This window comes from Pseudomonas sp. D3 (genome assembly GCF_029320995.1).
GTDB lineage: Bacteria > Pseudomonadota > Gammaproteobacteria > Pseudomonadales > Pseudomonadaceae > Aquipseudomonas > Aquipseudomonas paraveronii.
In genome coordinates this window covers 2977361-3035031 of the sequence record NZ_CP119772.1, presented here as the reverse complement: position 1 = coordinate 3035031, position 57671 = coordinate 2977361, and the positions used below count along the sequence as shown (strand labels likewise).

41 protein-coding genes and 1 pseudogene (2 of these 42 running past the window's edge) are annotated in these 57671 nt (G+C 62.0%); 9 read left to right on the top strand and 33 right to left on the bottom strand.

Translation table 11 applies throughout. The features are described from left to right. Together P3S72_RS13920 and P3S72_RS13915 are read right to left on the bottom strand one after the other, a co-directional pair. Positions 1 to 914, bottom strand: partial view of a polyamine ABC transporter substrate-binding protein gene (locus tag P3S72_RS13920; RefSeq protein ID WP_276197775.1) — the 5' portion only. It extends 175 nt beyond the left edge of the window; 914 of the gene's 1089 nt are visible here — the first part of the coding sequence; it begins with the start codon at positions 912 to 914; its stop codon lies beyond the left edge, outside the window. Between the two features lie 22 nt (positions 915 to 936). Further along, positions 937 to 2295 carry a glutamine synthetase family protein gene (locus P3S72_RS13915; RefSeq protein WP_276197774.1) on the bottom strand — a complete coding sequence of 453 codons (1359 nt, stop codon included), beginning with the start codon at positions 2293 to 2295 and terminating at the stop codon, positions 937 to 939. 139 nt (positions 2296 to 2434) lie between these two features. Between P3S72_RS13915 and P3S72_RS13910 the strand changes: the two genes are divergently transcribed. Then, positions 2435 to 3331, top strand: a complete 897-nt coding sequence (locus P3S72_RS13910) for a helix-turn-helix domain-containing protein (protein WP_276197773.1) — start codon at positions 2435 to 2437, stop codon at positions 3329 to 3331. 716 nt (positions 3332 to 4047) lie between these two features. Here P3S72_RS13910 and P3S72_RS13905 read toward each other — a convergent pair. From P3S72_RS13905 to P3S72_RS13895, 3 genes are read right to left on the bottom strand one after another with little or no spacing between them, the layout of a single operon-like run. Beyond that, positions 4048 to 5151 (bottom strand): acetoin dehydrogenase dihydrolipoyllysine-residue acetyltransferase subunit, encoded by a 1104-nt coding sequence (locus tag P3S72_RS13905; RefSeq protein ID WP_276197772.1) that lies wholly within the window; start codon positions 5149 to 5151, stop codon positions 4048 to 4050. After that, positions 5148 to 6167 carry an alpha-ketoacid dehydrogenase subunit beta gene (locus tag P3S72_RS13900; protein ID WP_276197771.1) on the bottom strand — a complete coding sequence of 340 codons (1020 nt, stop codon included), beginning with the start codon at positions 6165 to 6167 and terminating at the stop codon, positions 5148 to 5150. Before P3S72_RS13900 ends, P3S72_RS13905 begins: the two co-directional genes overlap by 4 nt. 39 nt (positions 6168 to 6206) lie before the next feature. Further along, positions 6207 to 7184 carry a thiamine pyrophosphate-dependent dehydrogenase E1 component subunit alpha gene (locus P3S72_RS13895; protein ID WP_276197770.1) on the bottom strand — a complete coding sequence of 326 codons (978 nt, stop codon included), beginning with the start codon at positions 7182 to 7184 and terminating at the stop codon, positions 6207 to 6209. Between the two features lie 309 nt (positions 7185 to 7493). Here P3S72_RS13895 and P3S72_RS13890 point away from each other — a divergent pair, with 309 nt between their 5' ends. Then, positions 7494 to 9362 (top strand): sigma-54-dependent Fis family transcriptional regulator, encoded by a 1869-nt coding sequence (locus P3S72_RS13890; protein WP_276197769.1) that lies wholly within the window; start codon positions 7494 to 7496, stop codon positions 9360 to 9362. A gap of 67 nt (positions 9363 to 9429) precedes the next feature. Here P3S72_RS13890 and P3S72_RS13885 read toward each other — a convergent pair whose 3' ends face one another. Beyond that, positions 9430 to 10224, bottom strand: a complete 795-nt coding sequence (locus tag P3S72_RS13885) for an acetoin reductase (protein ID WP_247403306.1) — start codon at positions 10222 to 10224, stop codon at positions 9430 to 9432. 181 nt (positions 10225 to 10405) lie between these two features. Here P3S72_RS13885 and P3S72_RS13880 point away from each other — a divergent pair, with 181 nt between their 5' ends. Next, positions 10406 to 12550, top strand: coding sequence for a TonB-dependent siderophore receptor (locus P3S72_RS13880; RefSeq protein ID WP_276197768.1), 2145 nt, complete (start codon positions 10406 to 10408; stop codon positions 12548 to 12550). Here the strand turns inward: P3S72_RS13880 and P3S72_RS13875 are convergent. Further along, a pseudogene (locus tag P3S72_RS13875) lies at positions 12540 to 13660 on the bottom strand (MFS transporter). The gene P3S72_RS13880 and the pseudogene P3S72_RS13875 sit on opposite strands and share 11 nt — an antisense overlap. A gap of 100 nt (positions 13661 to 13760) precedes the next feature. Here P3S72_RS13875 and P3S72_RS13870 point away from each other — a divergent pair. Then, positions 13761 to 14531, top strand: coding sequence for a helix-turn-helix transcriptional regulator (locus P3S72_RS13870; RefSeq protein WP_276197767.1), 771 nt, complete (start codon positions 13761 to 13763; stop codon positions 14529 to 14531). Between the two features lie 4 nt (positions 14532 to 14535). On the opposite strand, the gene P3S72_RS13865 is transcribed toward P3S72_RS13870, so the two are convergent. Together P3S72_RS13865 and P3S72_RS13860 are read right to left on the bottom strand one after the other, a co-directional pair. After that, complete coding sequence (locus P3S72_RS13865; RefSeq protein WP_276197766.1) at positions 14536 to 14973, bottom strand: carboxymuconolactone decarboxylase family protein; 438 nt, start codon at positions 14971 to 14973, stop codon at positions 14536 to 14538. A 106-nt stretch (positions 14974 to 15079) separates the two neighbouring features. Continuing rightward, positions 15080 to 15550 carry an Lrp/AsnC family transcriptional regulator gene (locus tag P3S72_RS13860; RefSeq protein ID WP_247403316.1) on the bottom strand — a complete coding sequence of 157 codons (471 nt, stop codon included), beginning with the start codon at positions 15548 to 15550 and terminating at the stop codon, positions 15080 to 15082. A 123-nt stretch (positions 15551 to 15673) separates the two neighbouring features. Between P3S72_RS13860 and P3S72_RS13855 the strand changes: the two genes are divergently transcribed. Then, positions 15674 to 16918: a methionine gamma-lyase gene (locus P3S72_RS13855; protein ID WP_276197765.1), complete on the top strand. Its 1245-nt coding sequence runs from the start codon at positions 15674 to 15676 to the stop codon at positions 16916 to 16918. A 3-nt stretch (positions 16919 to 16921) separates the two neighbouring features. Here the strand turns inward: P3S72_RS13855 and P3S72_RS13850 are convergent, their stop codons facing one another. The 22 genes from P3S72_RS13850 to P3S72_RS13745 all read right to left on the bottom strand — a co-directional run bounded on the left by P3S72_RS13850 (position 16922) and on the right by P3S72_RS13745 (position 46104). Next, positions 16922 to 18034, bottom strand: coding sequence for an OmpA family protein (locus P3S72_RS13850; protein WP_276197764.1), 1113 nt, complete (start codon positions 18032 to 18034; stop codon positions 16922 to 16924). A gap of 23 nt (positions 18035 to 18057) precedes the next feature. Next, a complete protein-coding gene (tssE, locus tag P3S72_RS13845; RefSeq protein ID WP_247403325.1) occupies positions 18058 to 18498 on the bottom strand; it encodes a type VI secretion system baseplate subunit TssE in 441 nt (146 codons plus the stop codon). A 3-nt stretch (positions 18499 to 18501) separates the two neighbouring features. Continuing rightward, complete coding sequence (gene tssJ, locus P3S72_RS13840; RefSeq protein ID WP_276197763.1) at positions 18502 to 19038, bottom strand: type VI secretion system lipoprotein TssJ; 537 nt, start codon at positions 19036 to 19038, stop codon at positions 18502 to 18504. Beyond that, positions 19019 to 20116, bottom strand: a complete 1098-nt coding sequence (tssG, locus tag P3S72_RS13835; protein ID WP_276197762.1) for a type VI secretion system baseplate subunit TssG — start codon at positions 20114 to 20116, stop codon at positions 19019 to 19021. Before tssG ends, tssJ begins: the two co-directional genes overlap by 20 nt. Beyond that, a complete protein-coding gene (tssF, locus tag P3S72_RS13830) occupies positions 20080 to 21849 on the bottom strand; it encodes a type VI secretion system baseplate subunit TssF (protein ID WP_276197761.1) in 1770 nt (589 codons plus the stop codon). Before tssF ends, tssG begins: the two co-directional genes overlap by 37 nt. A 24-nt stretch (positions 21850 to 21873) precedes the next feature. Then, positions 21874 to 23460: a type VI secretion system protein TssA gene (gene tssA, locus P3S72_RS13825; protein WP_276197760.1), complete on the bottom strand. Its 1587-nt coding sequence runs from the start codon at positions 23458 to 23460 to the stop codon at positions 21874 to 21876. Further along, on the bottom strand, positions 23457 to 26771 hold the full coding sequence (locus tag P3S72_RS13820; protein WP_276197759.1) for an ImcF-related family protein: 3315 nt from the start codon (positions 26769 to 26771) through the stop codon (positions 23457 to 23459). Before P3S72_RS13820 ends, tssA begins: the two co-directional genes overlap by 4 nt. A 34-nt stretch (positions 26772 to 26805) precedes the next feature. After that, a complete protein-coding gene (locus P3S72_RS13815; protein ID WP_276197758.1) occupies positions 26806 to 27864 on the bottom strand; it encodes a hypothetical protein in 1059 nt (352 codons plus the stop codon). A 71-nt stretch (positions 27865 to 27935) separates the two neighbouring features. Further along, entirely contained in the window at positions 27936 to 28193 is a 258-nt protein-coding gene (locus tag P3S72_RS13810; RefSeq protein WP_276197757.1) for a PAAR domain-containing protein, read from the bottom strand. Positions 28194 to 28221: 28 nt separating this feature from the next. Then, positions 28222 to 28755, bottom strand: a complete 534-nt coding sequence (locus P3S72_RS13805; protein WP_276197756.1) for a DUF3304 domain-containing protein — start codon at positions 28753 to 28755, stop codon at positions 28222 to 28224. A gap of 37 nt (positions 28756 to 28792) precedes the next feature. Further along, positions 28793 to 30928 (bottom strand): DUF2235 domain-containing protein, encoded by a 2136-nt coding sequence (locus P3S72_RS13800; RefSeq protein WP_276197755.1) that lies wholly within the window; start codon positions 30926 to 30928, stop codon positions 28793 to 28795. 170 nt (positions 30929 to 31098) lie between these two features. After that, a complete protein-coding gene (locus P3S72_RS13795) occupies positions 31099 to 31629 on the bottom strand; it encodes a DUF3304 domain-containing protein (RefSeq protein WP_276197754.1) in 531 nt (176 codons plus the stop codon). Beyond that, a complete protein-coding gene (locus tag P3S72_RS13790) occupies positions 31626 to 32426 on the bottom strand; it encodes a DUF4123 domain-containing protein (RefSeq protein WP_276197753.1) in 801 nt (266 codons plus the stop codon). The genes P3S72_RS13795 and P3S72_RS13790 overlap by 4 nt, the downstream gene beginning before the upstream one ends. Next, positions 32423 to 34819: a type VI secretion system Vgr family protein gene (gene vgrG / locus P3S72_RS13785; RefSeq protein ID WP_276197752.1), complete on the bottom strand. Its 2397-nt coding sequence runs from the start codon at positions 34817 to 34819 to the stop codon at positions 32423 to 32425. Before vgrG ends, P3S72_RS13790 begins: the two co-directional genes overlap by 4 nt. Before the next feature lie 2 nt (positions 34820 to 34821). Further along, entirely contained in the window at positions 34822 to 37470 is a 2649-nt protein-coding gene (gene tssH, locus P3S72_RS13780; RefSeq protein ID WP_276197751.1) for a type VI secretion system ATPase TssH, read from the bottom strand. A 155-nt stretch (positions 37471 to 37625) separates the two neighbouring features. Beyond that, positions 37626 to 38117 carry an Hcp family type VI secretion system effector gene (locus P3S72_RS13775; protein ID WP_276197750.1) on the bottom strand — a complete coding sequence of 164 codons (492 nt, stop codon included), beginning with the start codon at positions 38115 to 38117 and terminating at the stop codon, positions 37626 to 37628. A gap of 24 nt (positions 38118 to 38141) precedes the next feature. After that, positions 38142 to 39860 carry an OmpA family protein gene (locus P3S72_RS13770; RefSeq protein WP_276197749.1) on the bottom strand — a complete coding sequence of 573 codons (1719 nt, stop codon included), beginning with the start codon at positions 39858 to 39860 and terminating at the stop codon, positions 38142 to 38144. 7 nt (positions 39861 to 39867) lie between these two features. Further along, positions 39868 to 40551, bottom strand: a complete 684-nt coding sequence (gene tssL / locus P3S72_RS13765; RefSeq protein ID WP_276197748.1) for a type VI secretion system protein TssL, short form — start codon at positions 40549 to 40551, stop codon at positions 39868 to 39870. Beyond that, on the bottom strand, positions 40548 to 41903 hold the full coding sequence (tssK, locus tag P3S72_RS13760) for a type VI secretion system baseplate subunit TssK (protein ID WP_276197747.1): 1356 nt from the start codon (positions 41901 to 41903) through the stop codon (positions 40548 to 40550). Before tssK ends, tssL begins: the two co-directional genes overlap by 4 nt. Positions 41904 to 41926: 23 nt before the next feature. Then, complete coding sequence (tssC, locus tag P3S72_RS13755; protein ID WP_276197746.1) at positions 41927 to 43465, bottom strand: type VI secretion system contractile sheath large subunit; 1539 nt, start codon at positions 43463 to 43465, stop codon at positions 41927 to 41929. A 32-nt stretch (positions 43466 to 43497) separates the two neighbouring features. Further along, positions 43498 to 44001 carry a type VI secretion system contractile sheath small subunit gene (tssB, locus tag P3S72_RS13750; protein WP_276197745.1) on the bottom strand — a complete coding sequence of 168 codons (504 nt, stop codon included), beginning with the start codon at positions 43999 to 44001 and terminating at the stop codon, positions 43498 to 43500. Between the two features lie 474 nt (positions 44002 to 44475). After that, the gene (locus P3S72_RS13745; RefSeq protein ID WP_276197744.1) at positions 44476 to 46104 is read right to left on the bottom strand and encodes a twin-arginine translocation signal domain-containing protein; all 1629 of its coding nucleotides are present in this window, start codon (positions 46102 to 46104) and stop codon (positions 44476 to 44478) included. A gap of 142 nt (positions 46105 to 46246) precedes the next feature. On the opposite strand from P3S72_RS13745, the gene pvdM reads away from it, so the two are divergent. Next, positions 46247 to 47596 (top strand): pyoverdine-tailoring dipeptidase-like protein PvdM, encoded by a 1350-nt coding sequence (gene pvdM / locus P3S72_RS13740; RefSeq protein WP_276197743.1) that lies wholly within the window; start codon positions 46247 to 46249, stop codon positions 47594 to 47596. Positions 47597 to 47685: 89 nt separating this feature from the next. After that, positions 47686 to 48558, top strand: coding sequence for a formylglycine-generating enzyme family protein (locus P3S72_RS13735; RefSeq protein ID WP_276197742.1), 873 nt, complete (start codon positions 47686 to 47688; stop codon positions 48556 to 48558). 61 nt (positions 48559 to 48619) lie between these two features. On the opposite strand, the gene P3S72_RS13730 is transcribed toward P3S72_RS13735, so the two are convergent. Beyond that, on the bottom strand, positions 48620 to 49447 hold the full coding sequence (locus tag P3S72_RS13730) for a N(5)-hydroxyornithine transformylase PvdF (RefSeq protein ID WP_276197741.1): 828 nt from the start codon (positions 49445 to 49447) through the stop codon (positions 48620 to 48622). 199 nt (positions 49448 to 49646) lie between these two features. Here P3S72_RS13730 and P3S72_RS13725 point away from each other — a divergent pair, with 199 nt between their 5' ends. Together P3S72_RS13725 and P3S72_RS13720 are read left to right on the top strand one after the other, a co-directional pair. Beyond that, on the top strand, positions 49647 to 51299 hold the full coding sequence (locus P3S72_RS13725) for a cyclic peptide export ABC transporter (RefSeq protein ID WP_276197740.1): 1653 nt from the start codon (positions 49647 to 49649) through the stop codon (positions 51297 to 51299). Positions 51300 to 51455: 156 nt separating this feature from the next. After that, on the top strand, positions 51456 to 53822 hold the full coding sequence (locus P3S72_RS13720) for a TonB-dependent siderophore receptor (protein ID WP_276197934.1): 2367 nt from the start codon (positions 51456 to 51458) through the stop codon (positions 53820 to 53822). Positions 53823 to 53936: 114 nt separating this feature from the next. Here P3S72_RS13720 and P3S72_RS13715 read toward each other — a convergent pair whose 3' ends face one another. Then, a protein-coding gene (locus P3S72_RS13715) for a non-ribosomal peptide synthetase (RefSeq protein ID WP_276197739.1) crosses the window boundary here: on the bottom strand, positions 53937 to 57671 show its final stretch. The gene runs 9879 nt beyond the window's last position; the window shows 3735 of its 13614 coding nt (coding positions 9880-13614); its start codon lies off the right edge, out of view; it ends in the stop codon at positions 53937 to 53939.

The following is a 57671-nucleotide window of genomic DNA, read 5'->3' as shown; positions in this document are numbered from 1 at the left end:
CCGACCGAGGCGCTGACTTTGGCGATGACTTCAGGGTCGAGCAGGTAGTTGATAAAGGCGTGGGCTTCTTTCGGGTTGCTCGCATCGGCGGGGATCGCCAGCAGGTCAAACCACAGGTTGGAGCCTTCCTTGGGAATCGAATACGCAATGTTCACCCCATTCTTGGCTTCCTTGGCGCGGTTGGCGGCCTGGAACACGTCGCCGGAATAACCGAAGGCCACGCAGATGTCGCCGTTGGCCAAGTCCGAGATGTACTTGGAGGAATGGAAGTACGTGATGTACGGCCGCAATTTCAACAGCTTGGCCTGCGCCTGTTTGTAGTCCTCGGGGTTCTCGCTGCGCGGGTCTTTGCCCATGTAGTTGAGGATCGCCGGGAACAGCTCATCCGCCGAGTCGAGGAAGGCCACGCCGCACTGGTTGAGCTTCTTGAGGTTCTCCGGTTCGAACAGCACCGCCCACGAATCGATATGGTCGATGCCGAGCACCTGCTTGACCTTGTCGACGTTGTAGCCGATGCCGTTGGTGCCCCACAGGTACGGCACCGAGTGCGCATTACCCGGGTCGTTTTTCTCCAGCAGCGCGAGCAACTTGGGGTCGAGGTTCTTGAAGTTGGGCAGTTGCGAACGGTCCAGCTTGAGGAACGCACCAGCCTTGACCTGGCGCGCCAGGAAGTGGTTGGACGGCACCACCACGTCATACCCGGTGCGCCCCGCCAGCAGCTTGCCCTCCAGGGTTTCGTTGGAGTCGAACACGTCGTAGACCACCTTGATCCCGGTCTTGGCCTGGAAGTCGGCCAACGTGGTTTCGCCGATGTAGTCGGTCCAGTTGTAGACACTGACCGTTGGCTCCGCCTGCGCGGCGCTGCTGAATGCCGCCACCAGGGCCAGCGGGAGAAGTTTTTTCGTCAGACGCATATCGACACCCCTTTATGATTGTTTAGACGCTCAACAGCAGGAACTCACGCTCCCAGGAACTGATCACCCGCTTGAAATTTTCATGCTCGGCGCGTTTGACCGCGACGTAGCCGCGCACGAACTTGTCGCCCAGGTACTGCTTGACTGTGTCGCAATCCTCCATGCGCGCTAGCGCATCTTCGAGGGTGAACGGCAGGCGCAGGTTGCGGCGCTCGTAGGCGCGACCTTCCACCGGAGCGCTCGGCTCGATCTTTTCGATCATCCCCAGGTAGCCACACAACAGGCTGGCGGCAATGGCCAGGTACGGATTGGCATCGGCGCCGGGCAGGCGGTTTTCCACGCGCATGGCGTCGGGGCTGGAGGTCGGCACGCGCAGGCCGACGGTGCGGTTTTCTTCGCCCCACTCGACGTTGACGGGTGCCGAGGTGTCCGGCAGGAAACGGCGGAACGAGTTCACGTTCGGCGCGAACATCGGCAGCAGCTTGGGGATGTACTTCTGCAGGCCGCCGATGTGATGCAGGAACAGTTGGCTCATCTTGCCGTCGGCATCGACGAATACCGGCTTGCCGGTGGCGATGTCGACCACGCTCTGATGCAAATGCATGGCGCTGCCCGGCTCGTCGGCCACCGGCTTGGCCATGAAGGTCGCGGCCACATTGTGCTTGAGCGCGGCCTCGCGCAGGGTGCGCTTGAACACGGTGATCTGGTCGGCGAGGTCGAGGGCGTCGCCATGGCGGAAGTTGATTTCCATCTGCGCCGGGCCGTCTTCGTGGATCAGCGTATCGAGGTCCAGGCCCTGAAGTTCGCACCAGTCGTAGACGTCTTCGAACAGTGGGTCGAACTCGTTGGCGGCGTCGATGGAAAACGACTGGCGACCGGTCTCGGCGCGGCCGGAGCGGCCCACCGGAGTTTTCAGCGGCAGGTCGGGGTCTTCGCAGCGCTGAGTCAGGTAGAACTCCATTTCCGGCGCGACAATCGGCTGCCAGCCCTGCTCGGTGTAGAGCTGCAGCACCTTTTTCAGCACGTTGCGCGGCGACAACTCGATGGGGCTGCCCTGTTTGTCGAAGGTGTCGTGGATCACGATGGCGGTGGGTTCAATGGCCCACGGCACCACATACGTAGCATTGGGTGCCGGGCGGCAGATCATGTCGATGTCGGCTGGATCGAGCAGGTCGTAGTAGACATCGTCGTCGACAAAGTCCCCGGTTACCGTTTGCAGCAACACACTTTCCGGCAGGCGCATGCCTCGCTCATGCAGGAACTTGTTGGTGGGTGCAATTTTGCCGCGTGCGATGCCAGTCAAATCACTGATCACGCATTCGACTTCGGTAATCTTGTGTTCTTTCAGCCAGGCGGACAGCTGATCGAAGGGGGCGTTCATAAGGACCTCGTCATGGGGAGAGAGACTGCGTCGGCTTGTACTCCCGGCGCATTGAGGTCTATCTTGGGCGCGCCGCACCACGGCATCTATCCACTTTGCACCGAGCACAACGCACCAATAGAGTGCGACCAGGTTCCCCATGACACAGGCTACTGCTTTGCGCGTACAGGCCTTCACCACCGGTGATGTGGCCGCTCAATGCCGTGCGACACCCGGCTGGGTGCAGCACTACCAGCAGATGTCCCCCGGGCATTTCGCCGGGCAGATTCGCTACCTCGACCTGCAAGGTGTGGAGGTCTACGAAGAGTGCATGAACACCCGGGTGGAGCAGCATTTCAACGCGCCACCGGGGGCGCTGGCGTTCTGTTTCGACGGCAGCGACAACGCGCTGTACATGCTCAACGGCGAGAGCCGCAACACCTGGATCACCCCCGAGAACTACCGCGAAGTCGCGGTGGTGTTCGGGCCGCAGTTCGTGCAGCGCCATGGGCTGGATGTGGCGAAACTCGAAGGCTTGTTCATGGCGCCGCTGACCGGTCAGCAGAATGCGCTGTTCAGCCGTTGGCTCAGTGGCACCCTGACCCGGTTGTCCGCCACCACCGACCCGATCTGCCGCGATGCCCTCACCCAACAGTTGCTCGACGACTGCCTGTTCATTCTCGACAACGCCTGCGTATGCCTGGACCGCCAGTCATTGCAGCGGCGCAGCGAAGAGCGCCGGCTGATGACGCGCATTGGCGAATGGGCGGTAGATGCAGCGGATGACGCCGTCAACCTACTGGAACTGGCGCAGATCGCCGGTGTGCCGTTGCGCCAGTTGCAACAGGGCTTCAAGACCTACACCGGGATGAGCCCGGCGCAGTGGTTGCGCTTGCGCCGCTTGAACGGCGCGCGGCGGGAGTTGTTGAGTTCAGCCGGGGCCACGGTGGCGGAAGTGGCGATGAACTGGTCGTTCTGGCATTTAGGGCGATTTTCCAATAGCTACCGGGCACTGTTCAAAGAGCTGCCGAGCGCAACCCTCAAGCGCTCCCTTTGAAATGCACTCTAAATGGTGAGGGGGGCTTGCCCCCGATTGCAGTGGGTCAGTCACCAGAGATATTGACTGACACACCGCTATCGGGGGCAAGTCGAATCGTCGCACCGCCCCTCCCACATTGGATTGCATCAAGGCTGGGCGTTGAGGAAGGTTGCCATCAACTGATTGACCCGCTCCGCCGCCTCCAACTTTTGAAATGCAATTTAAATTGTGGGAGGGGGCTTGCCCCCGATTGCAATGGGTCAGTCACCAGGAATATTGACTGAGCCACCGCTATCGGGAGCAAGTCGAATCGTCGCACCGCCCCTCCCACATTGGATTGCATCAAGGCTGGGCGTTGAGGAAGGTTGCCATCAACTGATTGACCCGCTCCGCCGCCTCCAACTTTTGAAATGCAATTTAAATTGTGGGAGGGGGCTTGCCCCCGATTGCAATGGGTCAGTCACCAGGAATATTGACTGAGCCACCGCTATCGGGGGCAAGTCGAATCGTCGCACCGCCCCTCCCACATTGGATGGCATCAAGGCTGGGCGTTGAGGAAGGTTGCCATTAACTGATTGACCCGCTCTGCCGCCTCCAACTTTTGAAATGCAATTTAAATTGTGGGAGGGGGCTTGCCCCCGATTGCAGTAGGTCAGTCACCAGGCATATTGACTGATCCACCGCTATCGGGAGCAAGTCGAATCGTCGCACCGCCCCTCCCACATTGGATGGCATCAAGGCTGGGCGTTGAGGAAGGTTGCCATTAACTGGTTGACCCGCTCTGCTGCTTCCAACTGCACCATATGCCCCTGCCCCGGCAGGATTTCCACCTGGGCCTCGAGCCCCTCGGCATGCCTGGCCGGGATGATTGCATCGTCGCGGCCCCAGATCACCAGACTTGGCTGCTGCCCCACGACGTTGCGCAAATCCAGCTGCTGCCGCCCGCCATCGAAGAGTTGGGCATTGAGTTGGCGCAACGCCTGATCCACGCCTTCCAGGCGCTTGAACTTGAGCATGTCTTCAAGCATCTGCCGGGTGACCAGCGCCGGGTCGCTGAACAGTTGCACCAGTTGCGGCTTGAGCGCGTTGCGGTTGTTGGCCTCGGTGAAGCCTTGGAGGTAATCGCCATTGATATCAGGCCCCAGGCCGGCGCTGGCGATCAGGGTCAGTGAGGCAACGCGCTCGGGCGCCCCGCGCGCGGCCGTCAGCGCCACCAGCCCGCCCATGGAATGCCCGGCCAGGTGGACGCGGTCGAGCGTGAGATGATCGAGCAACGCCAACACCGCCTGGCTCAGTTCCTCGGCATCGCCGCGGTGCAACTGCTTGCCCGACTCGCCATGACCCGGCAGGTCCAGGGCGATCACCCGGCGCTGCACCGCCAGCCCCGGATGGTTGAACAACCAGTTATTCAAGTCGCCACCAAACCCGTGGACCAGCACCAGCGGCGTGCCGCCCTCACCGAGATCGAGATAGCGCAACAGCCGCCCGCCGACCTCGACTTTCTGCGCGCTGGGCCCGGACGCTTGCGCCTCGGCCGCACTCGACACGAAGCTGGCCTGGAAACGCTCGATCACCGCATCAATCTCGGCTTCCGTTGCCTCGCCCTCCACCACAATCCCGAGCAGCGCGCCCACCGGCAAGGTCTCGTCGCTCAGCGCCAGCACACGGCGCAGCACGCCACTGAACGGCGCCTCGACGCTGCTGGAGATCTTGTCGGTCTCCACGTCGAGCACTTCTTCGCCCTTCTCCACCCGGTCGCCCGGCTGCTTGAGCCAGACATCCACCCGGCCTTCGGTCATCGACAGGCCCCACTTGGGCATGGTCAAGGTATGGATCATGCGGCAGTCCTCTTGTCGGCGATCTTCAGCACTGCGGCTTCGATCTTCGCGGCGTTGGGGATGTACAGGTCTTCCAGCGCATCGGAGAACGGCACCGGCGTGTGCGGCGCGGTGACCATTTCGATCGGCGCGCGCAAGAACGAAAATCCACGCTGCGCCACCAGCGCACTGATATCGGTAGCGATGGAGCAACGCGGGTTGGACTCGTCGATCACCACCAGGCGCCCGGTTTTCTCCACGCTTTCGAGGATGCTGTCTTCGTCCAACGGGCTGGTGGTGCGCAGGTCCAGCACTTCGCAGTCGATGCCCTGGCGCGCCAGGTTGGCGGCGGCTTCCAGGGCGATATGCACCATGCGCCCGTAGGTGACCAGGGTCACGTCATTGCCTTCACGCACATAGTTGGCTTCACCGAAGGGCACGGTGTACATCTCCTCCGGCACTTCGCCCTGCAAGCTGTAGAGCATTTTGTGTTCGAGAAAGATCACCGGGTCGTTGTCGCGGATCGCCTGGATCAGCATGCCCTTGGCGTCATAGGGCGTGGCCGGGCACACCACCTTGAGGCCGGGGATGTGCGTCCACATCGAGGTGAGCATCTGCGAATGCTGCGCGGCGGCGCGCAGGCCGGCGCCGTACATGGCGCGCACCACCAGCGGCGTGGTGGTCTTGCCGCCGAACATGTAGCGGAACTTGGCGGCCTGGTTGAGCAACTGGTCGAGGCAGCAGCCGATAAAATCGACGAACATCAACTCGCACACCGGACGCATGCCCCGGGTGGCCGCGCCGACCGCCATGCCGACGTAACCGACTTCGGACAACGGCGCATCCAGCACGCGGTCGGGAAACTCCGGATACAGGCCCTTGGTCACGCCCAGTACACCGCCCCAGGCGTCCTGCTCACCGGGGGAGCCGGTGCCGCCGGACACGTCCTGGCCGATGATGAATACACTCTGGTCCCGGCGCATTTCCTGGGCCAGGGCTTCGTTGATTGCCTGCTGATAACTGATTTTTCGAGCCATGATCAATTCTCCACGGATTGTTTTTGTAGTGGGTGGCGATTAGCGGTAAGCAACATAGACATCGCTGAGCAGGTCGCAGGCCTGGGGCTTGGGGTCGGACTTGGCCAGGCGCACGGCGTCTTCGATCAGTTGCGCGACCTCCGCGTCGACGCGCTCGAACTGCGCGGCATCGAGCCAGCCTTCGGCGTTGCAGCGTTGGCGAAACAGCACCAGGCAATCGTGGGATTCGCGCAGGTTTTTCACTTCATCGGGGCCGCGATAGGTTTGCGCATCGCCCTCGAAGTGGCCGTAGAAGCGGCTCAACTTGACCTCCACCAGCGTCGGCCCCTGGCCGCTGCGCGCACGTTCCACGGCCACCCCAAGGGCCGCGTGTACGGCGAAGAAGTCATTGCCATCGACGATCCCCCCCGGCATGCCAAAACCCACGGCGCGCTCGGCGATGTCCTTGCACGCGACCGACCAGCCCGAGCCGGTGGCTTCGGCGTAGCCGTTGTTTTCCGCGACGAACAAACACGGCAGTTTCATGATCGCGGCCAGGTTCATTGCCTCGAACACCGCGCCCTCGTTGGAGCCGCCGTCGCCGAAAAACGCCACGGCCACGCCCTGGCTGCCCTTGAGCTTGGACGCCAGCGCCGCCCCGGCCGCCAAGGGCGCACCGGCACCGACGATACCGTTGGCGCCGAGCATGCCTTTCTCCTGGTCGGCAATGTGCATGGAGCCGCCCTTACCGCCGCACACCCCGGTTTTCTTGCCGTAGATCTCGGCCATCATGCCGAACACGTCCACGCCCTTGGCGATGCAATGGCCGTGGCCACGGTGGTTGGAGGCGATGCAGTCTTCATCGTTGAGGTGGGCCATGACCCCGGCGGCGCTGGCTTCCTGGCCGGCATACAGGTGGACGAAACCTGGGATCTCGCCGGTGGCGAATTCCACGTGCAGGCGCTCTTCGAAATCGCGAATAGTGCGCATCACGGTGTAGGCATGAAGCAATTGATCAGTGGACAGGTGAGTGGACATCTTGTTGTTCTCCAGGTTGTCTCGACACACAAAAGACTGGCTGCGGCCAGTTACAAAGCCATCAGCACAGCCTGTGCCAACACCTCGATAAACCTGGCAAAGGCTTGATCCAGAGCAGTGCCGTGCGGTTGTGCAGCGGCAACCGCCAACCGCAGAATGAGACGCGCCATTGCAACCCGCCCGCGGCGTCTGCGGCCGAATGAGACGCTGCGTCTCACGCGGGGCAGTTGGTCAGGCCGCCCTTGTCCCTGTGCGCGCATGCGCGCTTAATGGCGGGCATAACAACAAAGATCGAGAACCGGAGGCCTTATGCTCGCCGCGAACTCCAAGGACCATGTCGACTGCGTCAGTCGTGTGGTACGCAATGCCGATCGCCTGCCTCAGGCGCCGGTGCCGTCGCTGATTTTCGATTCGTGGCGACGCTCCATGGAGCAACACCACCTCGACCCTGGCTCGCTGCAAGGGCCACGCATTCTCAGTGAGCCACTGCTCAAGGAATGCCGTGAACGCGCCGAGCTGTTCATGCGCATCGCCAGCGAAGAAGTCGGTCAACTGCACCACCGCGTGCGCCACGCCGACTACTGCGTGATGCTCACCGACGCGCAGGGCCAGACCATCGACCACCGCGTGGACACCGCGATTCGTAACGATTGCCGCAAGGCCGGCCTGTACTTGGGCACCTGCTGGTCGGAAGCCGAAGAAGGCACCTGCGGCGTGGCCACGGTACTCACCAGCAAGGCTGCGGTGACGGTGCATAAGCGCGATCACTTTCGCGCGGCGTTTATCGGGCTGACCTGCTCCGCCGCCCCCATCTTCGACCCTCAGGGCAACCTGCTGGGGGTGATGGACGCCTCGGCGCTCAAATCCCCGGATGACCGACGCAGCCAGCACCTGGTGCGACAGATGGTGGCGCAGAGCGCACAAGCCATCGAAAATGCCTTCTTCATGCACAGCGCCCGTCAGCACTGGGTGCTCCAGGCGCACAGCACACCCGGCTATGTCGACAGCCAGCCCGACCTGTTGCTGGCCTGGGACCAGGACGGTCGCCTGCATGCCTTGAACAGCAAGGCGCGCCAGGCCCTGCGCCGGCGCTTTGGCCAGGTGCCGGTACATATCAGCGAGGTGTTCGACCTGGATGCGTTGCGTGCGGTGAGCGATCAATCGGCGCAACAACTGCACTGGCTCGGCGAACCCGGCGCGTTGCATGTGCGGGTCAGCGCGCCGCACCGCAAACCGGCGCGTCCCGCTAAGACGGCAAACAACCAGGTCGACCCACGGGTGGAAGAACACCTGCGCCTGGCCGTGCGGGTCAAGGACCGCAACCTGCCAGTGCTGGTGCAGGGTGAAACCGGTGCCGGCAAGGAAGTGTTTGCGCGCCAACTGCATGAGCGCAGCGCCCGTCGCGGCGGGCCGTTCGTGGCGGTGAACTGTGCGGCGATCCCGGAAAACCTGATCGAAAGCGAGCTGTTCGGCTATGTCGCCGGAGCCTTCACCGGCGCGTCGAGCAAGGGCATGACCGGGCTGTTGTCGCAGGCCGATGGCGGCACGTTGTTTCTCGATGAAATCGGCGATATGCCGCTGGCCCTGCAGACGCGTTTGCTGCGGGTCTTGGCCGAAGGTGAAGTGGCCCCGCTGGGCGCGGCGAAAACCCGTGCGGTGGATATCCAGGTGATCTGCGCCAGCCACCGCGACCTGGCGGCGCTGGTCAGCGAGGGACGCTTTCGCGAGGACCTGTACTTTCGCCTGGGCTGCGCGCGGTTCTGCCTGCCGCCCTTGCGCGAGCGCAGCGACAAGCTGGCATTGATCAATCGGCTGGTGGAACAGGAGGCGCTCCACAGCGGGATTGCCGTGGGTATCGGGCCTGCCGCGCTGGAGCTACTGCTGGGGTATGCCTGGCCGGGCAACGTGCGCCAACTGCGCCATGTGCTGGCGTATGCCTGTGCGGTGTGCGACGGCGGCATCATCCAGTTGGCGGACTTGCCCGTGGAGGTGCGCGGCGAGCAGATCGAGGCCGACGTGCAAGAGCGTGTCAGCCCGGAACGCCAGGTGGTGCTGGATGCGCTGATCCGGCATCGCTGGAAGCCGTTGCCGACGGCCCAGGCGCTGGGGATTTCGCGGGCGACCTTGTATCGCCGGGTCAACCAGTTGGGCATCGACATGCCGGGCAAACATATCTGACACAGCACGGTCAAACATGTGGGAGCGGGCAAGCCCACTCCCACCTTTGAACCGCGTGCTTTCAGGGCTATCGGTACACAATCCCACCATCGATCAACGGCGATTGCCCGGTCATATAGTCCGCATCCGGCCCCGCCAGGTAAGACACCAGCCCCGCTACATCCTCCGGCGTTTCAGCGCGGCCCAGGGCAATCCCGTCCACGTACTTCTTGTAGGTCGCGCCGACTTCGGCGCCGGTAATCTCGGCCATGCGCTTGTCGATCTCGACCCACATATCGGTGCCGACCACGCCTGGGCAATAGGCATTGACGGTGATCCCGGCGCTCGCCAGTTCCTTGGCCGCCGCCTGGGTCAGGGCGCGCACCGCGAACTTGGTCGCCGAGTACACGCCCAGCAGCGCAAAGCCTTCATGCCCGGCAATCGAGCAGGCGTTGATGATCTTGCCCTTCTGCTTGAGCGCCTTGAACTTCTTGCCGGCGGCCTGGATGCCCCACAACACGCCCTGCACGTTGATGCCGAGGGTGCGTTCGACCTGCTCCGGGGTGACCTCCAGCAGTGAATCGATCTGCGCCACCCCAGCGTTGTTGACGATGATGTCGAAGCCACCGAGGGTCTGGTACGCGTGCTCGACGGCAGCCACTACCTGTTCGCGTTTGGAGACGTCGGCGATGAACACCGACGCCTTGCGCCCTGCCGCGACGATTTCAGCGGCAACGGCTTCGAGCTTGGCGCCATTGATGTCCACCAGCGCGATATCAGCGCCGTCCCGTGCCAGGCGCAGGGCGATGGCCCGGCCGATGCCCTGCCCGGCGCCGGTCACCAGCGCTACTTTTCCAGCGATAACGTTTCCAGCGGTACTCATGACGACCTCCTGCAACAATGAGAGAAGCCTCGTCTATCGCAGATGCCTACCTGGCCTGTCGAGACGCAAGTGGATCGGCGTACACGCTGAGACGGGCCGTCTCAACGCGCGAATCCTTGTAAATGCACGCACTTATGCCTAGTTTATGCGCCCCCCGTCCTGCGCTTTAAGGCCTTGCCCCATGGTTTTGCGTTTCCGTCCCGTCGTCACTTCACGTTTCGCCCTCGGCCTGCTGCTCAGCGGTGGCATCGGCAGCAGTCTGGCTGCGGAAATTGAACTGCCGGCGGTGCAGGTCCAGGGCCAGGATAAGTCCGGTTATCGCAGTGACACCGCCTCGGTCGGCGGCTTCAATGAAGCGCCGTTGCTGGACACCCCCGCCTCGATCAGCGTGATCAACGCCGCCCTGATCAAGGACCAGCAAGCCCGCCTGCTCAGCGAAGTGCTGCGCAACGACGCCTCGGTAGGCGACAGCTATGCGCCGATCGGCTACTACGAAAACTTCGTGGTGCGCGGCTTCTCGCTGAACGCCGCGAGCAGCTACAAGATCAACGGCCGCACCATCACCGGCGAGCAGAACGTCGCCCTGGAAAACAAACAACAGGTGGAAGTGCTCAAGGGCCTGGCCGGCCTGCAAAGTGGGATTTCCGAGCCCAGCGGCGTGATCAACTACGTGACCAAGCGCCCGCAAGACGTGCGTTCGGTGACGGTGTCCAGCGACGACCGCGGCAGCGGCTATATCGCCACCGACGTCGGCGGCTGGTTCGGCAGCGAGCAGCAGTTCGGCCTACGCGCCAACGTGGCCCATGAAGACCTCAACTCCTACGTGGAGCACGCCAATGGCCAGCGCGACTTCCTGTCACTGGCGTTCGACTGGAACATCAGCCCCGACGCGGTGCTGCAACTGGATGCGGAATACCAGAACAAACAACAGCGCTCAGTGCCGGGCTACCAACTGCTGGGCGGCAGTGAAGTGCCCCACGATGCATCGCCGAAAAAGCTGCTGGGCCATCAAAGCGGTTCCAAGCAGGTCGGTATCGATTCGCTGAACCTCAACGGCACGTTCGAATACCGCTTCAGTGACCAGTGGAAAGGCAGTTTCAGCGCGGCGCGCAGCAAGGTGGTGATCGATGACTACAGTTCGTTCGCCTGGGGCGGCGATACGAACGGGGTCGGAAACTATTTCACCCCAGACGGCGACTATGGCATCTACGACTACCGCAGCCCCGACGACACCCGCCGCGACGATGAAGTGCAGGCGGCCATGACCGGGCTGTTCGACACCGTCGGCCTGGGCCATGAACTGACCTTCGGCACCAGCGCATTTCGCCGGGTGATCGACAAGCGCGAGGCGGTCAACGCGTACATCGGCAGCGGCAATATCAACGACGACGCGCCGACGTTTGCGCCGACCAACGTGCCGTTGAACGACAGCCATCGCAACCTCGACAGTCGCCAGTACGGCGTGTTCGTCACCGACCGCATCCGCTTCAACGAGCAGTGGCAAACCATCCTCGGCGGTCGCGAAGTGCGCCTCGATGAAAAAGCCTTTGACAGCAATGGCGACCCGGCGCGCCATACCCAGCAGTACGTGTTCCTGCCCCAGGCATCGCTGATCTATAAGCCGATTGAAAACATCTCGCTGTACACCAGCTACAGCAAGGGCCTGTCCCTGGGCGGCACCGCGCCGTGGTTCGCGAGCAACCCGAACGAAACCCTGGCCCCGACCGTGTCACGGCAACTCGAAGCCGGCGTGAAGTACGACTGGCGCCGCATCAGCTTCGCCGCCGCTGTCTTCCAGACGCGCCAGGCCTACCAGTACGCCAAGCCGGATGGCGCTGGAAACTTCACCTACGTGCAACAAGGCGAACAGAAAAACACCGGGCTGGAACTGTCGGCCAACGGCTGGGCCACCGACCGCCTGCAGATCGCCACCAGCGTCGCGGCGATTCGCGCGCGGGTCAGCGGCAGCGGCACGCCGGACTACGAAGGCCACCAGGCAATCAACGTGCCCAAGCTGCGCGCCAGTGTCTACGCCGACTACGCGCTGCCGTGGGTCAACGGCCTGGCGGTCCTGGGTGGCGTGCAATACAGCGCCAAGAAGTACGCCAACCGCAGCGGCAACGTCGAGGTCGGGGACTACGCCGTGGTCAACGTCGGCAGCCGCTACACCACCAAAATCGATGGCTATGAGACGGTGTTTCGCCTGAGCGTCGACAACCTGTTCGACAAGCGCTATTGGCGCGACGCAGGCGAGTACATGGGCGATGATTACCTGTTCCAGGGCGCGCCGCTGACGGCGCGCCTGAGTGCTTCGGTCAACTTCTGAGCCCACGCGGCACTGCCAGCCACAGCGCCGCGAGACCGCAGGTCAACAGGCTCCAACCGAGGTCTTGCAGCCAGGCGACCAGGCTTAGCCCGGCGCCAATGACCAGGTAGTACAGCAAACCGAACAGCGCGGCAGCCGTGCCCAGGCGGTCGTGGTAGGCAGTCAGCGCCGCCCCCAGCACATTGGGAATTGCCATGCCGAATGCGAGCACCACCAGCAGCATCGGCCAGACGAACAGCCAACTGCCTTGCAGCATCAACACCAGTAGGCCACCCAGTAGCGCGATGCCGGCGGCGGTGAACACCAACTGCTCACCGTGCATCCCGCGCTTGAGCAACCGCTTGTTCAGCCACGCCCCCAACCCAGAGCCCAGCGCCAGCAGCACCCCGCTGTAACCGAACGCGGCGGCGGACAGACCCAGGCGCTCGAACACAAACGGCCCCACGGCGTAATAGCTGAACAATGCAATATTGAAGGCGCCCACCAACCCCACCGCACGCCATAGCCCGGTGTCCGTGAGCATCAGGCCCAGGGTCTGGCGCAGCGAAGCCGTGGGCAACGCTGCCGGACGTGTCTCGGGCAAGGCGCACAGGCACCAGCCCCATAACACCAACGCCAGCAGCAATAACCCGGCAAGCATGCCGCGATAGCCGAAGTGCTGCACCAAGGTTGCACCGCTGAACAGGCCCAGCGCCGGGCTGACGGCCAGCGCGATGCCCATCACGGAAAACACCTGGGCCAATTCGGCGCCCTGGAAGCGATCACGCAACAACGTCTGCGTGACCACCGAACCTACCGCCGCGCCAAACGCCGCCAAGGCCTGGGCCAGCAGCAGGCCATTGAAGGTACTCACACCCAAGGCCAGCACCGAGGCGCCGGCATACATCGACAGCCCCGCCAACATGACGGGACGCCGCCCCCAGCGATCACACAAGCGGCCCCACACCACCACGCCGAACGCGAACGCCAGAAAGTACACCGACAGGCTCTGCCCGGCCCGACCGCAAAGGCCTGGCCTATATCACCCAGGGCCGGGCTGTAAAGGGTTTGGGCCAGTTGCGGGAACATCAGCAAAGCCACGGCCAGCACCAACAGGTTTGTACTTTTCACCGACAGCTCCTTCCCCGAAAAACAACGCAAGGAGTGTAAGAACTGGCCGCTGGCGGTATTATCCAAACTTCGACAGCTTATCCATCAAATCGGACAATCTATGGCCTGGCTCGCCGCCGACACGTCTTTCGATCCCGACCGCCTGCCGGCACCGGTCATCGGCATCGCTGCCCAGCTCGGCGACCACGATTCCGGCCTGCACCGGCACCGACGCGGGCAACTGCTGTTTACCCAGCAGGGCTGCAGCCGCATTACCCTGGACAACCAGCTGTGCCTGCTACCGCCCACCCGCGCCGCGTGGATTCCCTGCGGCGTGCCCCATCGCGCACAGATGCATAACACCGTCGACTACCGTTCGGTCTACATGAGCCCGGCCCTGGCGGATCAATTGCCGCAACACGTGCGGGTGATCGAGGTGAGTGCCTTGCTGCGCGCGGTGCTGGAACCGATGGCGATGGCGCCCTTCGACAGCGATTGGCAAACCGGTCGTTACGCCCATCTGTTGGCGCTGTGTCTGGACGAAATCCAGGCAGCCGCCGAGCAACCGATGCTGCTGCCCTTACCCCGGGACAAACGCCTGGCACCGTTGCTGGCCCATCTGGACTGCTTGCCGCCAACGCTGCAAAACCTGGAAACACAACTGGGCGCCAGCGCCAAGACCATCGGCCGCATCTTCCGGCGGGAAACCGGCCTGGGGTATCAACAATGGCGCCAACAGTGGCGGCTGATGCGGCTGATCGAATTGCTCGCCAGCGGGCGCAACCTGGGCTATTGCGCGTTCGAGCTGGGCTTTGCCAGTGACAGCGCCTTGATCGCCTTCTTCAAGGGCATGACCGGCACCACGCCACGCGGTTATTTCAAGGCCGACTGAAGGCTTACGTGGGCATCTTGCGAAAGCCCACCGCCAGGCGGTTCCAGCTGTTGATGGTGGCGATAGCCACACTCAGATCGAACTGTTCCTGGGCGCTGAACTCGGCGGCGAGTAGGTTGTAGTCTTCATCTGCGGCGTGGGTCTGGCTGACCAGGGTCAGGCTTTCGGCCCAGGCCAGCGCGGCGCGTTCACGCGGGGTGAAGAACGGCGTTTCACGCCAGGCCGACAGGGTGTAGAGGCGGCGCTCGGTTTCACCGCCCTTGCGCGCATCGGCGGTGTGCATGTCGAGGCAGAAGGCGCAGCCGTTGATTTGCGACACGCGCAGGCGCACCAGTTCCAGCAGCGGCAGTTCGATGGACAATTTGCCCACAGCCGTTTCCAGGGCGCGCATGGCGTTCATGCCATCCGGGGAGGCGGTGTAGAAATCGATACGGGGTTGCATGGTAGAGCTCCGGAACACTGGGAATGGGTGGCCAGGTTAGTCAGCGGAGCGCTCAGGAGAAATAGCCAATTTCGGCAAAGATCAGGTAGCCAATGTGCGCATGGGCTCAGCCCGGCAACGGAATCACGCGCAACGGCCGCACCGACTTGTAGGAAAAGCTCGAGTAAATCTCTTTGACGCACGGCAACGTCTGCAACACCTCGCGCGCGAATTCGCCAAACGACTCCAGGTCCTTCGCCACCACCTCCAGCAGGAAGTCATAGCGCCCCGAGACGTTATGGCAGGCCACGATTTGCGGAATGTCCAACAAGCGCTGCTCGAACGCCCGCGCGACCTCCTGGGTGTGGCTCTCCATCATGATGCTGACAAACGCCGTCACCCCATACCCGAGTGCCTTGGGCGATAGGATCGCCTGGTAACCGCTGATCACCCCGCTTTCTTCCAGGTTCCTGACCCGCCGCCAGCAGGGTGAGGTGGTCAGGGATACGCGCTCGGCGAGTTCGGCCACGGTCAAGCGGGCGTTGCCTTGCAGCGCGTTTAAAAGGGCCTTGTCGGTGCGATCCAGGCTGACGGGCATAACGTGCCTCTAATCATTATTTTTAGGGAGGTTTCATCCCATAACGCGGGTTTTGTCAGCAAATATTGCAAAGTTCAGCTGTGGTTATGAGCATAGCATTGTAGGAAATAAGGAGTGTCCGACATGAACAATAAACACAATGCATTCGGCTTTTCCACCCGCGCCATCCACCACGGTTATGACCCCAAGGACCACCACGGCGCCCTCGTACCGCCGATCTACCTCTGCGCCACGTTCGCCTTCCCCACCGCCGAATACGGCGCCGCGTGTTTTGCCGGTGAACAAAGCGGGCACTTCTACACGCGTATTTCCAACCCAACCCTGGCCCTGCTGGAAGCGCGCATGGCCAGCCTGGAAAACGGCGCGGCCGCCGTCGCCTTCAGCTCCGGCATGGGCGCGATTGCCGCCACCTTCTGGACCCTGCTGCGCCCCGGCGATGAGGTGATCGTCAGCCAGACGCTCTACGGCTGCACCTTCGCGCTGCTGCACCATGGCATCGCCGAATTCGGCATCAAGGTGCGCCATGTCGACCTCACCGACCTGGACGCGCTGCACGCCGCGCTATCCCCGGCCACGCGCATGATCTACTGCGAAACCCCGGCCAACCCCACCCTGCAACTGGTCGATATCGCCGCCGTGGCGGCGCTTGCGCACCAGCAGCCCAACGTCATCGTGGTGGTCGACAACACCTACTGCACGCCCTACCTGCAACGGCCGCTGGACCTGGGCGCCGATGTGGTCGTGCATTCAGCCACCAAGTACCTCAGCGGGCATGGCGACATCACCGCCGGCATTGCGGTGAGCAACCAGGCACTGGCGCAGCGCATTCGCCTGCAAGGGCTCAAAGACCTCACCGGCGCGGTCATGTCGCCGCAGGACGCGTCGCTGCTGATGCGCGGCCTCAAGACCCTGGCGCTGCGTATGGACCGCCATTGCAGCAACGCCCAGGCGGTGGCCGAAGCCTTGCAGGCGCACCCGGCGGTGGAACGCGTGACGTACCCGGGGCTGCGCTCATTCCCCCAGTACGAACTGGCGGCGCGGCAAATGCGCATGTCCGGCGGGATGATTGCCTTCGAGCTCAAAGGCGGGATCGCGGCCGGCCGGCGCTTCATGAACGCGCTCAAGCTGTTCAGCCGCGCAGTCAGCCTGGGCGATGCCGAATCCCTGGCCCAACACCCGGCGAGCATGACCCACTCCACCTACACCCCGCAGGAGCGGGCAGCGCACGGGATCAGCGAAGGGTTGGTACGTTTGTCGGTCGGGCTGGAGGACATCGCCGACCTGCTGGCGGACGTGCAGCAGGCGTTGGCCAAGTGCACGCGGGCTGCACCGCGTGCGGCGCAGGTGGTTGAGCATGCGATGAAATAGCCCTCAGTCCACTGCCACGGAGGCCTCGCCGCAGGCCCCCGTTTGTGGCACCAAGTGAATATCCACACGACGGTTCGCGGCGCGTCCAGCTTCGGTTTCATTGCTGGCAATCGGCTGACTGGCCGCGAAGCCTTGGACGGCAAAGCAACTGTCGGCAATGTCGCCCATGCGCTGCATCCAGTCGCGCACGGCAGCGGCGCGGGCATGGGACAGCGCCAGGTTCTGTTCGACGGAACCGGTCGCATCCGTATGCCCGGCGATCACGATCAGCCAGCCGGGCTGGGCTTTGATGTTGACCAGGGCATTGATCAGCACCTTGGCCGAGCCCGGCTTGAGCGTGGCACTGCCGGCATCGAACAGCGACAGGCTGTCCAGTCGAACCGGCTCGGACATAAGCGGTTCACTGCCCGGACCTGACAGCCACATGCGCCATCCGAACCCCGAGAGCACAACGACGATCAGCGCCCCGACCAGCCACCACAGGCCAATGCGAGACCTGCGCGGCGCCATTTTGGGGGGCGGCAGAATCACCACGGGGGTCACCAACGCCGGCGCCATCAACCTGACCGGCGCGAGCCGCGTTTCGCCCGACGCGGGGCTCTGCTCCAGGCGCTGGATCAGGCCGCCGACCTGATAACGCAGGGCTTGCAGCGATTGCAGAGGGCTGTCTAGATGAGTACGCAAACCCACCTGCAAGCGCGCCAGTTCGATGTCCAATTGAACCAACGCGGCCACACTGTAGGCGTTCACCACCACGCTGCGCAGCAGCAGTTGCAGTTGGTCGAACAACCATCCCAGCAAGTCCAGGCGCGCCGACGCCATCGGCGGCCACAGGCGCGCCCACTCGCCGCCCAGCGCCTCGATCAACGCCACACCTTGCGTGATGCCCTCCACCCCATGACGCTGGCCGCGGGCCAAGGTGTAAAAGCACGCGCTGTGCAACTCCGCGCCGTTTTGCTGGAACAGCGCAAGGCAGCCTTGCTCGACCTTGGCCCAGTCCACATCCGGGCAAGCGGGATGGCTGAGCTTGGCCAACTCATCGCGCAAAGCGTTGAACTCACTGAAACCGCGCGGATCACCGCCGACTTGAATACGCATCTCAAACAACGCCGTCATCGGGCTTCCCTTCCGTTATCGGTTCAACGCTTCGACAGGTAATGCTGTCGCTTCAAGTGCCGCACCAGCACCTTGCCCTCGGGTGTCAGGCGGGTGCCGAAGTTCACGCGCTGCCCATCCTTCAATTGCAGGTCCAAGGCATACTCCAGATGACCCGGCAGCGCCTGGGGCAGCAGTTCGATGGTGATTGCCGCCAGACGCGGTTCGTACTTGAGCAGCGTGTCGGTCATGGTGCCAATCAAGTCATGGGCCGTGGCAGGCAGCCCTTGCAGGATCAGGCCCATGTCCGGCAACCCATAATCCGGCAGATGGCTGAGCGAGCCCGCTCGGCTGTTGAGGATGCGCTGCAGGTTGTCCAGCACGGAGAGCGTGTGCTGATCCGCCTCGCTGACCCGCTGCAAGTCCAACTCACCGTCGAAATTGTGCAGCAGGCGTTCGTAGAGCGATGGGCTGTACTCGGTCATGGCTCAGTCCTTCGCCAGCGGGCGCAGGGTCAAGCGGTTATCGCCCAGTTCGATCACCCGCGCGCGATCCGGCTCGAGGTCGTCACGCGTCAGCGTCAGGCGCCAAGTGTCCTGCCGGGTATCGGGGTCGCGAAACAGCGCCACCAGCGTGACAAATTGCGCGTCCTTGTGCATCGGCACATTCAGTTGCGCGCCCTCCTCCGGTTTCACCACCACCGAGCGCTTGTCCAGCAACGCACCCGCGAGCAAGCGCTCGTCATCGTCCAGCAAGCCTTCATAGGTCGCCAGCGCCGCGGCCTTGTTGTCGCGCAATTGGTAAACCCGCACCAGGGTCGGCACCGACAAGGCACGCATGTCCGTGGCATCGGTGTTCAGCGCCGTGCGCGCGCTGAAATCCAGGTGCAGGGTGTTGACCTGCTTGTAGAAGATCGCCTTGGCGGTGGATGCCGTGCCATCCGCCACGGTCTGGGCCAACCCACAACCGCCCAGCGGTAGCATGAATGCCGCTAGCATCATGAGATTAAAAACGGTACGCGACATGCTGTGTCTCCCTGTTGCGTGGGTTAATCGAAAGGCCTTGGTAGCGACCCAGGTTGATCGTCAGGGTGGCGTGCTCGGTCGCCCGCCAGGCGGCGCCTCCCAAGCCCAGCACGCCGGTCATGCCGAGCCGAATGGCCGCCTGCCCCAACACCGGCGCAGGCAGGCTGTGCAGCGGCAGAGACAAGCGCAGTTTCGCCGTGCAACGCCACCCCAGGTACATGCGCAACAGCACCCGCAGGTCGCGCTGTAACTGGCCGTCGGGGAGCCAGCCACGGGCTTCCTGCGCGTGCTCGGTATAGAGCGTCAGTCCGAGTTGGCTGTTGGCGTCGTGGCCGACACGGCCCAGCGGCGTGCCCTGGGACAAGCTCACCGGACGTTGCCGGGAAAGGCTGGCCGGCGCCGGCAGCGCAATGGTTTGCGGCCAATGCGGGGTCACCTGCACCCGGGTGTTGGGGGCGAGCAATGTGACCAATGCGGCGATGCCTTCAGCATTACGCGTGGGCAGGCGCATCACACTGAGCAAGGCCAGAAAGCGCGAGACCGGCGTGCCGACCTGTTGCGCGGTGCCGGGAATGCCCAGGCCGATCAAGCCCAACAGGCACTGCGAGGTGGCATCGGTGCCGCCCGCTTCGAACGTCGCCGGGTAGGAGTATTTGCGCCAGATCCGGTAGAACTGGGTGAAGATCCGGTGATTGAAAATATCCAGGAAGGCTTCCAGCGCCGCATGCCCTTCCCGACGCTGCGCGATGTCGTCCAGATACACGGTCGGCATCGGCGAATCGACGCCGTACAACCCGAGCAAGCGGGTGCGCACCGTCGCCGCACGCTCCGGGTGTGCTTCATCGATTTCAATCGACTTCAACTCGCCGGCCGGAAAGCCCATGCCCGGATCGGGCCGAAAGCGCACGGCGTCATCCGCCGGGTGCGCGGTACTGCCCAAGGGTGGGTGACCGGGCAAGGCCTGTTCCAGCAACTGGCAAAAACGCTGCAGATTGGCCTCGGCCACCTGCCCTTGCAAGGCGTCCAGCAAACCGCTGGTTTTCAGCCGGGAATACGCTGACTGTGATTCTCGTTCCATCGCAGGCACTTTCCAGTAGGTTGCAGGATCAGCGTGAGCTGGGTGTACAAATGAATGTCGGCATACAAGGCGAAGAAGCGATTGAGCATCTCGCCGAACAGGCTGATGTCGCCTTCCCCTGAAAAACCATTGGCATCGAGGGTGATTTCGATATCCACCCCGCGTAGCAAAAAGCCTTTCTCGAAACGCTGGACCACGTGATGACGGACCTCGACGATCGCTGCCAGACGACGACGGTTGAGCTCGCTGCCCGTCCAGTCGTACAGAGCCAATGTGCCGCGCAACACTTCGGCGTTGTCGAGCATCGGCAGGAAGTTCGAGCCCAGGTGGCTCAGGACCCGCCAGTGAAAGCGGTCGCGGTTCGGTGGGTAGCATGGCAAGCTCGGCGCGCACAGGTTGCGCACGCGCAAACCGGTCTGGGTGGTTTGCACCAGCGTATCGAGCAACGTGCTTTGCAGCGCCTTGCGCGGCAACTGGCCGTGGGTGCCGGTCAGGCGCAACGACAGGCTTTCGCTGTTGCGCAGGCGGTCCTTATCGAAGCCGTCACCGCCCAGGATCAGCCAGGTGTCATGCAGCCCCGTGGCAGAGCGCTTTAAACGGGTATGAAAATATCGCTCGGGAGCCTCGTCGCGCAGCATGCCGCCCTTATGGCGAAAGCTGCTGAACGGCACGTAGTCATGGCGCACGGCGTTTTTTGACGAGGTGACCTGATCGACCGAATAAATTTCAGTATGCCCGTCCTGCAAGCGCATTGGCCGTAGCAGGTAGTCGGTTTGTAACGGCGCCAGCGTCAGCGGGTCAGCCTCCAGCGCAAACAGATTGATCACCGGCACGGCATGCAGGCGAATGTGTTCGCTGCTCACACTGAGTTCCTTTGGCCATGCGTCACGCAGCACCACGTCCAGTTCGAACCAAGGCATATCGGCGCTGATGCTCAAATGTTCCAGACCACAGAGGGTGACGAACATGAATTTCTCGCGAAAGGTGAAGTACTCCAGCAGCAACTGATAACCGCTGAACGCACTGTCACCCTTGGGCCACAGCCGATCCTCGTCAGCAAACCCCTTGGGCGCAAAATGGCCGTCCAATACCTGGCGCTCGTGCTGCTCCGGCAGGCGCACGTACAACGCCTGGGTGTTCAGCGTCAGCGCATGGTGCAAGGCGCTGGCCAGCGGTGCATCGGCACTCAGGTAAAGCGGCAGGCGGCTTAGTTCGATCTGGCTCCAGTCCGTCAACGCGCCGCAGGCAAAGCGCAGGCGCAACAGCGAGCGACCGTCCGGCTCGTAGGCCAGTCGCACCGACTCCAGGGCCAGCGGCTGCAACGTCAGATCCTGAGTGGTGGTGTAACGACAACGGGTGCGTTGCGGACCAATGGGTTGGGATAACACCTCGAACCCCTTGCCGACCAACTCGCTACGTTTCATCTGCGCGAGCTCAGGGACAAGCTCGACAACCGACAGCGACGGAATGGTGCGCAAATAGTGAGGCCACAACAGGCTGACCAGCCCCTCGGTCAACTCCGGTAAATCATCGTCGAGCTTCTCGCGCAGGCGTCCCATCAAGAACGCAAAGCCTTCGAACAGGCGCTCCACATAGGGGTCTTGCGCGCCCGGTTTGTCCAGGTTGAGCTGGGCCGCCCGATCCGGGAACGCTTCGGCGAATTCCTTGCCGGCTTCGCGCAGGTAACGCATTTCGGCGTCGTAGTAGCGCAGGGTTAAATTGTCCATGCTCACAGATAGATTCCTGATGAATGAGGGTTAGCCGCAGAGCACGGCGGCGCGTACCGGGTCGATGGCGACCAACGCCGCCAACAGCGCTTCGGTGCGCCGGGCGAGCGTGGGTTTGTCTGCATCGGTGCGCTGCGCTTTTTGACGCAAGAGCTTGAGCAGCCGGGCCTTGACCTCGAAATTCAGCTCCGGCTCCCAGCACGCCAGCGCGTGGTGCTGCGCGGTAGCGTCCAGTTCGGCCAATACGTGCATGGCCAAATCGCCCTTACCGTATTGCTCGGCGACACGCGCCATCAGCAGGCGCAGCAACCAGCGTTGGCGCCCGGTCTGCAGGCCCGGCCGGGCCGCCAGCCAACCGAGCGCCACGTCCACGCCCTCTCTGTCGGCCAGGGCCACCGCCTCGTCCTCCAGCGACAAGATCTCGGCATCGCTCGTGGTCAGCACCGCCTTCGGTGCCGGTAGCCATTGCTGCATGCGGTTGCCACTGACGTGCTGGGTGATCCAGTCGCGGGTTGTCTCATCGGCGAAGGGCGTGCCGTCGTTCCAGTGCAACAGTTCCAGCCCGGGCAAGCGTTCGAGGAACATACCCAAGTCACGCTTGATGATGTCCGCCCAGCCGTCTTGTGGTGCGGGTTGTTTGCTCAGCGCCTGGTACAAGTACCACTGCAAATCCAGCCAGAAGTGGTTCACGCTCTCGGCGTACATTCGTTCGACCTGATCGAGTAATTCAGTCCAGCGTTGTTGCAGGTAAAGGCGCTTGAGCTGCGCCCGATAATCACCTCGGGGAGATGCCAGCCGCGTATTGCCGCTGGCTTCCTCAGGCGGCACCTGGTGTACCGTGTCCCAGCGCAAACTTTTCATCAGCCGATGCGCCGCCAGCCAGCCCTGAGGCTGCTCGCGTAGATAGCCGGCCAACGCCCTACCGCTGTCCAGCAAGTCGCGCCCAGACTTGATGGCCGTGGCGCTCGGCGCCGCCGTCTGCACAGTCGATTCGTGACTGGCGCTGTGCTGCGGCACGAGCGCATCAACCCCTCCGGACTGCGTCAATCGAGCGGACAACGCGCCGTACAGCGCACCGAGTGCCGGGCGCTGATCTTGCGGCCAGGCCTCAAGCCCACGCGCCAGCCAGGCCAGCGCCGCCGCCGTGCGCTCGGCTTCGCTGCGCACCACTTCGGGGTACAGCGACAGACTGTCCAGCACCTTGCCGCTGGCCAGCCATTCCAGCGCCATCTTGCGGCTATTGGGCCGCGACGGCAGCACATCGGCGGCGAAACGTTCCACCAACGCGGCGAGCAAACTGAGGCCATCAGCCAACCCCGCCTCCCCGTCCTTCTGCACGCGCGCCCACAGGTAATACGTAGCGACACGCAGGTCTTTGCAGGTGTGGATCAGCAGCTGTTCTGCCAGTTGAACCACCCGCTCGGCATCCGCACCGGAGAGCTTGTTGACCTCCTCGCGCATGCGTTGGAAGTCATCGTCATAGCCTGGGTCTTCGCCTACAGGCGAGTCTGCGCTGATCGGTTGAAGCCACGTCTGCCAGCGCTCGGCTTGGCTGCGGGCCAAGGCCAAGGGGTCGCGCTCGCCCAGACAATGGGTGATCAAGGTGTACAGGCTCATTCAAAAACCCCGCTCTGCGCATACGGCACTTGCGCGGTGCCTTGGGTGAGGAAGATCTGTGGCGGCAACGTGAAGTGACGCAGCTTGAGCAAGGCCAGAGGCCCCGCGCCCAGTTCGGTGCGCAGGTTCCACGTCAGGTTCAAACCATCGGGGGCCTTGAGGACCATGCGGTAGCGGCTGTCGCCGTCGTCCAGGGCGGTGATTCGAGCTTTTTCCAGCAAGCGGATCAGGCCCCAAGTCCCCTGGTAATCACCGAACAGGCGCTCGCCGGCATGGAGGCTGGTCCAGCTCAGGCTGGCGCCCGGATGGTCACCGCGCCCAGGCCAATTGAAACGCTGCCAACGCTCTTTCTGGTTGAAATACTGATGGTGTTCGCCATTGAGGATGAAGGTGGTTTGCACGACATCTCGCACCGGTTTGCCTTGAAGCTCGAAGCTCAAACCCACGCCGCCGTCGGTATAGATCACGTCGGACAGATGGCTCAGTTGGTTAATCGCCGCCAGAAACTGCGGATTAATCCGCAACCCCTGGCTATGGCGCGGGTCGGCGACCCAGCGGCTACCTTCCTTGCGCAGCACACCGCTCAGTTGGCTGCGTAAAAACTGCTCGATACGCCCAGAGTCGGCGCGAATCATCTGCCCCAGCATCGGCAACGAGGAATCGCTGGCGGTTTGCGCGAACGGATAGCGCCCAGCAAAAGCACTCTGCCAATCACCAACGATTGAGCGTTGCCACTGACTATTGAGCCCGGCAGCCGAGGGTTGCAACACCCGTTGCCACGCTTCATCTAAAGGCTGCACAAAAAGCGTATGGCCGACCCCATTCCACTCTGCTCCCAGGCTGGCCGCAATCAGGCTGCCGTAGGACTGCGTGTCTGTCAGGTCGACGCTCTTGCCTTGAAACACGGTTTGCGCCAAGGCCTGGGTCATTTCCTGCGGATCAGGCGCATTGCTGACTTGCTGTAATTTCAGGCGCAGCCTGGTGACGCGGGTCAGGAACGCCTGCAGGCTCAACCGGTCATTATCGGCCTTGCCCTCGGGGTCTTTGCCGAGCAGGCTCAATAACGGCCCGAAAGTCGCCTCCAGCGGACTGAGCGGCGTTTGTGCCAGTTGATCAATCATCGGCCCATTGTCCTTGGCGATCAGCTTTTGCGCGGACTGTAACAACGAGTCGGCCAGGGCCTGGTTGCGAGTGCCGGCCTGCCCTTGATAGGCCAGCGTGTTCATCAGGGCAATCAGCGGCGATTGGCGCACATCAGTCATCAAGGTCAGTTGGTCGATCACATCGCCCAAGCTATTGGCTGGGTTCCAGCGCAGGCTGTTGAGAAAGCCCAGCCAGGCACTGGCGTAATCCTGGAAGTAACGCTCGGTAAGCCGCTCTCTGAGTTCATCCGGGGTCAGCTCAGCGGCGATATCGGTCTGGTTGTCGCTGAGCACCCAGTCGATTTCTTCGCGGCGCGCGTCGGCGATCGCATCGATGGCTTGGCGCACCTGGCCCTCCCAGGCCTGGCGGGTGAACACGCCCGGTACACTGGCTTCGGTATAGAACAGCGCCAGAACATCGGTTTCACCCACCATGTTTTGCACGCTTAGCGCTGGGTATTGATTGGCCGCTGTGTCGAGGACCTGCTGGTAAAGACTGGTTTCTGCATTGCGCTGGCCCAACAGCCCAAGCAGAACCTGTCGGGCCTGAGCAACCAGCCTCGGGTCAGCGTTGATAGCCCAGGCCGGGTGCGCCGCCAAGTGCTCGCCATAGAACTGCCACAGGTTAGGCGCCAGACTTTGCCAAAGTCCCGGCGATACACCGTCGCGCACCGGCTCGGCGTTGCGCAGGGCTTTGGTCAGGAAGGTGGCGTCGGCTTTTTGCGGGCGCGCCATCATCAGGTAAGCCTTCAGTTGCTCGTAGGCAGACTGGGCTCGCGCTGCCCGTTGCTCGCTGCCCACAGGCAGGCTGATCAACGCGTTTAGCTGTCGTCGTAAATTGTCCGCCGCCGGGTCACGGATCAGGCGGTTGTTGGCTTCGACGTAGCGTGGCCACACCGTTTCAAGCAGCGCTGGGGTTTGATTCAGGCCGAAGCGCTGGTACCAAGGAGCGCCGTGTTCGGCGCGGTAATCCAGACGCGCCAGTTCGCGCATCAGATCGTTGAGTGCGCTGAGTTGCTCGTCGCTACTGCCCGTCTGCTGCAATGCCGCCAACGAACTTTGCACCTGGGCGATTTGCGCACGGTTGCTGACAAACGAGAGCAACAATCCGGCGCCCCATAACGTCGCCAAACCCAACACCAGCGCATAGCCAACGCGCGGCACGCTCCAGCCCAGCCGGCGGCCACTGGCGTTATCGCCGAGTACGCCGTGCCACACCGGGGCAACCGACCACTCCTGTTGTTGATCATGCGGCGAGCGCTGTACCGGCAGGCTGAACCACACCCCACGCAGCGGCACACCCTGGGCAAAGTCGCTACCCAGCGGCGCCAGCGTCTGACACCAGCGGGCGATGCCCTCGCCCTGTAAATCCCGGGACAGGCGCAGCAGAAAATCATGCTTCATCACACCGTTCATCTGCGCCAAGCCCTCGCGCCGCAAAGGCTCCAGCAAGCGCGTCAGCGCGGTTTCCAATCCCGCTGCCGTGAAACGCTCGGGCAACCGGCAACCCACCGGCTGCGCCTTGCGAGTGTCCTGCGCCCATGTACTGTCGCAGACCTGCCAGAGGTATAACGGCAACTGCCAGTGCAGGTCACGGGCAAGGCGCTGCACCTGGCGTACACCTTTGCCCATCGCGGCATCGTCGGCGGCCTGGGTTTTGTTCAACGCCCAAACCACCCCGTCCAGCGCACGCCTGCGGCTCAGCCCACTCCAGTGCTTAGGGAATGATTGATCCAGCGCGGCCTGGGCACTGCCACCCCACAGCAGGACTGTGCCTTGGCCTTCGAGCCATTGCTGATTAGCCAGTGTGGGGGCGATGGCTTCGATTTCGGTGGGTTCGCCGATGACGAGAAGCAGGCGGATTTTGTGGCGCCAGAAGAGGCCGTAGTGCTTGCGCAGGCCTTGAATTATCTCTGCCAGGTCCGGCTGTCCATCGGGTTCGGCGGGAGGGGGCACTGGCAACAACCGGGAACCGAGCACTAACTTGCGGATGCCCTTTTGGACAATCTGCCAGGCCACCAGCGCCATGCCGAACAACAATGCCCACAGAAATATGCCTTTAAGCACGACATCCCGCATCACGGCACGGCTGAGAAGCCTAGGCTCCATCAACAACCACCAGATCGCGGCCCCCGCAGCGACAAGTACCGCCAGAATCACAGCGAGCAATAACGCCGTCTTCCCAGAGGATATTTTCGGAGATTCAACTATTTGAGTCATCGGGTTCCACAACTCCAAGGGCCAGGGTGTGATGAGGGTCGTTCGCCAACCAGGCGCAAGGCACCTGATGTAGCTCGGCGTACCAGGCAGCCAGGGTTTGTACGACCATGGCCTGTAGATGCTCCAGGGCGCCAAAGTTGGCGTCTTGCACGTGCTGCTTAGTGTTCCAGCCAGCGGCAGGCAACTCAGGCACAGTTGGCTGAGCGAACGACACGCACACGTCAGTGGGGGCGATTAGTTCGCGCTGCTGCAGAGCACGCTTAGCGACCGTAGAGAGTTGCTCGGTATCAGCCGAAAACCATTCGCCGCGAGAAAAACGCACAGCGCCTTCAGGGCCGAATAACCAGAGCACCGCCGCCTCTCCTGCCGGCAAAGGATTTTCCTGCTGGATAGTCGAGGATTGGCAACCGGCGCAGAGGACGCAGGCCGTTGCGGGAGCGCCCTGCAATTGGTCAATAACCGAATCCAGGGTACGAATACCCTCCCAAGGTTCTGGCTGTTCAGGCAGTTGAACCGGGGGAGAACACAGCGCCATTTGTTCGGCAAATGCTTGCCATGCCGACAGCGAACCCTGCCAGTAGCAACGTAGCGGCTGCGCGGCTGAGTGTTCATCACGCTGTCGGTGCCACTGTAGTGCGAGCAAAATCGCTAAATTGCGCTCACGTTCGGCGACATCATTTCCAAACACCTGAACAAGATGAATCGCTCGCCCTTCAAGCGTTGCCTGCGGCGCGGGTGGCTGGTGGTCTGAGCTGAATAGCAGTAGCCCCTGTTCCGGCGTGGTGCATGGCGCGGATACCAGCACGGACTCGACCAGCCCGACATGCTGCCGATGGTGCATCCACCACGCCTGGCTGACCTGTTCGGCTGCCTCGTGATAACGCTGTGCGTTATGCCGATTGAGGCGAAAGTACAACACGCGCAACAGCAATGCCAACAACCAGACCAGTGATGCAAAGGCCACAGCGGTAACCGCCACATGCGGTTCAATGACCGATCGCAACACCACGCCCACACCGACCAAAACAACCAGCAAGGTCACTCCGCTGACCATCCAGCGTGAGTACACCGGGGCTGGAACCAAGGGATAAGTGGCAAACGCAGGCGCGGTATTCAATAGGCCACCTGCGTGTCCGGCATTGAGCTGACCAGCGTGCATCCGCATTTACAGCGGTGGCCATGCAGCGCCGCCGGCCGGCCGTCGATGTGCAGCAGGTCGGTGCCTTCGGCGATCTCGGTGCGACCGTGCAGGTTGCAGCGCACGGCGTCGCCCTGACAGGCCATCGGCTTACCATGACACTCGTAATGCCCCTCCAGCACTTCGCCGCCAAATTCTTCCAACGTGTCTCCTTGACGAATCAACGGCTTCATCACCGCACCTCCCGATTAAGACCGCACATTACTTCGGACATGACTGAGGCTCCGGCAAGTGCAGCGGGGTTTTGATCGGGTATTCGGGGCTGCCATAGGCGTAGCAGGAGGTGGTGACCTGGAGTTCATCACAGGGCAGGAAATGTACGGTTAGGCCGCAGACTTTTTGGCCGGTGTAGTCGGGGATGGGGACTAGTTTGCTGTGTTGGCGTTTTTGGGCATTCGCCTTCTTCTTCCAGGCTAAATACTTTGGCCAATCTCCGAAACCGGGGAACTCATCAGCGAGTTCACTCACTGCGCTAGCACCTGTTTCCCAGTCAATACGCACAGTCATACCTGGGCTCCACCGCGAAGGAGCGACGTAACAGCAACCACCACCGCCACCCTGATACGCACCGATGATGTCGATACCCGATCGACCATCGACACTAAAGCGGTTGATCGCCCAGTGAGTGTGATTAATTGCTTCAAGGGTGCTGGCATGAGCGCTCTGCACTAGCACAGCCCCACCCAGCCCGCAGAGGGCACCTATCAGTACTCGATAGGAAATAGAGTTCGACACGGGTTTTACTCCTGTTGCAGAGCATCGAAAGACGGGGTCAGGCTGGCGCATTGCTCACCTCGCTGACCTTGGCGTAATAGGCGTCCCAGTGCGCCTCGATGGCTTGCTGAGCCTCGGCCATACGTTGTGCATCCATGACGGGGAATTGAGCGGCAACGGAAAGTCCCGAGCTTGGCAAAGGCGTGAGCCCGGCGAGCATCGTCGCTTTCACTTCAGGATTAAGCGCAAGCTCTCTTCTGCTGGCTTCGCCGAAAAACACCATGCGCTCACGGAAATAGCTGCCCATCCACTCGCGCCCCATTGAATAAAGAAACCAGGCGCGGGAATCGTGAACCTGATCATCCAGCAGCGCTCGCAACAGCCCCGCAGGCTGCGAGGCGTTGCTGGTTTCGTCTACCGGACCCCGGGTATTTTCGTTTGGATGATTGTGCTGACCGGCTGGCGGCGGAAACAGCTGACTTACCCTGGCCCGCCCCGCCGCTTTCATCTGTCGGCACTCGACGCGTGCGTCAGCGGTGATGATGCGCAACACCGCCACGGGCGGAGCGTTAGCCGGTAATACTCGACTCAGGTTGGAGGCCAGGTGATCGGGGTCGCGGTAGGCGGCACCAAACTCCTCGGCGGCTTCGCGCAGTTGGGTTTGCCCCATGTCCGCGTCGAAATCCTTAACGCCAGGCTCCGGTGTTTTTGGCTGCGCTTGGCCACTTCGCTCAAGGGCGAGTTGCACCTTGCGCTTTGATTTAATCGTTGCCTGTTTCTCGTTGCGATCCGACTCCGCTTTTTTACGTACTGCCGGATCGGCTTCGGTATCGCTAGCCTCAAGGTAGAACGATTTCTGCTTCAGGCTGGCGAAGGCATAGCGGTCGATGCGCCAGGCAGTGATCCAGCCCAACTGGGTGCGTGCGGCCTGTTCTAGCGTGGTGGTGGTCGCGAGGGGCTGGTAGCGTTCAATTTGTTCGATGGGCAGAGGGTGGGAAACATGGGGCAGGCCCAGGGTCATCTGGCGCCAGGCGTTGAAGCGGTTGACCAAGCTTGGCGCAGCAATAAACTCGCGTACCAACTCAGGCTCCATCGCCCGCCAGTACTCACTGCGCAACCCAACAGGTATAACCTCCTCCGGCACCTTTAGGGGCGCGCCATAAGCGTAGGCGTCGGCATATAAATCATTCAGAGCAATCTGCGAGAGCAGAAGTGCGTCCCCTACCCGGGCATCTTCGCTGAAAGCCTTCCCCTGATCCCCAGGCGGATACCCTCCGCCCAAATCCGAGTGCACCCCCGGATAGATCACTTCCACACTGTTCACCGGATAACTGCCACTCCCGCGGCGAATCGACTCCAGCGGAAAACACAGACGCTGCTCAAAACCCGCCGCAAGATGCAGGCAACGCTTGACCAGCCCACCACCGGGAAGTTCCTGATTACCATCGGCCCAGGCCATATGCCCATCTGCTCCTGGCATAATATCGGCAATGCCCACCGAGGCCACGGTGTCCAGTAACCCCAGGTACTCCACACTCAGCGGGACTTCCAGATCGTCCAGTTTAAGGAACGGTCGGTAACGCATCAGCTCATTCAACCAACTGACAAAGGCCCGCGCCGCCGACGCGCCACGGGAAAAGCCAAAAACATACAACTTGATGCCCAACAGTTTCGACGAGCCGGGGTTTGGCTGTGCCAGCGCCAGGCGCAGCGGCTTTTCAATCGCCTTGAGCTGCTTGCTGAACACTGCGGCACGGTTGGCTTGGCCCTTGATAAATTCCAGCCCTGGCAACGTGCCCATGGCGCCGACCGCCGCCTTCAGGCCCGCGTTGTCCTGTCGAGGCAAACCTAGCGTGCGCCGCAGGGCATCGATAAGCATCAGCAGTCCCCAGTTGATCCGCTCTTCGCCGAACCAGGCGCCCGCCAGCCCGACAGCGGTGAAATCCAGGTCGCCCACCTCCGCAAACGGCGTGCCGACGCCGGGCATGTAGTACTTGAAGTACTGGCCATTGCCGGTGCCCGTCGCATCGGTCAAACGCTTGGCCTTGTCACTGTGCCCGGTGCCACCGGCATACCCATCCCCGACGGTGGCGCGAAACAGCCGGGCGATATTGGTCGGGTGCGGCTTATTGGCTATGTACAGGTCATCATTCAGATTATTACCGGTACCATCGAAGAACAGGCTGATGTGCAACGTCTTGCAGCACGGTGGCGTGACCCGATAACCGGCCGCCAGGCACAGGGCATCCTGGTAGCCCCGCTCCTGCTCGCACTGGCGCAGGATATTTTGTTGGACCTGTTCAACGCGTCGAGGCAAGCGCCCCTCCACAGGAAACGCCGGTGGGAGCCAGACACTGGCATGTTTCACTTCGGACATGACTTGGGCTCCGGCAAGTGCAGCGGGGTCTTGATCGGGTATTCAGGGCTGCCGTAGGCATAACAGGAGGTGGTGACCTGGAGGGCATCGCAGGGCAGGAAATGCACGGTTAGGCCACAAACTTTTTGGCCGGTATAGTCGGGGACCGGCACTAACTTCGTATGTCGACGTTTTTGCGCATCTATCTTTTCAATCCATGCTAAATACTTATCCCAATCTCCAGTTCCGGGATATCCCTTTGAACTACCAGCTCCTGTTTCCCAATCAACGCGGACGGTCATTCCCAGCTGCCAGCGCGACGGAGCGACGTAACAGCAACCTCCCCCGCCCCCCTGATACGGACCGATGATGTCGATACCCGATCGACCGTCGACACTAAAGCGGTTGATCGCCCAGTGGGTGTGGTTAATGGCTTCAAGGGTGCTGGCCAGGGCGCTTTGCGCGAGCAATGCGCCAACAAGGGCTCCGAGCAGGGCGAGGCGATACCTGCCGTCCGTGGGTCTGGGCATAACGTTCATTTCCTGTCTTCGCTGGTCTGGGTCGCGCAGGCGTTACGTAACCTGTCGAGGGTGTGGGCTTCACGCTGGGAATTGAGTAACAACCCGGCCTGGGTGGCATCGAGCATTGCCGCGTAGCACGCCTGAAAGCGCTGTTCGGCACGCCACGCGGATGGCAACGCATCGGCAAGACTCACCATCGCCACCGTGGCATCACTTGCGCAGCTAAGCGTTTCCAGTTGGCTGTCGCTCAGTTCGATAGGGGTAAAATCCTCCGGCAACTCGGGCGTATCGGCCGTACCCGCAAGCCGTTTGGGAGAGCCGTCGCGATCCAGCCAGCTCCAGAAAACCGCGGGGCGTAACAACGGTTGCTGTTGCTGGGGTTCAAGCACATGGCTAAACAGCAACGGGAACAGCCGCGGGTCGTAATAACGCAACAACCCCAGGTACCCGCCGTTGCGCACTTCCAGGCACCGACCGAGGTGCTCAGCCAAAGCCTGGAAGGGCCAGAGCGACCCCAGCACCAACAATTGCGAGCGGCCATTCAGCGCTTGCACGAGGCCAACCAGCCACTGGCGTTGCAGGGGCTGCGCCAAATCGACACGGACCAGCAACGGTGCCAATTCGTCGGCACCCGCCTCCGGCAACCCGGTGAATAGTGAATACCAAGGCAGTGCGGGCTCGACGCTGAGAACACTGGGCAGTAATGGGGAGTCGCTGCCGGCCTGATCAATGATGATATCCAGGCACGTAACGGAGACTTGTGAGCAGGAAACTTCCAGCAGTTCTATCCAGGTATTGCGAGGAACAGCGCTCATGCTTGTGCGCCCCTGGGTACGAAGCCCTGGGCCGCGGCCTGCGCCTTTTTCAGGCACTCCTTGCACACCGAGCTGGGCAATTGAGGTAACGGGAATTCCTCACTGGTTCCTGGATTCAGCCGATGCTTGCCCTTAATGCTGATCAACCCCGGACCATGAATCTGGATCTCGCCTTGGGGCGTAATGCGGATATAGCCGCCTCCACACCCCAGGGTGATGCCATTCTTCGCCGTCAGTTGCAGATGCCCCTGTACGGTCTGCAGGGTGATGTCTTGCTGGGCAATCAGCTTCATCACGTCGCCGTGAGATTCGATTTCCAGCGGCCCCTTGCCGGACACCAGGCGCATGCCTTCCTGCTGGGCAAGCAGGGAAATGGCCTGATTCGCGTGGACAGACAGCCGTTGAGCGGCGGCCAGGTTGATCTCGTCGTTGCTTTGCACGTACATCGCGTTGCCGCTTTTGAGCAGCAAGCATTCTGGGGTTACGGCGCCAATGCCCTTGGGCGCACTGAGTAGGATGGCCGAGGCGTTCAGGTCTTTGGCGTTGTCCTGGAACTGTTGCAGCCCATCGATGGCTGGCTTGCGGCTGTGGTGAGACTGGGCGATTGCCTGCCAATCCGCGATTTGTTGTTTGGCTCCCGCGACCAGATCGGTGGCGGGCGCCATGGTGAGCACATCACCAGAGGCCTTGGCCTGTGTATCCGTACTGATGAACAACCCTTTGCCTGCGCGAATGCTTCCCCAAGCATCTGTACGCAGCTCAAATCCTTCGCCACGTTTTTTACGCTTGGCATCCACCAGATGCCCTAGGTTGAGCTGGCTCTTACCACTGTGCTCAGTACTGACCTTGATATGCTCCTGCCCCCGCGTGTCATCCATGCGCAGCTTGTTATTCGCCGGAGTACGCAGCACGTTGCGTTTGTAATTGCGCAAAGTCACATGATCAACGTGTTGGCTGTCGTGCAACGCGTGCGCGATGTAAGGCCGGTCCGGGTCGCCCTGTTCAAAGGCGATGGCGACTTCGGTGCCGGGAATCAACGGCAGGTGCAGGCCGTGGGTATCCCCGGCGTAGGGTCGGGCCAGGCGTAGCCAGAGGCTTTCTTCACCGGGTTTCCAGGCGTCGCGGTCGAACAGGAAATTGACCTTGTAGCGCCCTTCGATGTCGATGTGCCCGTAGGGGTCATGCGCCTGCGGGCTGGTGACGCGGGCCGGGACGGTGCCGGCGATTTGCGGTTTGTCTTGTAACTCCGGGCGAAAGCACACCGTTTCCGAGTAGGGAATGGCCTCAAACGTCACTTCGTAACTGGCGTCGCGAGCGGCGCGGCTGATCAGTTGGGTGATCACCGCACCAGGGGCGAAAGCCTGTGGCGCGCCGCCGGATATTTTAAGTACCTGCCCAGGAGCAAGGGTTGCGCTGCTGCTGACGCCGCTGAGTCGCGTTTGGCCGTTGAGGTAACGCTCGTGACGCAGCCGGGCGTAGAAGTAGCCGCTTTCGCTTTGCAGGTCTTCGTCATGGGCGTAGCGATCGCCCATGACGGTGTAGGGTTCGGCGTAGTGATAAGCCTCGCCATAGGTGCCGTTGGCGCCGCGAGTTTGGTCGATGTCACCGTTCAGGTGAGCGTTGGCCACGCGGTGATGGTAGGTGCGGATATTGACGTGCTGTTCCACCACGTGGTGGCTCGATTGCAGGGCCCACACGCCGTCCTGCCCACTGCTGCTGAGCCCGGATTGCGGGCGGTAGGCCAACGCCACGTCAAACTGGTAGTGACGCTGGTCATCGTGAAATTCCACCACGTCGATATTCAGGCGTTCGTCGCTGGTGAAGCGGTACCAGATGCCGACGTCGGCCAGCAGGCGCGAGATGAAGGCCAGATCGCTCTCGCCATACTGCATAACCTGTTCGCGTTTGGGGTATTCACGCACCAGGCTGAAAAGGAAGTCCTGGCCTTCAAAATCGTGGCGGCTGCGCAGGATGCTTTCGACGATCTGCGGTACCGATTGATGCTGGTAGATGCGAAATTGTCGGCCTTGGCCGAGTAGAGCCAGGTGCGGTTGCAGGGTGATTTCGTAGCGGGCTTCATCAGCGGAGCCGGACAGGCGTTTGAAACCGGTGACTACGCCGTGCAGGGTACGCAGCGGTTTGATCTCGGGCGCGCTGAAGCCCAAGGCCGGTGGTTTTTGCGGTGGGGCGTGCAGGCTGAAACGGGCGGCCTGGCCGAGCAGGGTTTCGGCGCCTAGGTCACGTTCGGTGCTGGTGAACTCTATGCGATAGGTGAAGGGTTGGCTCAAGCCCTCTTTGCCCTCAAAGGCCAGGACGTCAAGCAGTGCATCAACGTCGCGCACGCTGAGTGTGTGCCGGCTGTGGTCGTAGAAGCTGCGCAGTTGGTTGAGCATGTTCAGGCCTCCATCGCAGCGGGCGAAACAGCGTCTTGGGCGTCGATAAAATGCAGGACAATCCCTTCTTCAGTGCTGTAGCCCAAGGTCACGCCAAAAGTTTTCTGCCGGGCGGCTTGGCGTTGCAGCAACTGCTGACTGAGGACCGGCAGAATCTGCTGGTGGAGCAGGCTGTCGATGTTGCGCGCGCCTGTGTCGGGCAGCAGGCACGCCGCAACCAGCGCCTCGTTGAGGGCAGTGTCGACCTGACAATCCAATCCGTAATGACGCTGCAAGCGCTTGGCAACGTGGGCGAGTTTTATGGCGACGATACGTTGGAGGGCGTCGGCTTGAAGCGGGCGGTAAATCAGGGTTTGGAAACGAGCCAATAAGGCTGGCTGGAAGTGTTCGCGCAGGATCGGGCGCAGCAACGCGTGCAAGGTGCTGTCGGATGCGTCGGGGAACTCTTGCAGGCAAGTTTGAAGTTCATCGCTGCCAAGGTTGGAAGTCATGAGGATGACGGTGTTGCGAAAGTCGATTTCCCGACCCTCGCCATCGCGCATACAGCCCCGATCAAAGACCTGGTAAAAAATATTGAGAACGTCGCGGTGCGCCTTCTCGACTTCATCGAGCAGCACCACGCTGTAGGGGCGTTGACGCACGGCTTCGGTGAGCACGCCGCCCTGACCGTAACCGACGTAGCCGGGAGGTGAGCCTTTGAGCTGGCTGACGGTATGGGCTTCCTGATATTCCGAGAGGTTAATGGTGATCAGCGATTTTTCGCCGCCGAACAGCGTGTCGGCCAGGGCCAGCGCCGTTTCGGTTTTGCCGACGCCGCTAGTGCCGACCAGCAAAAATACGCCCAGCGGGGCTTTTTCATCTGTCAGGCCGGTCCTAGCTGCGCGTAGGCGTTGGGCCAAAGCGCTGAGCGCAGGGTCCTGGCCGATCACTTGCTCACCCAGTTGGTATTCCAGCTCAAGCAGGTTGGCTTGTTCGTCCTTGAGTAAGCTGCCCAGCGGTACGCCGGTCCAGTCAGCGATGACTTCGGCCACACTGCGCGCATCGACGTCGAGGGACAGCAGTGGCTGGTTGCCCTGGGCGTTGCTCAGTTGTTGTTGCAATTGCAGGCAGACGGTCCTTTGTGCTGGTTCTGCCTGACGGGCATCGCGCAATTGCTGGGTAAGCTCGAGTTCGTTGCGGTATTGCGCCTCAAGCCCGACTAGCTGGCGGTGCAACTCGGCGTGCTGCGCGTCGATGATCGCCAGGCGCTCGCTGGCGGGGCTGCCGCTCAGTTGCTGGTCTTCTTCCAGGGCCTGGCGTTCCAGCTCGAGGGCCGTCTGCTGGGCCTTAAGGCGCACCAGCGCTTGCGGCTCGCAGTCCAAGCTCATGCGTGCCCGTGCACTGGCGGTGTCGAGCAGGTCGATGGCTTTGTCGGGGAGTTCGCGGCCGGTCAGGTAGCGCCGTGAAAGCGTCACCGCTGCTTGTACCGCCGCGTCCTGGATGTGCACGCCGTGATGGCTGGCGTAGCGCGCCTTGAGGCCGCGCAGCATCAGGCAGGCGTTGGCGTCGTCCGGCTCGTCGACCTTGACCATCTGGAAGCGTCGTTCCAAAGCGGCATCGCGTTCAAAATACTGTTTGTATTCACCCCAAGTCGTAGCGGCGACCGTGCGTAACTCGCCACGCGCCAGGGCCGGCTTGAGCAAGTTGGCGGCGTCCGCACCACCCGCCTGGTTACCAGCGCCAATCAGTGTGTGGGCTTCATCGATAAACAGCAGCACCGGATGCGGCGACAGTTGCACGGCCTCGATGACGTTTTTCAGGCGTTGTTCGAATTCGCCTTTGACCCCGGCGCCCGCTTGCAACAAACCCAGGTCAAGGGTGCGTAAGGCGACCTGCTTGAGGCTGTCGGGGACATTGCCCTCTACGATGCGTAACGCGAGACCTTCAACCAAAGCGGTTTTGCCGACGCCGGGCTCCCCCACCAGGATCGGGTTGTTCTTGCGCCGACGGCTGAGAATATCGATCACCTGACGGATCTCATCGTCACGACCAAACACCGGGTCGATCTGCCCCGCCCGCGCCTTGGCAGTAACGTCGTGGGTGAATTTGTCCAAGATGACTTTCAGGGCATCCGGTTCATCGGTGCCGGATAAAGCGGGCAGCTCAGTGTGGTCCCGTGCCGCTTCTTGCTGCGCTTGCGCACGTTCTTCGGAGCGCTGGTCGAGCAACACCAATAACCGCTGTAACTGGGCATCGCTGATACTAAGCAGCGGCCAAGTGGCGTCGCACACCAGCAGGCTCGGAGTTTCCAGCAGCGCACCGAGCAAATGCGCCGAGCGCAGGATCTCGTTATTGCCATCCAGGGATGCCAGCAGCCAAGCATTCTTGATCAGTTGTTGCAGCTTGCCGCACAGCTGTGGCTTGTTTTGCACGCTGCGCGGCAGGGTGTCCAGGTGGTCGATCAGGCCGCGCCAGAGTGCATCCATATCCCATTCGTAGCGACGGCCGATAAGGGTCAGGTCGCCCTCGCCTTGCTCCAGCAACTTGAGCAGCCAGTGTTCGATGGTGACCTGCGCGTGGGCACGGCTTTGGCACAACGTAGCCGCTGCACTCAACGCCTGGGTGCAATAAGGGTTGAGACGGCGAAGCAAGCGCGTGGAATGTTGGGCCATACGGTTACATCCTTGTTCGGTGATGGTGGTGTGTCATCGTTAACGCCAGCTACGGGTTTGAAACTCGATGTGTTTGGCTGAACGCCCGCGAACGGACGCTCAACCCAGCACACCGGGAGCCAGCAGGCAAAGGCCCACCTGCTGCTCCATACGTATCAAGCGCTTTGGCGTTCATTCCATGAATCGGAGTGGATGATGTTGCCGTCCTTGTAGGTCCAGGTGACCTTCTCGTAACGCAACTCCACCTGCTCGAGGTGGTTGTGCTTCTCTTTGCTCGGGTCTTTGACGTCGTGCATTTTCGGCGCGACTTTCACGACTTTGACGTCTTCGAGTTTGGTGATGAAGTACTCGACCTCCTGCCCCGCATCGTCGATGCGGTACCACTTGAACTCAGCACTCTTGAGCGTTTGCCCGGTGGTGACCGCCTTGTAGAGATAGGGGCTGGACGCATCGATTTCCTTGGAAAACAGAAACGGTGTGTGAACCCGCGTACCGGTCAATTTCCCGGTGTTATTGTCGGTGGGGATGTACAGACTGTGATCCTGGGCAACCACCTCGATGCTGCCCTCGCGTTGTTGCACGTTCACCGAACCCTTGATAGTTGCGCCGCCGTCGTCTTGCAGCCAGAGGTAAACGGGAATTGCCATGTGAAGCTCCTTTTTCTCGTAGATTTAAATGTCGCGGAATGCGACCGGGGGTTGCCTGTCCGGGTGTGCGACGGGAAGCACGCAGGCCCCCGCCTCAGGCACCAGACGGATATCAACGCGGCGGTTGGCTGCACGCCCCGCCTCGGTGTCGTTGCCAGCAATCGGCTGGCTGGCGCCAAAGCCCTGCACGGCAAAGCAGCTGTCGGGAATGCCGCCCAAGCGCTGCATCCAGTCATGCACGGCAGCGGCGCGGGCGCGGGACAGTCGAAGGTTGTTTTCGGGGTCGCCAGTGGCATCGGTATGCCCCGAAATGACGATCAGCCAGCCGGGCTGGGCCTTGATATCGACCAGCGCATTGATCAGGGTCTTGGCCGAATCCGGCTTAAGCAGGGCACTGCCGCTGGCGAACAGCGACAGGCTGTCCAACCGCACCGGGCGGGCAGCCCGCGCCGGTGATGTGGCCGGTGGCGGTTCAACGTGAGCGGCCAGCACCGCCTGCAGCACGGCGCGCATGCGTTCGCCGCGATACAGGCCCAAGCCGAATGCCAGGGGCGCACCGTGCCGGTAGTACGCGTCCAGACGCTGGGCGTCCTGGCGCAGCACGGTCAGGGCATTTTCACGCCAAAGAAACTCGCGCTGGTTACGCTGGGTCGGTTGCGGGATAGCCGAATAACGTCGCAAGTCATCGCTGACTTGGCGTAGCAACAGGGCGTTCTGCCACGCCGAACTGGCGAGCGCGACAACACCCGCCACGGCGAACAACCACAGCGCAACAACGCTTGCACGTTGCACCGGGGAACGCAGCGGGCCGAGCGGCAGCAGGTTGAGCAAAGGGTCCGGGAACGGCAACACCGCATCCGTCACGGTCTCTCTGTGATCCGCCAGCGCCACTTTGCTGCGTAGCCATTGCCGCCACAGGTTCCCCTTCACGGCATGCGGCAATGCCGACACACACGTGACTGCGCAGGTCGCCGCCAGGCTCGAAGCGTTGCGAGTGACAAGGTGCGGCAATACCGCTTCGTGAAGCCAGGCCACAGTGCTGTTCAACTGAACACTTGCGTGCATCCGGGCAGCCTGCCTGGGCGAGTCAGCGGGTTGCTGTTGCCAGTCATCCAGGCTGACGCAAGCACCCGCCTCACACACACGGACCTCGGCCTGCCCGATGCCCCAACAGAACCAAGGCGCCTCGTCCTGCAAGGTTTGCAGGTAGCTCACCAGCAACAGCGGCAGCGCAACACCGCGCTTGCGGGCCAAGGCCATCTGATGACTGAAGGCGCGCACCTGACCGGCGAGTACGGCCCCATCACTGTGCGCGCCGGGACTGACGCTGAACATCACGCCCAGTTGCCCGGCCCAGCCCGGACGCACGGCCAGAACCTGATCAGTGACAACCCGCAGTTGCTCCAGGCTCGGTACGCGCACGTAGCACCCTTGCTCAGTCACACGCAGGGCCAACCGCTCGGCGGCAACCCTGCCGAACAGCCCATCCAGGCCATCACCGCAGACCAGCACCACCGGGTGACGAAACCCAGCGGCGGGTAGCCCCCTGCCCTCGGCCAACCTCAGCGACCCATGCTGCCGTTCGGCGCGCAGGCGCAGTGATACCCAGGCCCACGCCACACAGCACACCGCGATCAACACGCCGAGTACACGCGCCCACAGCGCGAGCGGAATGATGAGCAGCAACGCGAGCACGAGGACACCCGCCCACAGGTATAGGATGCGATGCAGATTGAAGGTCATCTGGCACTCACCCCTGATCCGGCAAGAGCGAGGCAATCGCATCGCTCAACAGATGATCCAATCCCCACCACGTCGCAACGAGCAACAGGGCCACTGTCAGCAGATGAATCAAAGGTGAACGCAGCCAACCAAAACCCGCGCTCAGTTCGCCACCGCCTACCTGCGTCGGCGCGTGTTGACTGACCTTGAACGGCGCCACCTGTGCGTCGAGAGCCACCCGTAATTGCTCGCGTTCGGGGTCGCTCAAATCACGATAGCGCCCGCGAAAACCCAACATCAATACGCGCTGAAATACCGTCAGCACATGCCGGTCAGGCGCGGGCTCGCTCAATACGTCACGCATGGCCTCGTACAGGAACTCACCGGCCTGATGGCGATTGAAAAACTTGGCCTGCAATGGTGCGCTGGCCCAATCGGTACGGGCATCGGCGTCGGCGCAGGTCAGCACCGCTTCGTCGAGCAGCGCGCATTGAGCATGACTGATGTGGTCGATACTGCGCGGACTCAGGCCCGCCCGCTCAAGGCGCTGCCGAGTCTGCTCAACCTGCTCGACACAAAGTTCGCCCAACTCCCGACCAGGCTGCACCGAGGCGCCCTGGCGCAACTCAACCACCAACAGGTAGGTGTCCTGTAACAGCGCGTCAATATCCACCGCCACTGCGGTTTGCGCGTTGGAAGGCGTCGGTTTCATGAGCGCAGCACCGCAAACAGTTCCAGCTTGACGTCGACCAAGCTGCTTGGAACGTAGAAAGCGCAGACCCCTTCGTCCAACACCGCCTGCCCCTTGGAATGACCGAGATCCAGCGCGAAGTATTGATTTTCCAGGCGCAATGGAATCGCCGCCGGCACATGGCTGAGGGACTGCAACGGCACCCCGTCGAGTGCCGCGTTGATCAGATAATCGACATCATCCGGCGTACCGATCTTGCACAGGCGCGGGAACTGCTCCTGCACCTGCGCCGCCGGCAACCGGCTGCGCACCGACAGATAGAAATCGGCCCCCTCACGCTCGCGCAAGCGCGGGTCATTCAGCGTGACCTGCCAACGATTAATTCCCTGCACCTCCAGCACCAGAGCAACGACCCGCGACGGTAGACTGGCCTCCAACAACAGCGACAGGGTGTGCATCAGCGGCGGGAACACTGCTTCCAACGACGTGTGCCGGTATGCGGGGATCTTGTCTACATCGTGTTCCAGCGAAAACGTGAGCAGGCTGCCGGCCAGCTTGATCAACTGCTGGTAGACCTGCTCGGGATGGCGTGCGGGGAACTCCAGAAGATCGGCCAATACCGGCTGATAGGTATTCAAGGCATTGAGCAGCCAGAACAGCGACACGTCGGCAACGGCAAAGTCGGCCATGCGCTGGTTGCTTTCCCGCCGCATCCCCATGAGCCTTTGCCGCTTGGCGGACAACTGCGTCAACAGGTTGTCCAACTGGTTCAGCAGCCCCGGGTGCGCGGCGAAACTCAGCAACGGCGGCACATAGGCCGGGTCGAGGCTCCAGGCTCCCTGCCCATCGCGCACCAGACGTGCGACCGGGCACGTCATGTAATCCGCATTGTCATCACGCTGCAGGCGTAGGCTCAGTGCATGCTCCAGCACGCCAATCGACTGCACCTCATCGGCGTAAATATCTTGTACTTCACGCCAAGACTGGCAGTAGCGCATCGGTCGATCGGCCCGGCCGCCCTCGAACAGGCAGTTGTTGCCATTGGCCTGCTCCAGGGGCAAGGCCACGTGCAATAGCACTGCCTGATCGTCGTCAGCCAGCAACTGCGCCAGCTCCAAGGCGGCAGGCAGGCGGTCCACCTGCTCAGTGTCGATCCACGTGCCATCAGGCATGCGCACACGCAGTTGAGTCGCTTTGAGCTTACCCAGCCGCAATGCGTCCAGGTCGAACCCCACCGCCTGGACACCCCAAGGGTGTGCCAGGGCCAGGTGCGCGAGCTGTTCGTTGGTCCAAGCCTCCCAGCGTGCCTGTTGCTGGAATTGCTGCGGCGACAGCAACGCCCCAGCGGCCCACAGAGGGCGATCGATATTCATGGCATCGTTTCCCTACGACTGAATCAGGCTTTGGCCTTGGGCATCTGCGAAACCAGCGACAAGTTCACGTCCATACCCTCGACCTGAAAGTGCGGCACGGCGTACAACTTGACGCGGAAGAAACCGGGGTTGTCCTCGATGTCTTCCACCGTAACCTTCGCATCCCGCAGCGGGTGTGAGGCCTGCAAGTCATCGCCCGGATCAGTCATCTCGGTGACCAGCCCGCCGATCCACTTGTTCAGTTCCAGCTCGAGCAAACGCCGGTCCTTGGTGGTGCCAATGTTTTCGCGCTGGATCAGCTTCAGATAGTGAGCAATGCGTGAGAGCAGAAAAATGTAAGGCAGGCGCGCGTTGATTCGACTGTTCGCCGTGGCATCGGCCGTGTCGTACAGCGCCGGCTTTTGCGCGGAGTTGGCCGAGAAGAAACACGCATAGTCGCGGTTCTTGTAGTACGAAAGCGGAATGAACCCGAGGTTGGCGAACTCGAACTCACGGGTTTCCGGAATCATCACTTCGGAAGGGATCTTGACCTGATTGCCGGTGCCAAGGTCATACAAATGGATCGGCAGTTCAGTCACCGCACCACCCGATTGCGGCCCACGAATCTGCACGCACCAACCGTTGGTGATGAAGCTCTTGACCATGTTCGCGGCAAAGGCAAACGATGCGTTGGTCCACAGGTACTTGTTGTGATCCGGCCCTTTGACAGTCTCGATGTAATTGAAACTGCGCACGGGAACGGTGTCGGGCCCATAGGGCAAGCGCCCCAGGACACGTGGCATGGTCAGGCCGATGTAACGCGCATCATCACTGTCACGGAATGACTTCCACTTGATGTATTCGGCACGATCAAAGTAGTTGCCGATGTCTTTGATCGCGGCCACCTCCTCCATAGTCTCTTTGCCGAAGAAGGCTGGGCCGACGGCCCCCACAAACGGCATGTGCGCGGCGGCGGCCACTTTGGAAATATTGCGCAGCAGCGCGATGTCCTGAGGCCTACGATCGAATTCATAGTTTGAGATAGCCGCCGCAATCGGCTCGCCACCCGGGGTGTCGTACTCCTGCGTGTAGGTATGCAGGTACAAGCCACTCTGGGCAATTTCTGGCGCGTCCTCGAAGTCTTGTACCAGGTGGTCCTTGCTGACATCCAATAGTTCTATGCGAACGTTCTGACGGAAATCTGTCTGATCAATCAGCGATTTCACACCGCGCCAGGTTGACTCGACGCGCTGGAAGTCAGGATGGTGCATGACTGCATCGAGCTGACGGCCAATCTGCCTGTCCAGCGAAGCGATATGTTCATCCAGCAGGACTTTATCCAATCGCTCGATTTTTTGCGGCGTTTGCTTAAGCAAGTTTAAAAACACACTAACCGCCGCCGTCACCCGTTCATCGACGGACACTTCAGACAGCGCGTCCGAGCTCTGAAAGATATCAATACCTGCCAACTCAGAAACAGGACTTAAATTGATTTTATTAAACAGCGTAGCATAAACACCACTGGCTTCTTCAGACAACACTGTGGCGCCGCGCGTTTGCACGCTGGAATCTTCTAAAGACATGATTTAACTTCCCTTTAAACTACCGCAATGAATTAACGTTCTTCTTCAGGCGCCAAGGCAGCCAACTCAGCGCGCAGTTCGTCACTGAGCGCATCATCCTTGAGGATGCGTTCCAATTCATGGCGGAAGGTCACGTTATCCAGCAGGTTCGATTTGAGATCACGCAACAGGTTGCGCATCGCCAATAAGGCACGCAATTGTGGAATCTGCCGCGCCACCTGTTCGGGCTCGAAGTCCTTCATGCGCCGGAAACTCAGTTCGACAGAGGTGTCGGACGCATCGTCGTCCAAGGTGTTGTTGACCGCGAGCTTCAGACCCGGCGAGAACTCGCCCAGGACGCTGTCAAAGTTGTTTTTATTGATATCGACCTTGCTGCGCTCGGAGAGCGGACGCTGCTCCTTGCCGTTACTGTAGTCACCCATCACCATCAGTTTCAAAGGCAACTCAACCTTTTTCTGCGCACCGCCGGTATGCAGGTCGAGCTTGATATTAACCCGGGCCTTTGGCACTTCATTTTGAAAGCTGCTTAGCGTCATCGCTTCATTCCGTGATTTTTCCAACAGCGCTGATCAGCCATTAGAGAAAAGTAAGACGGGAACTTAATGAAGTTAAATCCCCACTCTGGAACACCAACGTGCTACATGGCACACGGCATCCCCTTGCTCACTAGAATGAAGTATCACTGCGGGAATTTACCACCCCCCGAATCACGGACGGGAACTTTCCATTGCGCATCGGAGATATTTCCCACAAATCACGCAGATTATCTTTATTGCAAAGAATATTTAAGATTTAAACCCCGAGCCGGGATTTAACTGTCAGATATTTCTTAACCCTATAGGCATACAACAAAACAACAGTAGAAATATGGAGTTTTATATAAATCCATTTCGATATTTTCCTACTCACCTAGTACTAAAACATATAAGCAAGCGAACGCTCAGGGACCAGGAGATAAACCACCCCGCCGCCGTTTTACATCATAAACATTGAACCCCAGCAAAAAACGCCTAAACCTCCCGCGCCTTCACCTTCAAATGCCGCGCATACCACGGGCGCTTCGGCACCCGCTTGAACAAGCCTTGCAGCGCTTCGTCTTGCGCAGCAAACGTAATACGCAGGGCGAGCTTCATGGTCTCTGGGTCCATCTCCATCGAACGCCCCCTCTGCAAACCCGGCGTGGTGCTGCAGCCATGGGTGTCCGGGCCCAGCCACGGGTCGCCGACCTCGACCCAACGCCCCGGCGCAAACCATGCCACGCCGTTGACCTCCAGGCGGTTGACCTCGCCCGGATGGAAGCGCTCATGGGCGCGAAACCAGTCTTCGATACGGTCGTCGATCCAGCCATGGAAGTGCCAGAACACTGGGTTGACGTGGGAGGAAAACGGATCGCCAAGAAAGTCGTTTTCGGGCGCATACCAACGCGCGGCAAAGTCCGCCGGGTCGCGGGCGAAGGGCACGGGCGCGCCGTTGGAGGGGTCGCGAGGCACCGAGGCCCAGCGCATGTGCAGCCAGTCATGCAGGCCCAGTTCCATTTCGGAACCGAGCTGGCCCAGGGTCAGCTTGGCCAGGTAACGCGGGTCGCGGTATTGGGATTCCCATACTTGGAAGTTGCTGTGGTAGGTCTCAGCGGCCTTGATATCGCTGACCCATTGGGTGTAGTCGCCGTCGTCCGGTGCCCGCCAGGTGGGCGGCAGGGCAAAACCGTCGTGGTTATCGAAGTAACGCAGGAAGCCCAGGCGATCACGTTCCAACGCCGGTTGCGGTTCGGGGAACGCAGGCCACGACGGCAAGTCCTGCATCGAGCGTGCGGTGCCGAGCATGTGGCGGTGCATGAAGAAGAAGTCGATGCCCGAGCCGTTGCGATCCTTGAGTTTGCCCCGCGCTTCGCGCTCCTTACCGCGTGGGCCGGGCTGCCAGCCGATGCCGCGCAGGGCCTCGCGTTTGTCCTCGGAGAGCTTGTGCCATTGATCGCGGGTGGCGTGCCACAGTTGGTGGAACAGGCGGTGTTCGGGGGAAATCAACCAGGCCAGCAGCGACGGGTTGAGGCCGATGCGCTGGCGGGCTTCGGGGAATAGCTGTTTATGCGCGACAAAGCGATTATCCGGCTCGGTCAACGCCAGGGGTCGGGCGAGGTCGAGGATCCGCCCGCTGAGGGTGCCGCTGCCGGCATTGCCGAACACGCCCCAGACTTCATCAACGGTCATGCTGAATTCGTAGGCGGGCGCGCCGTCTGCGGCGTCACGGTCGATCAGGCGCCAATAGAGCTCGGTGCCCTCGCCCGTGAGCAAATCACCCAGGATGCGGTAGCGCGGTTCGCCATCGGCGCGCAGGTGTTCGGTCGTGTCGAGATAGCCACGCAGGCCGCGCCCACGCGGCGCGACATCAAGCAGCAACGCCAGGCCCTGCGTGGGCAAGCCCTTGAGGCCGGCGTCGCGGCCTTCCAAGCGCAGGCTCCACACCCCGCGCAGGGTGTTCGCCAAGTGTTGGCCGGCGGTGTCAGCCAGATCCACCGTGGCTTCGCCGGGGGTGATGGGGAATGCTTCACGCGTCCACTCGCGATGGGCATAAAGGGCCGCAGGCACGGCGGCGCCGGTCAGCGCCAGGCCTGCGATGAACCCACGTCGAGAGATCGTCATTGTCTACCTTGGGAAGCGGCTTTATCAGAGCTAGAACGTTTGCCTGTGGGGGAAATTTACCGCGCCGTCGCCACGGCCTAAATTTCCCCGCTCATCGCTCGTTCCTCCCAGATAGCAAAGGCCTCAACTGACTGAGATGGCAATGACAAAACCACGTTCGAAAAAGGCGCTGTTTATCGGCCTACCGCTGGCATTGGCCATCGGCGCCGGGGTCGGTTTCCTGGTCTGGGATCACTGGTTCAAGGGCACTGCCGGCTACCCGCTGGCGGTGATCAAGCAGGCCAATGACTTGCAGGACCGCTTGTTGTCGTTCGACAGCCATATCACCGTACCGCTGGATTTCGGCACCGCCGGCAACGAGGCCGACCAGGATGGCAGCGGCCAGTTCGACCTGGCCAAGGCGCGGCGCGGGCGATTGTCCGGGGCGGCGCTGACGATTTTCGGCTGGCCGGAAATCTGGAATGGCCCCAACGCGCCGCACAAGCCCAGCGACGGGTTTGTCGAGGAAGCCCGCCACGAGCAGGAGGTGCGCTACAAAATCATCTCCGGCATGGTGCGTGACTTCCCCAACCAAGTGGGCATCGCCTACACCCCGGATGACTTTCGGCGCCTGCATGGCGAAGGCAAATTCGCGGTCTTTATCAGCATGCTCAACGCCTACCCGCTGGGCACCGACCTGAACCAACTCGACCTGTGGACGGCACGCGGCATGCGCATGTTCGGCTTCAGCTATATCGGCAATAACGCCTGGTCCGACTCATCGCGGCCGCTGCCGTTTTTCAATGACTCCACCGATGCCCTCGACGGGCTGTCGGACATCGGCCAGCAAGCGGTACACCGCCTCAACGACTTGGGGGTGATCATCGATGTGTCGCAGATGTCGACCAAGGCCCTGGAGCAGGTTGCGCAACTGAGCCGCACGCCGCTGGTGGCGTCCCACTCGGCACCACGCGCCTCGGTGGAGATCCCGCGCAACCTCAGCGACAAAGAGCTGCAACTGATCAAGCGCAGCGGCGGCGTGGTGCAGGTGGTGGGTTTCCCGGCGTATTTGCGCCCGCTGAGCCAAGCGACCCAGGACACGCTCAACGCCCTGCGCGCCCGTTTCGATTTGCCACCGTTGCCCAACCTGGCGATGGCCCTGATGCCGGGGGACGCGATCATCGCCGCATGGCCCGAGCAGAAGTTCGGCCAATACGCCCAGGCGCTATACGCCATTCTCGAAGACGAACCCAAGGCCACCCTCAAGGATTGGGGGGATGCCATCGACTACACCGTGCGCAAGATCGGCATCGATCACGTCGGCATTTCGTCGGACTTCAACGATGGCGGCGGCCTTCAGGGCTGGGAGAACGTCGGCGACACCCGCAACGTCACCGCCGAACTGCTCCAGCGCGGTTACTCCGAAGCCGATATCGCCAAGCTGTGGGGCGGCAACTTCCTGCGGGTGTGGGACCAGGTCCAACAAGCGGCCAAACCGGCCAATCACCCATGACGTCAGTCCATGACCGACCGCCAGACCTTTTATGCCCCTCTGAGCCAGCGGTGGTGACGGCGATTTTTTCCTTTGAACGAGAGGCCCCGATGATTTCATCCCGCTTCAACCGCCTGCCCGGCCTGGCGCTTACCGTCCTCTGCGGCGCCCTGCTGCCCGGCCTGGCCCACGCCGCCACCCCGCAGCCGGGCAACGTGTTCAAGGACTGCAAAGACTGCCCGGAGCTGGTCGTACTGCCGGCCGGCACCTTCACCATGGGCACCCCGGACGACGAAGTCGGCCGCGAGCCCGACGAAGGCCCGCTGCATGTAGTGACCTTCGCCAAGCCCTTCGCCATGAGCCGTTTCCAGATCACCGCCGCCGAATGGGACAGCTACGTGCGCCAGGCCGGGGTCAAGATCGCCGATGGCGACACCCGCCCAGGCCGTGAATGCATCGCCAGCAAACCGCGCTACCCCCAGGGCCCGCGCCAGCCAGCGGTGTGCATGGACATGGACGACATCAAGGCGTATGTCGCCTGGTTGTCGAAGAAGACCGGGCAGACCTACCAGATGGTCAGTGAAGCGCAGCGCGAATACGCCGCCCGCGCCGGCTCAAGCGGACCGTTCCCGTTTCCTTTCGATGAAGGCAAGGGTTACAGCATCGCCGAGCATGCCAACACCTATGGGCCAGCGGATGGCTATAGCTATTCCTCGCCAGCCGGCAGCTACCCGCCAAATGCGTTTGGCGTGTATGACATGCACGGCAACGTCTATGAGCGGGTAGCCGACTGTTACCACGAGAATTACCTAGGGGCGCCTGCAGACGGCAGTGCCTGGGTCGAACCGGGCTGCGAGGTCTATCAGATTCGTGGCAACGACTGGGGTGAAGCGCCGGTGTTTTCACGCTCTGGCAACCGCAACAACATCTATCCGCAGACGCGTGGGGACTGGATCGGCTTTCGCGTGGTGCGCGATCTCTAAAACACCGCCCTTTTCAATGTGGGAGGGAGCCAGCCCCCTCCCACCTTTGACCGCGCTTGCTTCAATCCTTCTGCGCCAACAACGCCAGCCCTTCATGCAGCGCCGGGAACAGACTGTTATTGAAGTTGTTCCAGCGCAGTTCGAGGATCGTGTCGTCCGGCGAGATCTCGGTCTTGAGCACGTCGTGGAACACTTCCCCGGAATCGATGCCGTTGTCCACGTAGTGGAATGACGCTCCGGTGAGGTACAGCGGTTCCGATGGCGTGGTTGCCTTGGTGGCCCAGTCCACCACAGTCTGCCCACGCGCTCCGTACAGCGCGTTCCAGGTGGCATAGGCGCCACGGCGCTCGTAAGGCGATTCGAGACGGGTAATGCCCGGATGGATATTCATGATCCGCCGCGCGAACGGCGCACCGGGACGCACCAATTCATCAAGGATCACCAGCAAGCCGTCCAACACCACGATATCGGCCTTCAGTTCCACCAGCGTGTCATGCAGGCGGCGCTCGAAATCCTGTTTGCCGGCGATATGTTCGGCGCTGCCCCGTGGTAGGCGGCGGTAGGTGGACGGCACGCTCAGCAGCAGGTCGTTGACCCGCTGGCCCTGCACCTGCAGGTCGGCCGGGTACAGCCACTGGCGCCCAGGTTGGTAGGCAAAGCCGTAATCGGCGACCAACTGCCGGTCCCGCGGGTTCTGTTCGTCGTCGTCATACACCACGCCGACCAGGTTGTAGGCCTCGCCCAGCGGCGTGTCGTTCAGCGACCCCACCAGAAACTCCAGCACCGACTTCATGTAGCGCGCGTGGTCCTTGTAGGCCACCGCCTGCCCGGCCTTGTCGGCGGCGGCATTTCGCAGGGACCACACATACACCAGATTCTTTTTCGTCATTGTTTCGCTCTCGCTGAAGGGAACGCGCACGGCGTGGTTACGCGTGCGCCTACACCACAAGAACGAACCAGGCCCCGGGCAATTTATCCGCCGCCACTGCCGCCAGGCGCGCCGCGCTAAATACTCGCGCCGACGCTTCGTTTGTCATGGGTAAGGGTTTGTGTGCCCAGCCCCTCTATTCACTCTCCGGGAAGTATTTATGACCGACCCCAAGCGCGGCGCCTTCAACGGTCTGCTCGCATTACTCAGGCCCTTTCGGACCCTCGTGACGGTTTCCGTCGCGCTGGGCATGGCCGGTGGCCTGGCCATCACCTTGTTGCTGGCCACTATCAACAACGCGCTGCACGCCTCCACCGGGATGACCCAAGGCGTGGTGCTGACGTTTGCCGCCCTGTGCCTGCTGGCCCTGACCAGTTCGATTGTGTCGGACATCGGCACCAACTATGTGGGCCAACGCATCATCGCCGCGTTGCGCAAGGAACTCGGCGAGAAAGTGCTGTCGGCGCCCATCGAGCAGATCGAGCGCTACCGCTCCCACCGCCTGATCCCGGTGCTGACCCACGACGTCGACACCATCAGCGATTTTTCCTTCGCCTTCACCCCGCTGGCGATCGCCACCACCGTCACCCTCGGCTGCCTGGGCTACCTGGCGTATCTGTCGGTGCCGATGTTCCTGATGATGATCGTCGCCATCGTCATCGGCTGCAGCGTCCAGTTCATCGCCGGGGCCAAGGGCATCCGTGGCTTCGACGAGGCACGCGACCTGGAAGATGAGTTGCAACGCCACTACTCGGCAATTGCCTCCGGCGCCAAGGAACTGCGCATTCATCGGCCGCGCCGCTACCGCATGAACACCCACCGCATCCAGGAAACCGCCGACCGCATCAGCGATATCCAGGTGCGCTCAGTCAACATCTACATCGTGGCCAAGACCTTCGGCTCGATGCTGTTCTTCGTGGTGATCGGCCTCGCGCTGGCCATGCAGGCCTACAACCCGAACCCCGACCCGGCGGTGATCACCGGGTTCGTGCTGGTGCTGCTGTACATGAAAGGCCCGCTGGAACACGTGGTGGGTTACCTGCCGATCATCGGCAAGGCGCGGATTGCCTTTGCGCGTATCACCGAACTGTCCGAGCGCTTCTCGTCGCCGGAACCGCACCTGTTGATGGACGCTAGCGAAGCGCCGCATGCGCAGGTCCACAGCCTGGAACTGCGCGGCGTGAGCTACAGCCCGCCGCCGGTGGCAGGCAGCGAACCGTTCCACCTGGGGCCGATCAACCTGAGCATCAAGCAAGGCGATATTGTGTTTATCGTCGGCGAAAACGGCTGTGGCAAAACCACCCTGATCAAGTTGCTGCTGGGCCTGTATCAGCCCCATGTCGGGGAGATCCGCCTCAACGGCGAAACCGTCACCGACCTGCTGCGCGATGACTATCGCCAGTTGTTCACCACCGTGTTCGCTGACTATTACCTGTTCGACGACCTCGTCCAGGGCAGCGCAACCCAGTCCCTGGACAGCGCGACCCCGTACCTGGAACGCCTGGAAATCGCGCACAAGGTCAGCGTCAAGGATGGCGTGTTCAGCACCACCGACCTGTCCACCGGCCAACGCAAGCGCCTGGCGCTGGTCAACGCCTGGCTCGAACAGCGCCCGGTGCTGGTGTTCGACGAATGGGCCGCCGACCAGGACCCGGCCTTTCGACGCATCTTCTACACCGAGCTGCTGCCGGACCTCAAACGCCTGGGCAAAACCATCATCGTGATCAGCCACGACGACCGCTATTTCGACATCGCCGACCAGTTGGTGCGCCTGCGCGCGGGCCAGGTCGTAGAGGAAATGGCGCCGGCTTGAAATTTCTTTTCCGGTTTTTCCAATTAGGAACGTCTCACTAGTGGTAATGAGAACCAGCCTCAATAGATACGTATAAACTGCCCACCTAAAAACCTAGAAGAGAAAGCATTCATGTCAGTACGACTCGGTCTGAGCCCCCTGAGCAAAGCGCTATCGATGCGACGGGCCCTGCATTTCAACCTGCTGCCCAGCGCGCTGGCCCTGGCCGTGTCGCTGCCGATTGCCAGCTATGTGCAGGCACAAGAACTCGAGATCGACGTGCCGGCCCAATCCCTGGGCAGTGCCCTGCAGGCATTCGGTCGGCAGGCCAATCTGCAAGTGCTGTACAGCCCAACCGACGTGGAAGGCAAGCGCAGCAATGCGGTCAAAGGCAAGCTCGACCCGGACCGCGCCATCACCACCCTGCTCCAAGGCACCGGCGTCGGCTATGGCCTGCAGGGCAACACCCTGAGCATCAGCCTCCAGGCTTCGACCGGCATAGAACTCGGCGCCACCCAGGTAACCGCCAACCAGTTGGGCACCGTGACCGAAGGCACCGGCTCCTATACCCCAGGCACCATCGCCACCGCCACGCGCCTGGTGCTGACGCCACGGGAAACCCCGCAGTCGATCTCCGTGGTCACGCGCCAAGCCATGGATGACTTCGCCCTCAGCTCGATCGACGACGTGATGCGCCACACCCCCGGCATCACGGTGTCGACCTATGACAGCGAACGTACCAACTACTTCTCGCGCGGCTTCTCCATCAACACCTTCCAGTACGATGGCATTCCGACCCTGCGCGACGCCCAGTACTCCGCCGGCCAGACCCTCACCGACATGGCCATCTATGACCGCATCGAGGTGCTCAAGGGCGCCACCGGCCTGCTCACCGGCGCCGGCGGCGTGGGCGGTACCATCAACCTGATCCGCAAGAAGCCGACGGCCGACTTCAAGGGCAGTATCGAACTGGGGGCCGGCTCCTGGGACAACTACCGCTCGCAGATCGACGTCAGCGGCCCGCTGACCGACACCGGCAACGTCCGTGGCCGCGTGGTCGCGGCGTACAACGACAAGCAGTCGTTCCTCGACCACTACTCGCGCAAGACCAGCGTGTTCTACGGGATTCTCGAAGCCGACCTGGACGAAGACACCCTGCTGACCGTCGGTGCCGACTACCAAGACAGCGACCCGAAAGGCTCCAGTTGGACCGGCAGCCGCATGATCTTCGATGCCGAGGGTAAAGAGCTGGACTTGCCGCGTTCGTTCAACAACGGCCCGAAATGGGGTTCGTGGGGGCAGTACAGCCGCACGGCATTCGCCACCCTGGAACACACCTTCAGCAATGGCTGGGTCGCCAAAGGTCAATACAACCATCAGGTCAACGGCTACAACGCGCCGCTGGGCGCCCTGTCCCAGGACTCCGGCAACCAAAGCTCGCTGTTTGCGAAAAAACACACCGGCGAAACCACCGCCGACAGCCTGGATGCCTATACCTCCGGACCGTTTGAACTGTTTGGCCGTGAGCATGAACTGGTGGTGGGCCAGTCCCTGTCGATCAGCAAATGGGACGGCAAGAGCTATAACGCCGTCTTCGCGCCCGGCACCAACTCCGCTGACTTCTACAGTTGGGACGGTGACATCCCGGAGCCAGCGTGGGTTCAATACCGCACCATCGACCAGACTTCCCGCCAGACCGGCAGCTACCTCACCAGCCGCTTCAGCCTGACCGACGAAATGCACCTGTTGCTCGGCGCGCGCCTGGCCAACTATGAAGTCACCGGCACCAGCAAATCCAAGGTAAGCGGCAAAGTCGTGCCGTATGCCGGTGTGACCTACGACCTCAACGACAACTTCACCGCCTACGCCAGCTACACCGAAATCTTCCAGCCGCAAACCGACTACCGCGACCGCAACGACAAGATGCTCGAACCCGACGAAGGCACGAACTACGAGATCGGCCTCAAGGGCGAATTCTTCGACGGCCGCCTGAACGCCAGCCTCGCCTATTTCGAAGTCCACGAAGAGAACCGTCCAGAACTCGACACCTCACCCGGCGCCGACCTGATCAACGATTCGCCCTACTACGGCATCAAGTCCAAGACCAAGGGCTACGAAGCGGAAATCTCCGGCGAAATCGCCACTGGCTGGCAACTGCAGGCTGGCTACACCCACAAGGTCGCCCGCGACGACAGCGGCACGAAGGTCTCTACCTGGGAGCCGGAAGACCAGATCAACCTCTACACCACCTACAAACTCACCGGCCCGCTGGACAAACTCACCCTCGGCGGTGGCGCGCGCTGGCAGAGCGAAGGCTGGAAGTCGATCAGAAACTCCGGCCTGGGCCGCTCTGAAGTCCTCACCCAAGACGCGTACTGGTTGGTGGACGTGATGGCGCGCTATCAGATCACCCAGAACCTGTCAGCCACCCTCAACGTCAACAACGTGTTCGACAAGCACTACTACACCAACATCGGTTTTTATGACTCGGCGTACCCTGGCACCCCACGCAACATGATGGTCACCACCCGCTGGAACTTCTGACCCCGCGTTGACACAAAAGCCCCGTATCGCGAGATACGGGGCTTTTTCATGGCCGTTCGCCAATCCACTGTGGGGCGCTAAAGCGCCCACAAGGGATCGGCGGCGTGGGTTGAATCACGCCATTTCCGCCACCAGGCTCTTGATGAATTCAGCATTATCGACAATCCGGTGGTGCGTCGTGTCGATGACAATCGAGCGCCGGATACCCGCCTGGCCAATCACCTCGCGCATGCCGTTCTCGATCAGCGCCTGGTGCAGGCCAGCTTCGCTGCGCGCCGCCCACCAGCATGTAACCGGTGCCTTGATGGCGCGGTAGTCGGTGTCCTGCAAGCGCTGGTCGAGGATCTGTTTGATCGCCCACGAACGCTCGGTTTCACCACCGTCCTGCAGTTCATCCTTGAGCACCCGAAAGCTCTCCCCCAGCGTCGCATCGGCCCAGTCGGACACCTGCTGCCACTGCTGCTCCTCGCTGCGTCCAGCCTGTTGCGCCAGTCGCCATTGCGCCTGGATCTGCGCGGCAAACGCCGGGAACATCACTTCGAGCATCTGCGCCCGCCGCTGCACTGCGCTGCTCTCCCACTGAGGCTCAGCGGCAGCCTGATTCCAGAACGCGGCAAACCGCGTCGGCGGTGGCGCGTCGATCCAGCCGACCCACTCCACCGTGCGCCCGGCCTGCTCCAGCCGATAAGCCACTTCCATCGCCAGGTTGCCGCCCAGCGACCAGCCCGCCAGGCGGAAGGCGCCCTGCGGCTGAGCGCTCAACAGTTGTTCGGCGTAGTCTTCAACCATCTGCATCCAGGTCGGCACCGTGCCGCCCTCTTCCACCAGCGCCCGGCACATCAGCCCCAGCACCGGCCGTTGCTCGCGCAGCGCCAGCGCAATCGGCTTATAGCAATGCACCGAGCCAAAACTGGGGTGGAACAGATAAAGCGGCGTGCCCTCGGTCTGACTGTTGAGCCGCACGATCAACGAACTTGATCCATCCCCGTCGATACAGCGCGCCTGGCCGGCCACCGTAGGATTGAGCATCAATTGGCTGACCGCCAGCGCGCCGCCACACAGCCGATTGATCCGTTCCTTGAGCACCAGCACCCGTAACGAATGGCCGCCCAATTCGAAGAAGTTGTCGTGCAACCCCACGCGTTCGATGTCCAGCACCTCAGCCCAGATCCCGGCGATCTGCTGTTGCAGCGTGGTCTGCGGCGCGACGAATGTCTGGCCCTGCCCATCAACATCCGGCTTGGGCAAGGCTTTGCGCTCGAGTTTGCCGTTGGGGCTCAGCGGCATCTGCGCCAGCACCACCCATTGCGCCGGCACCATGTAGTCCGGCAGGTGGCGGGCCAAATGGGCGCTGAGGTCCGCGCGCCAGTCGGCGTGGCCGTCGTGAAGCACCACATAACCAACCAAGTGCTGCCCCTCCACCACCAGCACGGTGGCTTCGCGCACCCGTGGGTGCTCCAGCAAGCGTGCTTCGATTTCACCGAGTTCGATGCGCAAGCCGCGTAATTTGACCTGATGATCGAGGCGCCCGAGGTATTCGATCACCCCATCGGCGCGCTGCCGTACCCGGTCACCGCTGCGGTACAAACGTGCGCCGTGGTGGAACGGGCATGGCACGAAGCGCTCGGCGGTCAGGCCCGGACGACGATGGTAGCTGCGCGCCAGGCCTTCGCCGCCCAGGTACAGCTCACCCGCCACGCCCGCAGGCACCGGCAGCAGGTGGGCATCCAGCACATGGGTGCGCAGGTTGGCGATAGGTTCGCCGATCGGCACCGTGTCGCGGCCTTCATCGACACAGGTCCAGTGGGTCACGTCGATGGCGGCTTCCGTCGGGCCGTACAGGTTGTACAGGGCGGCTGCGGGCAGTTTGGCAAAGACCTGTTGCTGGGCATCCACTGGCAAGGCTTCGCCGCTGCACACGATGCGCCGCAGGCTGTGGCACGTGGCGACGCCGGGGTCTTGCAGGAACGCTTGCAACATCGACGGCACAAAGTGCAGCGTGGTGACCTGTTCGGCGTTGATCAGGCGGACCAGCGCGGCCGGATCGCGATGCTCGCCAGGCGCCGCCACCACCAATCGAGCGCCGGTCATCAGCGGCCAGAAGAACTCCCACACCGATACATCAAAGCTGAACGGGGTTTTCTGCAGCACGCCGTCGCGCGCCTCCAGCCGATAGGCGTCCTGCATCCAGCACAGGCGGTTGGTCAAGGCCGAATGGCGATTGCCTGCGCCCTTGGGCTGCCCGGTGGAGCCTGAGGTATAGATCACGTAGGCCAGGTTTTCAGGGTCCAGGACAATCCCCGGATTGCCTTCGCCATAGCCTTCGAACCAGGACTCGCCCACCACCAGGCTTGGCAACCCGGGCGGAATCGGCAGGTGCTCCAGCCGCCGCGCCTGGGTCAGCAACAACGCCACACCGCTGTCTTCGAGCATGTAGGCCAGGCGCTCGCGCGGGTAGTCGGGGTCCAGCGGCACATAGGCGCCCCCGGCCTTGAGCACCGCCAACAGGCTGACCACCATTTCCACGGAGCGCTCCAACGCGACACCGACCAATACATCCGGGCCCACGCCGGCCTCGATCAAACGATGGGCCAAACGGTTGGCGCGGCGGTTCAGCTCGGCGTAGCTCAGGCGTTCCTGGCCGAACACCAGTGCCGGCGCATCCGGAGTACGTGCGACCTGCTCTTGTATCAACTGGTGGACACCGCGATGCAGCGGGTAAGCCTGTGCGGTGGCGTTCCAGTCATGGACCAACGCCTGCTGCTCGGTTTCCTGCAGCAACGGCAACTGCCCGATGCGTTGTTGCGCATCGCGGGCCATGCTTTCGAGCAGGTTCAACCAGTGACGCGCCATGCGCGCCGGGGTACTCGCTTCGAACAGGTCGGTGGCGTAAATCAGCGACGCAAACAGCGCATCCCCGGTTTCCTGGGTGCTGAGGCTCAGGTCGAACTGGGCCGTGCGGGTCTGCCATTCCAGGCCACTGACGTGCAGGCCCGGCAACTGCCAGGGTTGATCGGCATCCTCGGTCTGGTGATTGAACATCACCTGGAACAGCGGGTTGAAACTCAGGTTGCGCTCGGGGTGCAGCGCTTCGACCAATTGTTCGAACGGCAAGTCCTGGTGGGACTGGGCTTCCAGCGCACGCTGTTTGACCTGTTGCAGCAGTTGGGCCACGGTCAGGTGCCCGTCGATATCGGCCTTGAGTACCTGGGTGTTGACGAAGAAGCCGATCAGGCGCTCGGTCTCGACCCGGTTACGGTTGGCAATCGGCACGCCGACACGGATATCCTCCTGGCCGCTGTAGCGGTGCAGCAAGGTCTGGAACGAGGCCAGCAGCAGCATGAACAGCGTCACTTCCTGCTGCCGGGCCAACTCACGCAGTGCAGCCAGCAGCGGCGACGGCACATGGATATCCAGGCTCGCACCGCGATGGCTTTGTTGGGTCGGCCGCGCATGGTCCAACGGCAGTTCAAGCACCGGTTGCTCACCGCCCAAGCGCTCGCGCCAGTAGTTCAGTTGGCGTTGTTTTTCCCCGGCATCCATCCAGGCGCGCTGCCAGTGCGCGTAATCGGCGTATTGCAGCGCCATCGCCGGCAGTTGCACGTCCTGGCCCTGGCTGTACGCCGCATACCGTTGCACCAGCTCATCGACCATCACCTGCATCGACGCACCATCGGAGACGATATGGTGCTGCACCAGCACCAGCACATGGTCGTCCTCGGCCAGGCGCAACAGGCTCACGCGCAGCAGCGGGCCCTGTTGCAGGTCGAACGGCTGGGCGATCTGCGCCTCGACCTGCGCGAGCAAGCCGGCTTCGTCACACTCAAGTCGCAGGATGTCGACGGCGGC

Excerpts from the sequence above, each read along its gene's own strand:
- P3S72_RS13915 (WP_276197774.1), bottom strand. The coding sequence starts at position 2,295 with ATGAACGCCCCCTTCGATCAGCTGTCCGCCTGGCTGAAAGAACACAAG.
- P3S72_RS13910 (WP_276197773.1), top strand. The coding sequence starts at position 2,435 with ATGACACAGGCTACTGCTTTGCGCGTACAGGCCTTCACCACCGGTGAT.
- P3S72_RS13905 (WP_276197772.1), bottom strand. The coding sequence starts at position 5,151 with ATGATCCATACCTTGACCATGCCCAAGTGGGGCCTGTCGATGACCGAA.
- P3S72_RS13900 (WP_276197771.1), bottom strand. The coding sequence starts at position 6,167 with ATGGCTCGAAAAATCAGTTATCAGCAGGCAATCAACGAAGCCCTGGCC.
- P3S72_RS13895 (WP_276197770.1), bottom strand. The coding sequence starts at position 7,184 with ATGTCCACTCACCTGTCCACTGATCAATTGCTTCATGCCTACACCGTG.
- P3S72_RS13890 (WP_276197769.1), top strand. The coding sequence starts at position 7,494 with ATGCTCGCCGCGAACTCCAAGGACCATGTCGACTGCGTCAGTCGTGTG.
- P3S72_RS13885 (WP_247403306.1), bottom strand. The coding sequence starts at position 10,224 with ATGAGTACCGCTGGAAACGTTATCGCTGGAAAAGTAGCGCTGGTGACC.
- P3S72_RS13880 (WP_276197768.1), top strand. The coding sequence starts at position 10,406 with ATGGTTTTGCGTTTCCGTCCCGTCGTCACTTCACGTTTCGCCCTCGGC.
- P3S72_RS13870 (WP_276197767.1), top strand. The coding sequence starts at position 13,761 with ATGGCCTGGCTCGCCGCCGACACGTCTTTCGATCCCGACCGCCTGCCG.
- P3S72_RS13865 (WP_276197766.1), bottom strand. The coding sequence starts at position 14,973 with ATGCAACCCCGTATCGATTTCTACACCGCCTCCCCGGATGGCATGAAC.
- P3S72_RS13860 (WP_247403316.1), bottom strand. The coding sequence starts at position 15,550 with ATGCCCGTCAGCCTGGATCGCACCGACAAGGCCCTTTTAAACGCGCTG.
- P3S72_RS13855 (WP_276197765.1), top strand. The coding sequence starts at position 15,674 with ATGAACAATAAACACAATGCATTCGGCTTTTCCACCCGCGCCATCCAC.
- P3S72_RS13850 (WP_276197764.1), bottom strand. The coding sequence starts at position 18,034 with ATGACGGCGTTGTTTGAGATGCGTATTCAAGTCGGCGGTGATCCGCGC.
- tssE (WP_247403325.1), bottom strand. The coding sequence starts at position 18,498 with ATGACCGAGTACAGCCCATCGCTCTACGAACGCCTGCTGCACAATTTC.
- tssJ (WP_276197763.1), bottom strand. The coding sequence starts at position 19,038 with ATGTCGCGTACCGTTTTTAATCTCATGATGCTAGCGGCATTCATGCTA.
- tssG (WP_276197762.1), bottom strand. The coding sequence starts at position 20,116 with ATGGAACGAGAATCACAGTCAGCGTATTCCCGGCTGAAAACCAGCGGT.
- tssA (WP_276197760.1), bottom strand. The coding sequence starts at position 23,460 with ATGAGCCTGTACACCTTGATCACCCATTGTCTGGGCGAGCGCGACCCC.
- P3S72_RS13810 (WP_276197757.1), bottom strand. The coding sequence starts at position 28,193 with ATGAAGCCGTTGATTCGTCAAGGAGACACGTTGGAAGAATTTGGCGGC.
- P3S72_RS13795 (WP_276197754.1), bottom strand. The coding sequence starts at position 31,629 with ATGAACGTTATGCCCAGACCCACGGACGGCAGGTATCGCCTCGCCCTG.
- P3S72_RS13790 (WP_276197753.1), bottom strand. The coding sequence starts at position 32,426 with ATGAGCGCTGTTCCTCGCAATACCTGGATAGAACTGCTGGAAGTTTCC.
- vgrG (WP_276197752.1), bottom strand. The coding sequence starts at position 34,819 with ATGCTCAACCAACTGCGCAGCTTCTACGACCACAGCCGGCACACACTC.
- tssH (WP_276197751.1), bottom strand. The coding sequence starts at position 37,470 with ATGGCCCAACATTCCACGCGCTTGCTTCGCCGTCTCAACCCTTATTGC.
- P3S72_RS13775 (WP_276197750.1), bottom strand. The coding sequence starts at position 38,117 with ATGGCAATTCCCGTTTACCTCTGGCTGCAAGACGACGGCGGCGCAACT.
- P3S72_RS13770 (WP_276197749.1), bottom strand. The coding sequence starts at position 39,860 with ATGACCTTCAATCTGCATCGCATCCTATACCTGTGGGCGGGTGTCCTC.
- tssL (WP_276197748.1), bottom strand. The coding sequence starts at position 40,551 with ATGAAACCGACGCCTTCCAACGCGCAAACCGCAGTGGCGGTGGATATT.
- tssK (WP_276197747.1), bottom strand. The coding sequence starts at position 41,903 with ATGAATATCGATCGCCCTCTGTGGGCCGCTGGGGCGTTGCTGTCGCCG.
- tssC (WP_276197746.1), bottom strand. The coding sequence starts at position 43,465 with ATGTCTTTAGAAGATTCCAGCGTGCAAACGCGCGGCGCCACAGTGTTG.
- tssB (WP_276197745.1), bottom strand. The coding sequence starts at position 44,001 with ATGACGCTAAGCAGCTTTCAAAATGAAGTGCCAAAGGCCCGGGTTAAT.
- P3S72_RS13745 (WP_276197744.1), bottom strand. The coding sequence starts at position 46,104 with ATGACGATCTCTCGACGTGGGTTCATCGCAGGCCTGGCGCTGACCGGC.
- pvdM (WP_276197743.1), top strand. The coding sequence starts at position 46,247 with ATGACAAAACCACGTTCGAAAAAGGCGCTGTTTATCGGCCTACCGCTG.
- P3S72_RS13735 (WP_276197742.1), top strand. The coding sequence starts at position 47,686 with ATGATTTCATCCCGCTTCAACCGCCTGCCCGGCCTGGCGCTTACCGTC.
- P3S72_RS13730 (WP_276197741.1), bottom strand. The coding sequence starts at position 49,447 with ATGACGAAAAAGAATCTGGTGTATGTGTGGTCCCTGCGAAATGCCGCC.
- P3S72_RS13725 (WP_276197740.1), top strand. The coding sequence starts at position 49,647 with ATGACCGACCCCAAGCGCGGCGCCTTCAACGGTCTGCTCGCATTACTC.
- P3S72_RS13720 (WP_276197934.1), top strand. The coding sequence starts at position 51,456 with ATGCGACGGGCCCTGCATTTCAACCTGCTGCCCAGCGCGCTGGCCCTG.